Source organism: Nocardiopsis ansamitocini (genome assembly GCF_030268225.1).
Lineage (GTDB): Bacteria > Actinomycetota > Actinomycetes > Streptosporangiales > Streptosporangiaceae > Nocardiopsis_D > Nocardiopsis_D ansamitocini.
Genome location: NZ_BSQG01000006.1, coordinates 166,969 through 222,599, shown reverse-complemented (window position 1 = coordinate 222,599; position 55,631 = coordinate 166,969). Strand labels below are relative to the sequence as shown.

The window sequence follows — 55,631 nt, the reverse complement described above, 5'->3', positions numbered from 1 at the left end:
TGCTTGGCGCGGATCTGGAAATCTTTTCCGGTTTCCAGATCGACGACCGCCGCCCCCGTCACGTGCTCGCCCTCGCGCAGGAAACCGACGGCCTGCACCCGGGGGGCGACCTTGGCCCCGTAGGTGACAGCGGTGCGCAGCAGGGCAATGACGTAGCGGGCGTCATCGACCTGGGCGTCCCAGTACTGCACCGCGCCGACCAGCGCGTCGCGCTTGAGCGCGGGGAAGACCCGCAGCGCGCCGTTGCGGGTGAGGTGGCGGTGTCCGGGCAGCCCCCGCGAGTGGGCAGCCGTCAGGGCCAGTGCGTCGTAGAGCGTGACACCGGCTCCGATATAGGGACGCTCCCAGTGCTTGGTGAAAGGGAAAACGAACGGCACGGGACGCACCAGGTGCGGCGCGAGTCGCCCCAGCAGCAGACCCCGTTCGGTGAGCGCCTCTCGCACCAGTTCGAAGTCCAACTGCTCCAGGTAACGCAGTCCGCCATGGATCAGCTTGCTGGATCGGCTGGAGGTTCCGGAGGCGAAGTCGCGCGCCTCGACCAGTCCCACGGAGAGTCCTCTGGACACCGCGTCCAGCGCCACTCCCGCGCCGACGATCCCACCGCCGACGACCAGCACGTCGAGTTCGTTGTCGGCCATGTGTTCCAGCGATGCCGACCGTTCCTTGGGCCCCATCTGCGCTACCGTCATCTCACGCCCTCCCAGACCGGTGACTGTCCGACTGCGCTTGATCGCGTACCCGGGTCTATCAGGCTATAACGCCTGGATGGTGTCGGTCTGGTGCGCCGCGTCGGGATCGCGAACCGGATGCGGAGGTCAGCTCAGCGCGTTGACGTAATCGTTGGCGACGTCGAGGACGTCGTTACCGTAGCGCTCGGACTGGTTGTAGGAGAGGATCCCCGCCCACCATCCTTCGGAGGTGGTCAGGACGCGGTCCTGGTGGCACAGGTACCGGGCCGCGCTGAGCGCGGTGTCGTCGATGTTGTGCGGGTCGGGATCATCGCCGCCACTGGCGTCGGCACCCCAGATCTCCCACGTGGTGGGGATGAACTGCATGGGGCCGACCGCACGGTCCCACTCGGTGTCGCCGTCGAGGCGTCCGCCGTCGGTGTCGGGGATGGCCGCGGTGTTGTTCTCCCCGTTGAGAGGGATGCCGATCACCTTGACCGTGGTCACTCCGTCCGGGCCGATCTCGCCGCCGGCATAGGTGCCGTGCCGGGACTCCACCGAGCCGATGGCGGCGAGTGTGGGCCAGGAGATCTGGCAATGCGGCTGCTCGTTCATCAACCGCAACTGGGCGTTGGCGTACGCCTGGAGGGCACGACGCGGAATCCCCGTGGCGGCGGAGACCCGGTCCAGCCATTCCGGACTGGCCTCTTCTGCGACCTCGGCGGCCATGGGCGAGGGACGGGTGTCGGCGGACTCCTCGGTGGCGGAGCGCTCACGCGGTGCGGTGTCTTCGCGCACCGCCTCGACACTGCCGGCGGACTCGGTCGGGCCGGGCGGAAGCGAACGGGGGGCAGCCGACTCGACGACCGTGGACACACCGGCCAGGATCGTCCCGGTTACTCCGGCCACGGCAACCAGTGCCGTACAGGCCGCGATCACCGGTTTCCAGGAGTGGTCGGTCGCGGAAGCCCCGGGGGGCTGGGGGCGTGCACCGTCCACGGGAGGGGAAACGGTCACCGGCACCTCGCTCGGTCTATTCCGGACAGGGAAACGGCCAACGGGGGCTACTGGACACCGGCACTCATAGGCAGATCCGGTGGCGTTCGGGCCGGGAGGAGAGCCCGGCAGGACAGGGGGCCGGGCCGCGCCGGAGGAGTGCCCCGACGCGGCCCGCACGCTAGTGCGGTGCGACGACGACCTCGACCCGCTGGAACTCCTTGAGGTCGGTGTAGCCCGAGGTCGCCATGGTGCGTCGGAGGGCACCCATGAGGTTCATCGAGCCGTCGCTGGTGGAGGCGGGGCCGTGCAGGATCTCGCGGAGGGTGCCGGCGGTACCGACCTCCACCCGCTCCCCACGCGGCAGCTCGCTGTGGTGGGCCTCGCTCCCCCAGTGGTACCCGGCTCCCGGGGCCTCCGCCGCACGGGCCAGGGGCGAACCGACCATAACGGCGTCGGCGCCGCAGGCCAGGGCCTTGGCGATGTCACCGCTGCGCGTCATCCCACCGTCGGCGATGACGTGCACGTAGCGGCCGCCGGACTCGTCGAGGTAGTCGCGGCGGGCCGCGGCGACGTCACCAACCGCGCTGGCCATGGGCACCGCAACTCCGAGGACGCTGCGGGTGGTGTGGCCGGAACCGCCGCCGAAGCCCACGAGCACGCCGGCCGCACCGGTACGCATCAGGTGAAGTGCGGCGGTGTAGGTTGCGCAGCCGCCGACGACGACGGGGATGTCGAGGTCGTAGATGAACTGCTTGAGGTTGAGGGGCTCGGCGCGCCCCGAGACGTGTTCGGCCGACACGGTGGTGCCGCGGATGACGAAGATGTCCACACCCGCGTCGATGACGGCCTTGTGGTACTGAGCGGTGCGCTGCGGGGAGAGCCTGGCCGCGGTGGTGACGCCGGCCTGGCGGATCTCCTCGATGCGTCGGCCGATCAGCTCCTCCTGGATGGGCGCCGCATAGATCTCCTGCAACCGCTTGGTCGCGGCGACGGTGTCGAGCTCGCGGATCTCGGCCAGCAGCGGCTCGGGGTCCTCGTAGCGGGTCCACAGGCCCTCGAGGTCGAGAACACCCAGGCCGCCCAGTTCTCCGACAGCGACGGCGGTCTTGGGCGAGACCACGCTGTCCATGGGGCTGACCACCAGAGGCGTCTCGAACCGGTAGGCGTCGATCTGCCACGCGATGGACACTTCTTCGGGGTCACGCGTACGACGCGCGGGCACGATCCCGATCTCGTCGAGCTCGTAGGCTCGCCGCCCGTTCTTGCCGAGCCCGATCTCAACCTGAGCCAACGCTTCGATCCCCTCTTGGTCCGTGTAGCCGGTGCTACCCACCGGCCGGTACTGCTCGGCGGCGAGTTTACCGCCGAGCAGCAAAAACGCCAGTGCCGGCCGGCACCGGGGCCGCTGCCCGTCCGCGAACCGGGAGCACCCCGGCCCGCAGACAAGGGCAGACGGCCCGTGTCTTCGCCGGTCAGCGACGCGTGTGGTAGTTGGGCGCCTCGACCGTCATCTGGATGTCGTGCGGGTGGCTTTCCTTGAGCCCCGCCGAGGTGATCTGCATGAGCTGTCCGCGGTCGCGCAGGTCGGCGACCGTGCGCACCCCGGCGTACCACATGGACTGGCGCAGGCCACCGACGAGCTGGTGCGCGACCGCCGAGAGTGGGCCTCGGAAGGGGACCTGCCCCTCGATGCCCTCGGGGATCAGCTTCTCCTCGCTGCTCACATCGGCCTGGGAGTAGCGGTCCTTGGAGAACGAGCGACCGCGCATCGCGCCCAGCGAGCCCATGCCCCGGTAGGACTTGAACTGCTTGCCGTTGATGAAGATGAGTTCGCCCGGGCTCTCCTCGACCCCGGCCAGCAGACTGCCCAGCATTACGGCGCTGGCACCCGCGACGATCGCCTTGGCGATGTCACCGGAGTACTGGAGGCCACCGTCGGCGATGACCGGAACGCCGGCCGGTCCGGCCGCCTTCGCTGCCTCAAGAACCGCGGTGACCTGGGGCGCGCCCACTCCGGCAACCACACGGGTGGTGCAGATGGAGCCGGGGCCCACACCGACCTTGATGGCGTCCGCACCGGCGTCGACCAGGGCCTGGGCACCGGCACGGGTGGCAATGTTGCCCGCCATGACGTCGGCCCTGGTGTTGGCCTTGAGTTTGGCGATCATCTCCAGGACGCCGGTGGAGTGCCCGTGGGCGGTGTCGACCACGATGAAGTCGGCACCGGATTCGACCAGGGCGTGGGCTCGCTGCTCCGCGTCGACACCGACGCCGACGGCCGCTCCCACCACGAGTCGGCCCTCGGCGTCCTTCGTGGCGTCGGGGTACTGCTCGCTCTTGGTGAAGTCCTTGACCGTGATCAGTCCGCGCAGCCGGCCCTGCTGGTCGACGAGCGGCAGTTTCTCGATCTTGTTGTCGCGCAGAAGCACGAAAGCCTCGTCGCGCGACACGCCGACCGGTGCGGTGACCAGCGGCATCGGTGTCATGACGTCACGGACCAGTCGGGTGCGGTCCTCTTCAAAACGCATGTCGCGATTGGTGACGATTCCGACGAGGCGACCTTCACCGTCGGTCACCGGCGCGCCGGAGATCCGGTAGTGGGCACTCAGCTCCTCGACGTCGGCGAGGGTGTCGTCGGGGCTACAGGTCACCGGATCGGTGATCATGCCGGCCTCGGACCGCTTGACGAGGTCCACCTGGGCGGCCTGGTCCTCGATGGTGAGGTTGCGGTGCAGCACGCCCGCTCCACCTTGGCGAGCCATCGCCACGGCCATCCGGGACTCGGTGACGGTGTCCATTGCCGCCGAGAGCAGCGGAATTTGCAACGTGATGTTGCGGGAGAGCCTGGTCGTGGGCTCGGCGTCGCCGGGTTGAAGGTCGGAGTAGGCGGGCACCAGCAGGACGTCGTCATAGGTGAGGCCGGGACCGAGCACCTTCTGGACGTCCTGTGAGCTCCCCGATTGATTCAGCGACATGACACCTTCCAACCGCGCGGCAGCTTGCCTTTTCATCCTAGGCCGCACTCACTACCGGGCGGGGACCAAACTCCGAGTCGGGAGACTCACAGCACCGGGACCGCTCACCGGCGGCGACGGCTCCCCCGGCCTCGGGGCACTGCGCAGCAGGGAATTGCGGTCCGACGGGCCCGGCCCCGACCACCACGGCGCGAACCGGAAAAAGCGACAGGGTGGCCGGCCGACCGCGAACGGCTAGAAGAGGCGGTTCGCCAGGGCCACCTGCCGAAGCCGAGCCAGAGCTCGGTGCTGGGCAACCCGAACCGCTCCGGGCGACATTCCCAGTACATGTCCCGTCTCATCAGCAGAAAGACCCGCAATCACACGCATGGCGAGCAGCCGTCGCTGCTGCTCGGGAAGTTCGCTCAGCAGTGCCCTTGCCCGCTCGGCCTCCACCGTGCGCACCACGGACTCTTCCGGGCCCGGGGCGTCGTCGGCACGTTCGGGGACCGAATCGGTGGGGACGTCGGCGCGAGTGGAGCCGCGCAGCGCGTCGGCGACCTTGTGCGCGGCGATACCGAACACGAATGAGGCGAAGGGGCGTCCGCGGTCTTGGTAGCGCGGAAGGGCAACGAGCAGGGCGATGCAGACCTCTTGGGCCACATCGTCGGAGTAGTGGGCGTAACCGGAGACGCGGGCGAGCCGGGCTCGACAGTACCTGAGCACCATTGGGCGGACCTCGCGGAGGAGCGAGTCCATCGCTCCGTCGTCCCCCTGGACGGCCAGCGATGTCAGGTGGTCGAGCGCCGCATCGTCCGCCTTCGGCAAGACAGCAGGTCTTTGCGCGAGCATGGCCCCCGCGACGCGTAGATCCGTCACATATCGAATGATGCCCACTCGTGGAGAGTCACACGTCACGATTCTCGGCAACAGAATGATTACATTTGGGACTTTTGCTGTCGTAGTGCCGAAAAGCGCGCGTGTCCCGGGCTGGCGCCCGGGACACGCATGGTATCGCCCATTCGACGAAACGTCGGGCGCGACCGGCTCGGCTCCTAGTGACCGTGGCCGTGGCCGTGGCCGCCCGCGGCCTCGTCGTCCTCCTCGGGCTTGTCCACGACAAGAACCTCGGTGGTGAGCAGCATGCCGGCGATGGACGCGGCGTTCTGCACGGCGGAGCGGGTGACCTTGACCGGGTCGATGATGCCCTGGGCGACGAGGTCGCCGTACTCACCGGTGGCCGCGTTGTAGCCCTGTCCGGGCTCCAACTCGGCGATCTTGGCGGTCACGACGTAGCCCTCGGCGCCGGCGTTCACCGCGATCCAGCGCGCCGGCTCGACCAGCGCACGACGCACGATGGCCACACCGGTGGCCTCGTCGCCGGTGAGGCCCAGGCCGTCCTCCAGCGCCTTGGCCGCGTGTACGAGGGAGGCACCTCCACCGGGGATGATGCCTTCTTCGACGGCCGCGCGGGTCGCGGAGATGGCGTCCTCGAGACGGTGCTTCTTCTCCTTGAGCTCGACCTCGGTGGCCGCACCCACCCGCAGGACGCTCACGCCGCCGGCCAGCTTGGCCAGACGCTCCTGGAGCTTCTCGCGGTCCCAGTCGGAGTCGCTGGCTTCGATCTCCTTGCGGATCTGGCTGATCCGCTCGGTGACCTCGGTCTGCTCGCCCGCACCGTCGACGATGGTCGTCGCGTCCTTGGTGACGGTGATACGGCGTGCCGTGCCCAGCACGTCGAGTTCGGCGTTCTCCAGGGTCAGGCCGACCTCTTCGGCGATGACCTGACCGCCGGTGAGGGTCGCGATGTCCTGGAGCATGGCCTTGCGGCGCTCACCGAAGCCGGGCGCCTTGACCGCCGCGACGTTGAGCGCCCCGCGCAGCTTGTTGAGGGTGAGCGCGCTCAGCGCGTCGCCGTCGATGTCCTCGGCGATGATGAGCAGCGGCTTCTTGGTCTGGACGATCTTCTCCAGCAGCGGCAGCAGCTCGTTGAGGCTGGAGATCTTGCCCTGGTTGATCAGGATCAGGGCGTCTTCCAGCACCGCCTCCTGGCGGTCGCCGTCGGTGACGAAGTAGGGCGAGATGTAGCCCTTGTCGAACTGCAGGCCCTCGGTGAACTCCAGGTCCATGCCGAAGGTCTGGGACTCCTCGACGGTGATGACACCGTCCTTGCCGACCTTGTCGAACGCCTCGGCGATGAGTTCGCCGATCTGCTCGTCCTGCGCGGAGTTGGTCGCGACGTAGGCGATGTCGGCGCGCTCGCCGATCTCGCGGGCCTGGGAGAGCAGGGTCTCGGAGACGGCGCGCGCGGCGGCGTCGATGCCCTTCTTGAGGGAGAGACCGGACGCCCCGGCGGCAACACTGCGCAGACCCTCGCGCACCAGTGCCTGCGCCAGCACCGTGGCGGTGGTGGTGCCGTCACCGGCGGCGTCGTTGGTCTTGGTGGCGACCTCCTTGACGAGCTGGGCGCCCAGGTTCTCGTAGGGGTCGTCCAGCTCCACCTCACGCGCGACGGTCACACCGTCGTTGGTGATGGTGGGAGCACCGAACTTCTTGTCAATGACCACGTTGCGGCCACGCGGGCCGAGCGTGACCTTGACCGCGTTGGCGAGACGGTCCACACCGCGCTCAAGCGAGCGCCGCGCGTCGTCCTCGAATTCCAGGATCTTCGGCATGGGTTCCTCGGTTCCTCAAAGTCAAGTACGGCGGGCGAGTGGACCCCGCCCGCCGGGGGCACATGAAAGACGCGCGGGCGGATGTCGTGAAACCCCGCCCGCGCGCCGTCATGCATTACCCGGAAAAGGTGTTTTCCGAGGTCTTACTTCTCGACGACCGCGAGCAGGTCGCGGGCGGAGAGCACGAGGTAGTCCTCGTTGTTGTACTTGACCTCGGTGCCGCCGTACTTGCTGTAGAGGACGAGGTCGCCCTCCTTGACGTCCAGCGGAATACGCTTCTCGCCCTCGTCGTCCCAGCGGCCCGGGCCCACGGCAACGACACGGCCCTCTTGGGGCTTCTCCTTGGCGGTGTCCGGGATGACCAGGCCAGACGCGGTGGTCTGCTCGGCTTCGAGCGGCTGGACGACGACGCGGTCCTCAAGCGGCTTGAGAACAGTCTTGGTGGCGGTCGACACGGTGTGACCTCCCCCTTCAGAATCGCTGATTGTGAAACGGCATGCAGGTAAAAGGGGCGACCACGGCGGCCTGTCGTCGCGGGTGCCAGACCGGCCTCGTCGCGGTTAGCACTCTACCCTTGAGAGTGCCAATATGGAACAGTAGTCGCGTGCATCCAGCTCGTCAAACAACAGGTCACGGGGGAACGCGAGGGTGACAAACGGGCCGATAGCGGGGCTACTCGCGCTGCTCACACCGGCAGGACGCGGAGTATTGGAGGGTCTGGACCCCGCTGAGATCGATGCCGATCCGCTGAAAGCCGCCACTCGGTTGCGCGCCGACCCCGCACTGGCGAAAAGCCACTGGGACGTACCGACGACCGAGCTCGTCAACGCCGCGCTCACCCAAGCCCGGCTGCGCGGGCGGGCCAAGGAGAAATTCGGACCGGCCGCGGACCGGATGTTCTTCACCCCCAATGGACTGGAGCAGGCGACCAGGGCTCCGGTCGCACGGCACCGCGCGGGCAGATTCGCGGCGCGGCTGGGCCCCGGCGGCGAGCCGCCGGTGGGCGACCTGTGCTGCGGGATCGGCGCGGACCTGATCGCCATGGCGGAGGAGGGGCTGGCCGTCGAAGGCGTGGACCTGGATCCGTTCACGTTGACCGTGGCCCAGGCCAACATCGAGGCGATGGGCCTGACCGGGCTGGCGCGGGTCCGCGCCGGTGACGCCAGTGCGGTCGCCCCCGAGGACTACTCGGCGGTCTTCTGCGACCCCGCCAGACGCGGCGCGCGCGGCCGGATCTTCAACCCCCACGCCTACTCCCCCTCCTGGGACACCGTGACCCGGCTGGCCGAGACAGCACCCGCCGCCTGCGTGAAAGCCGCCCCCGGCATCCCGCACGACCTGGTGCCGAAGGAGGTCAGCGCCGAGTGGATATCGGTGGACTGGGAGGTCAAGGAAGCCGCACTGTGGTTCGGGGGGCTGGTCGAGGAGTCCGGCCCGACCCGGAGCGCCACGTTGATCCGGACCAAGGGCGCGACACCGGGGACAACCACGCTGACGGCCGATCCCGACCTGGGCGCCCCCGAGGTTTCCGCCCCACGTGGCTACCTCTACGAGCCGGACGGCGCGGTCGTGCGCTCGCATCTGGTGGCCGAGGCGGCACGGGCGGTGGACGGCGCGCTCATCGATCCGGCTATCGCCTACATCACTTCGGACCGGCTCGTCCGCACTCCGCTCTGCCGCGCCTACGTGGTCCACGAGGTGACGCCGTTCTCCCTGAAGCGACTCAGGGCGGCGCTGCGGGAACGCGACGCCGGAAAGATAACGATTAAGAAACGCGGTTCCGCCGTGGACGTGGACAAACTGCGCCGCGACCTCAAGGCGTCCGGACCCGAATCGGCCGTGGTCGTCCTCACCCGAATCGGCGATCGCCCCTTCTACCTGCTGTGCAGCGAGGTCAGCGGGGACGCCTAGCCGGGGGACGCGAACCCCGCACGCCCACCACGCCTCGCGGAAGGCCAAGGAAAGCAACATATAACCAAGTCAAGGGCGTTCCCCAAAAACAGGTATCTTCGCCACTTCCTTGGGGTGGACCATGATCATGTCGTTAAACTGAACTCACTGAATCCTTTCTCCCCTGTCTCGTGGATTCGTCTGGCAATCCCCAAGTCCGACCGGCTGCACCCGGCTCGCTAGCCGTCCCGCATGGCCATAGCGCCTACTCAAAGTAGACGGACCATCGCCCAACGTCACGAACACGGGGGCCGGACCCCCCTTTTCGCCGGCCGCATACCTTGCCAGACTTCCACGGGAACACCACCCGTCCGAGGTTGATGAGGACGGGAGGCGCCATATCAAAAGGAGCACCTCGGTGGAACAGACGAACCACAACTTCCTCAATGGAGGAGGTCAGACCGGGATTTCCGACCGGATGCGGGATCTGCTCTCCCGGGCTGCCCAGGACCACGTCTCCGAGCAGAAGTCACAGGGCGCGATCACCGAGGAGATGCGCCAGCGCCTTGAGGGCATGGAATGGCTCCTTCGCGAATTCCGCGAACGTGAACTGTCGGCCCTGGCCGAGGCCGTGGCCGGCGTGCAGGCCCGCGTGGACGAGCTGTCCGCGCGTCCGCCGGAATGGGCCGAGACCCTCGCCGAGCACATCGAACAGGTCGGAGTGAGGGTCAAGCCGCTTGCCGACCTGCCTTCTCTTCGATCCGACGTCACCGCGGTCGCGGGCGACCTCGACACGACGCTGAGTCGGTTGGCCGGCCTCAGTGACACATCGGCGCGCTCAAGCGGTCGGCTGAACGAGCTGGGCGAGCGGATGGAGACCCTCGCCACGAGCGTGGACGCGCGCTTCAACCGCATCGACGAGGCGCTGGAGTCGTTGAGTACCCGCGCGGCGACGATGGAGAGCGCCGTCGCCACGACCACCGAGCGCTTGGACCAACAACACGAGGAGTCTCTCGACCGGGCCACCGAGCACCACGAGGCGCTCACCGCGAAGCTGGACGAACGTCACGACGCCTTGGCCAGCAGCCTGGACACCCATCACACCGGGCTCACCGCCAGCCTCGACGAACGGCACGAAGCAGTCACCGGCGCCGTCACCGATGCGCGCCAGGCCCTGGAGCGCCTGACCGCCGAGGGCCGCGCGGCCTTGACCCAGGCCATCGCCGAACAGCACGAGACGACCCGGGAACTGGCCGAAGCCCACCAGAGCGCCGTCACCAGCAAACTCGACACCCAACACGAGAACCTGGGCACCAAACTCGACGAACACGGCGAAGCACTCACCACCAAGCTCGACGCCCACCACGAGGCCACCCGGGAACTGGCCGAAACCCACCAGAGCGCCGTCACCAGCAAACTCGACACCCAACACGAGAACCTGGGCACCAAACTCGACGAACACGGCGAAGCACTCACCACCAAGCTCGACGCCCACCACGAGGCCACCCGGGAACTCGCCGAAACCCACCAGAGCGCCGTCACCAGCAAACTCGACACCCAACACGAGAACCTGGGCACCAAACTCGACGAACACGGCGAGAACCTCAGCGCCAAGATCACCCACGGCACGGACTTCCTCAGCACCCAGGCCGACGAGAACCACGCCGAGGCGACCGCGGCCGTGGCCGACGCGAACACCGCCGTGGCGGCCCTCACCACCGCAACCAACGAGCGGCTCGCCGACATGCGCGAGCAGTTGCGCAAGCACCGGTCGGAACTGCACGAACGGCTGGAGACACAGCACGCCGAACTGCGCGAGCGCGACGAGGAGCAGCACGAGGTGCTGTCGGAGAAACTGGCCGAGACCGCCGAGACATTGCGTGCGCGCCTAGACGCCAACCACACCGAGGCGTCCTCCGCGATCGCCGAGGTCGCCGGATCGGTGGCACAGACGGCCGGAGCGGTCTCCGCGTTGGCAGAACGCTCGGAGACCCGCCAGACCGAACTACGGGCCTTCGTGGACGAGAACGCCCAGGCCCTCACCGCCAAGACCGGCGAACAGCACGGTGCACTGGTCGAGCTGTTCGAGGAGCACCGTTCGTCCGTCCGTAGCCACCTTGAGCAGCAGGAACGGGAACTGTCCAACCGCATCGACGGGCATCTGAACACGGTCACCGGCAAGGTCGAGAGCCAGCACGACTCGCTGACCGGGAAGTTCGAGCATGGACTGGGTCGTCTCAGTGACCGTTTCGACACCTTTGAAGGCCACTTCGACGGCAGTTTCGAGGGTGTAGAAGGCAAACTCGACGGGCTGGGCGGTCGCCTGGAGGGCCTCGACGGACGGGTCACCGGTGTCGAAGGCAAGTTCGAGGGTGTCCACGGACACTTCGACGGGGTGGACGGCCGGCTGGAGGCCATCGACGACCGGTTGGAGTCGCTGAACCAGCGCATCGGCCAGCTCCCGGCCTCCATGGAGGTCAACGAGGTGCACCGCCGTCTGACCGAACTGGTCGACCGACCGATCATCGACCACGGCAACCGGTTCGACTCGCTGGACAAGAAACTGGGCGACTCCCTGGACCCGCTGCTGGGCGAACTCCGCTCGCGCCCCGACCGGCACGAGTTCGAGGAGACCATCAGTGACGCCGTGGAGACCTCGCACGACGACATGACCAAGCGGCTGGCCTCCTTGGAGGAGACCATGCTCGCTCTGGCCGAGGCTCTCCTGCGCCCGGGCCGCGACGGCAAGAAGCGACGTCGTGCCCTGGACGACGAGGACGACGAGTAACCCGTTCCGCACGGAGGGGCCGCACCGGATGTCCCGGTGCGGCCCCTCCGCTGTTCATCCTTGCCTTGCGATTGCGCGAGGAGCCGGAACGCCATCCGGGCGCGGATGTGGTGACCGTCGGGCCCGTGCGGGGTGCCCGCAAAGGACTGCTGCTCGCCGGCCGTCGGGGAGCAGCGCCCGCGTTGCCGGGACTGCCCGACCGCCTGAGAGGGCTGCCGGCTCCAGCGGGAAGGGCGGGGTCAGCCGGCCAGGATCTGACTGACGGGGAGGGAGGTGTCGGTGGCGAGGTCGAGGGGGGAGGGCAAAAGACCTGCGGCAACAACCTCCGCGCCGAGGGCAGCGATCATCGCCCCGTTGTCGGTGCACAGCCGGGGACGCGGGACACGCAGTTCGATTCCGGCAGCGGCACAACGCTGCTCGGCGAGACGGCGCAACCGGGAGTTGGCGGCGACTCCCCCGCTGATGACCAGATGCTGTACTCCGTGCTCCCGGCAGGCGTCGACGGCCTTGCGGGTGAGCACGTCCACGACCGCCTCCTGGAAGGCCGCGGCCACGTCAGGGACCGGGACCGGCCGCCCATTGCGTTCGGCGTCCTCGACCCAGCGGGCAACCGCGGTCTTGAGACCGGAGAAGGAGAAGTCGTAGCTGCCGTCACCCCACTTGCCGCGCGGGAAGTGGATGGACTTGGCGTCGCCCTGTTGCGCCGCACCGTCGATGGGCGGCCCCCCCGGGTAGGGGAGGCTGAGCAACCGGGCGACCTTGTCGTACGCCTCGCCCGCCGCGTCGTCCACGGTCTCGCCCAGCAGTTGCACGTCCGTGGCGATGTCGCGCACCAGCAGCAAGGACGTATGCCCTCCTGACACCAGGAGCGCCACCACCGGTTTGGGGAGCGGCCCGTGCTCCAACTGGTCCACCGCTACATGGCCGACCAGGTGGTTTACCCCGTACAGCGGCTTCCCCAACGCCATGGCGTACGCCTTGGCCGCCGAGACGCCGACCAGCAGGGCTCCGGCGAGGCCGGGGCCGGCCGTGACAGCGATCGCGTCCACATCGGACAGTTTCACCCCGGCCCGCTGGGCGGCCCTGCGCACAGTGGGCGTCATGGCCTCCAGGTGGGCGCGGCTGGCCACCTCCGGCACGACACCGCCGAAACGGACGTGCTGGTCGACGCTGGAGGCGACCTCGTCGGCGAGCAGCTCGCATCCGCGTACGAACGCGACACCGGTCTCGTCACAAGAGCTCTCGATGCCCATGATCAGGGGCAGGTCGGTGCTGATCATCGTATTCCCCTACCGGTGGTCTCGACCGTCGTGGCGGAGCGTCGCATGACAATGGCGTCGGCACCGACGTAATAACCGCGCCGCACACCGATCTCGGCAAAACCGAACCGGCGGTACAGGTCCTGGGCGCGCGGGTTGTCCGAGCGCACTTCCAAGAACATCTCGAGGACACCGCGCCGGGCGGCCTCCTCCAGGAGCGCGGCGAGCAGTGCGGAACCGATCCCTTTGCCCTCGTTCCCGGCAGCGACCGCGATGGTCTGCACATCGCCTTCGGGAGCGACGCAGCGCAGCCCCGCATAGCCGAGGATGCCCTCACCACCGGGGTTCTCGGCAACGAGGTAGTAGCGACTGGGTTCGGCCAGTTCCTCACGCATCATCGCCTCGCTCCAGGCGTCGGCGGGGAACAGTGTGCGTTCCAGCTCCATGACGGCCACGACGTCTGCGGGGTTCATCAACCGCAACGGGTGGGTCATCGTGACCGCTCCGCGGTCGGCGTCATGGACTGACGAACCTTCTTCGGCGTACCCGGCACCTGGGCGTCCGGGCGACGCAGGTAGAGCGGATTGGGTTCGGCCAACGGCTCGCCGGCGAGGAGGCGGCGCACCGCAACCTCACCCAGTGCGCCCGCGGAAGGGTAGAGCGGGTCGGTGGCGGTCTGCCCGAATACGTCGGGGTAGAGAAGGGCGCCGTGCCCGATCACGGGCAGCCCCCCGGTCCCGACCTCGGCGGGCCGGTCGACGGCGATCTCGCTCACCCGGGTGGCCGCGTCGTCGTAACGAGCCCAGAAGACTTCTTTGCGGCGGGCGTCGGTGGCGGCGATGAACGGGGTCCCGCGGCCCGACTCCCAGGCGAGGGCGTCCAGGGTGGGGACACCCACGCAGGCGATGTCCAGTGCGTCGGCGAGTGCCCGGCCCGTGGCCAAGCCGACCCGGAGTCCGGTGTAGGGCCCAGGGCCTGTTCCCACGGCGACGTGGGTGAGGTCGGCGAGAGTGGCACCTGCCTCCGCGACGACCGCGTGGATGCCTGGGGCCAGCAGCTCGCCATGGCGGCGGGCGTCGATGGAAGAGGTCTGGGCGCATACCCGCACACCGTCGCCGTGGGGTTCGCAGACCGCGACGGTGACGGCGGGGGTGGCGGTGTCGAAAGCCAGGAGGAGCACGGTCAGCCAGCCTATTCGAGTTCGTCGGTGCCGAGTCCGGCGAGCGCGTCGACCCATCGGGCCCCGACAGCGGTGAAGCGTACGGTGCGGGTGTCGTCGGCGAGCCGATCGATGGCGACCTCCAGGCGCTCGTCGCTGAGCCCTTCGGCGAGGCCCTCCCCCCATTCGATGACGGTCACCGACTCGGGCAGACTCAGGTCGAGGTCGAGGTCCTCCATCTCCTCCGCCGCGGCGAGCCGGTAGGCGTCGGCGTGCACGAGGGCCGGCCCTTGGACGAGGGAGGGGTGGGTGCGGGCGATGGCGAAAGTGGGTGAGGTGACGGGTCCACGCACGCTCATCCCCTGTCCGAGCCCCTGCGTGAAGGTGGTCTTCCCCGCTCCCAGCGGCCCGGAGAGGATGAGGAGGTCGCCGGCTCGCGCCTGCCGGCCCACGACTGCACCCAGGCCGCGCATCGCGGTGTCGGTGGCCGCGATGCGGGTCACGGTGGCGGTCGGGGTGGTGGGTTGGGTTCGAGTCATTGGCTCACACGTTCGGGAGGGACGGCTTCGGTCGCGCGGCATGCGCCGCCACGCGCTCCAGCAGGGTGCGCAGCGCGTCGGTGACGAGTTGCGGTTTCTCCAGCATCACCAGATGGCCGGCGCCGGGCACCCGCACGAAGTCGGCTTCGGGCAGCGCCTCGCTGATGGCCTCGCTGTTGTCGATGGGCGTGATGCGGTCATGGTCACCGCACACCACCAGGGTAGGCACTTCTTGCAGTACATGCAGCGCATCGAGTTTGTCGTGCCTGGCGATGGCCGGCCAGAACTCGGCAATGACCTCGATCGAGGTCTGGCGCAACATCGTGTCCAGGTGGTCCACGACGGCTGCGCTCACCTCGCCCGTGCCGAACCCGAAGAGCCGCGAGGAAAGGAACGACAGCTCGCGACCGACCTGTCGTCCGTGGTCGACGAGTCCCGGTTGCCAGGCGAGCGTGCGGATGAAGGGGTCGGTGGAGGCTCCGATGACCCGGCCCAGCACCGAAGGGAGCCCCAGAGTGACCTGGTTGATCTTGCCGGTGGTGGCGATGAGGGCGATCCCGCTCACCCGCTCGGCGAACAGCTCCGGGTGCGAATGGGCCAGGGCGAGCACCGTCATTCCGCCCATGGAGTGACCGACCAGCACCACCCGATCCGTAGGGGGAACGGTGGCGGCGATGATCCGGTAAAGGTCGTCTCCGAGCTGGTCGACGGTGGTGTTGTCGGACCGGCCGCGCCTGGAGCGGCCGTGCGCGCGTTGGTCCCAGAAGACGCGGCGCCCAGTGCCGGTGAGGTCGCGGCGCTGGTAGTGCCAACAGTCCTGATTGAGCGCGTAGCCGTGGCAGAAGACGACGGTGGTACCGGTGGGTTCCTCCTCCTCACCGTCGATCTCGGCGTGCAGCGGGACCCCGTCGTCGGCGACCACGGTGACGGGACGCCCGCGCAGGTGGCCGAACCCTTCGCCCGCCTCGGGGTCGGCCCGGTTCCAGATACGCGCAACCGCGCGCTTCTCCGCGACGACGGCTCCGGTGACCCCCGCTGCGAGCAGGCTGAGGCCGCCCGCGACGATGCCGACGGCGACCTTGGCCGCTCGGTTGTCCGCCGGGCTCATCGGGCGGCTCCGACGTAGGCGCGAGGCACCCGGGCCCCGATCCGGGTGACGATCTCGTAGGAGATGGTGTCGAGGACGTCGGCCCAGTCCTGGGCGGTGGGCTCGCCGTTGTCACCGGCGCCGAAGATGACGGTGGCGTCCCCCGGCGCCACGGGGTCGTCCCCGACGTCCACGACGAACTGGTCCATGCACACCGTGCCGGCGATAGTGCGGCGTTTGCCGCCGAGGAACACGGGACCGATGTTGGTGGCCGCCCGGGGTACGCCGTCGGCGTACCCGAGCGGGACCAGGGCGAGGCCGGTCTCCCGGTCGGTTACGTAGCGGTGCCCGTAGGAGACCCCACTGCCCGCAGGCACTCGTTTGACCGACGCGGTCCGGGCCGAGAGGGTCATGGCGGGGCGCAGGCCGAAACCGGCGAGGGCGGGGATGGGCGAGAGCCCGTAGGAGGCGATTCCGGGCCGCACCAGGTCGAAGTGTGCCTCCGGCAGGGTGAGGGTGGCCGCGGAGTTGGCGATGTGGCGCACCTCGGGTCGCAGTCCGGCCTTGTCCGCGATCTCCAACGCGCTGTGGAACGCCGAGAGCTGGGCACCGATGGAGGGGTGGCCGGGCTCGTCGGCACAGGCGAAGTGGGAGAACACTCCGACGGCCTTGATGAGTCCGTCTGCTTCGGCACGGGCCGCGGCGTCCACGACGGCTTCCCACTCCCCCGCGGCGACGCCGCCCCGGTTCAGTCCGGTGTCGGCCTTGAGGTGCACCCGCGCCTGCCGACCGGTCTGGTGGGCGGTCGCGGTGATCTCGTCGAGGGTCCCGAGCGCGCTGGCACCGAGGTCGATTCCCGCGTCCACGGCTGCCGCCAACGGCTCACCGGGCGGCAGAATCCAGGCGAGGACGGGGACCTCGATACCGGCTGCCCGCAGTGCCAGGGCTTCGCTGACGAAAGCCGTCCCCAGCCACGTGGCCCCGCCGGCGAGCGCCGCCCGAGCGGCGGGCAGCATCCCGTGCCCGTAGCCGTCGGCCTTGACCACACCCATGACGCGCGAACCCGGCGCCCGTCCGGCGAGCGAGGCCACGTTTGCACTGATCGCGTCCAGGTCGATCCTGGCTTCGGCGAAAGGAGGCATACCAGCAAGTCTGGCATGGGGCGGGGGCGGGATGCGAAACCGGTCGCTTCCGCGTTCCGTGCCCTGCCGGGGACCACCACCAGCTCAGCCCGCCGGCGGGGCGGGGCGGGGCCCGGGCTGGAGCAGCCGGGTCACCCGCGGGGGCAGCAGCAGACCGACGAGGCCGGTGATCGCGTAGGCGACCTGGCCGGGGGCGAGCGCCCCGAGGAGGCCGCCGGCGTTGCCTCCCGGGTCGCGCAGGAAGTCCTTGACGCTGGGATGGGACCGCGGCACGGTCCATCCACTGACCAGGAGCCAGATCAGGGCGAGGCCGCCCGCGAAGACCCAGCGGGTGTCAGCGGTGGAGAGTCCGGTGAGCCAGTCGGCCAGGGCCCGCGTGGTCACCACGGCGTAGGCGGGGTGGGGGCCGGCAAAGACGCCGAGGGCCGGCGCGGTGAGCAGTAGTCCGGCGATCGTGGTCGCGAGCGCGGTTCCCAGTCCGATGACCTGGCTGAGTCCGGTCCCGACCGTGGCCAGTTCCGCGCGGTCGGGGACACGTCTCCAGGGCTGTCCTGCGGCACGGGCCGCTCCCATGGCGTGTTCGCGCCGACGCAACAGGAAGCGCCATGCCGTGCAGAGCGCGGCCGGCCCGCACCGGGCCGCAACCACCTGGACAGCGAATTCGTGCAGGATGGAGGCGGCCGTCTCGGCTAGGGTCACCGGGAACCGGGCCCAGGCCAGGGCGATCCGGCGAAACCCCGGAGCGATGTCACCGGGCAGATGGGTGCGCCGCCAGACCGCGCGCCCGTGGGCACGGGTGGTGAGCGCGGCAAGGGGTGCCCGGCCCGGCAGCCGCGGGGCGGAGTCAGCGGCGAACCGGGCCGTCCGGTAGTCCAGGACGACGGCGACCGCCAGGAGCAGCAGGAGTAGCCACCGGGTCGCTGCACCGCTGCCGTAGAGGGCGAACACCACGGAGGTGACCTGTGTGGGCTCCAGGCCGGCGATGAAGGCGTTGTAGCTGAGGTGTTCGAGGGCGGCCGCTCCCAGAGCCAGCGGCGGCAGTATCCACAGCCACCGGCCGTAGAGGCGGCTGCCCACCGCTGCCAGCCCGAACGCGGCCCCGACCAGGCCGGTGGTGACCGCGTGCCCGGAGAAGTGGACACCGGGGCCGGTCAGTTCCACCCAGCCGGGCAGTACGGAGAACAGGCCGCCCTGCACGGCGAGAGGGGTGGCAGGGCCACCGGCCACCAGGGTCGCCATAAGGGTCTCGGCCAGGTGGAAGCCCGCCCCCGAGGCCGCTGCCACCAGGAGGTAGTCCACGGCGGCGAAGCGCTTGAAACGGCGCCGCGCGACCAGCCAGAACAGCAGAACAGGCGTGAATTTGGCGAGTTCCTCAACCGGGACAGCCACATAGGCGTAGGCGTAACGGTTGGTGGGATCGAGTCCCACGACGGTGGCGACCGCCTGCTCCGCGAACGCGATGGGCCAGGTGCTGAGGGCGCCCAGGACGAGCAGCCGCAGTAGCGCGGCGAAACTGACCGTGCGCGAGCGGGCGAGCCAGGCGAGCTGGACAAGAAGCCAGAGCATCAGCAGGACGGTGGGGACCACTCCCGAGGTCCCCGGTACGAACACCAGTGCCAACGCCAGGACGACCACCATCGCCCACCCGGACACACCGCGTACGGTGCGCAGCAGCGCGGTGGCACCCGGGGCGTCGGCACGCATGGCCGCCACACGATCGGCGGCGCGCTCGGCCGGATCGGGCCCCGGGACCCGCGACCCGCGAGAGTGCTTGCCGCTGGTGTCCAGCAGTCCGTAACGGGTGGCCGCTCGGGTGAGGTCGGGGTCGCGTCGGCTGCGCGCCTCTTCGGCGAACTCCGCCCGGACCTGGGCGATGTCGGGTCCCACGAGCGCCCGGACGTAGTCGGCGGGACCGGCTGCGACGGTGAGTTCTCCCGCGGTGATCAGAACCGCCCCGGAGAAGTCCTCCAGGCAGACGAGGAAATCGGTGGGTTCTCCGCCCCAGTCGCGAATGACAGCGATCAGGGACCGGGCATCGGCGTTGACCTGGATGACCGACTCATATGCGTGCTCGGAGCGGGTCCGGCAGATCAGCAGCCGGTGCACACCCAGTACGTGGGCGCCGGCTGCGACGCGCTCCATCAGCGAGGTGTCGCGCGAGGCGGTGAACGGGGCGACCACTTTGTGATCGGTACGGATCCAGCCCCGGTCGAGCTCGGTGGCGGTGGCGCAGATCCGCAGTACGAGATCGCGCGTGAGCATGGCCTGCTCGTCCATGGCCCTCGTTTTCTCGTGTCCGGTGCCCGGTCGTCCTTGCGCCGGGCCCCGAGTCCGGCGAAGTGCCTACGTTATCGCGGGTGCCGCACTCTGTCCCGAGGGACGAATCCCTTTTTTCGGATCCGGGGAAGGCCCGTCGAGGTCAGGATGCCGGCGGGATCAACTCGGTGAGCAGGGCGCGATGATCGGTGCCCGGAACCGGATACAGACTGGTGGCGGTGGCGTGCGCCCGGGAGTCGACGAGCACGTGGTCGATGGTGATCCCGGGCAGCGGTCCGGAATCCGGCCAGGTCGCGCGCCGGTCGTCGCGGCCGCGTCACGGTAACCGGTGGCCAGGATGTCGCGTAGGGCCGCGTGGTCGAGGGTGGCGTTGAAGTCCCGGCCAACAGCCGGAGCGGAGCTGCCGGGGCTGCCGCGGGGAGCGCGGCGAGGTAGTCGTTCCAGGCGCCGGTCATCGGCCGCCAGCGGCGGGCAGGCGTGAACGGAGACGACCTCCAGCTCTACGGCACCAGGAGGAGCGCCGCGAGCACGGACGGTCGGGGTATTCGGGGGGACGCCCCCTCCCGGTCCGCACGCTCGGTCCGGGTCCCGGGTCCGGCTAGTGCTGTCGCGCACGGGCGCGCTGCAGCCCCAGGGCGATGATGTCGGCGGTGAAGGTATGGGAGGGGTCGTCGTGATCGGCCAGCAGGTCCAGGCCGGTTTCGTCGACCCAGGCGAACTCGGTGTGCTTCTCCCACTCCAGTTCGGGTGCCGCCAGGTCGCCCTCGACGCGGACCAGGTAATCCACCTCGAAGCGCTCGACGCCGTCACCCGGAGTCCATGTCAGGCTCCCGAGATCGGCGACGATCTCGCTGAGACGCCACCCCGTCTCCTCGTTGATCTCGCGGGACAACGCCTCGACAACCGTCTCACCGGGCTCGACGTGTCCGCCGACGATGTCCCAGGAGTCGGGGAAAACCGCGCGGTCAGGTGCGCGGCGCTGAGCGAAGGCACGCCCGGCGGGATCGATGATCACGGCACCGACGACCCAGCGCCGGTCGCCGTCGGGAGTGGGGATGTCGACGTCCTCGTCGATTCGCACCGAAACCGTCATCCCCGTCTGCCTCCCCGTCCGCGCGTGCCGTCTGCGACTTTACTGCCCCGGGCAGGTACTCCCTCCTCGCTGTCGCTGCCCAGAATCGCCGCGAAGGCCACGGGCAGTGCACCGATCAGGTCGGAGGAGGAGACCGGGGCACCGTCATGGGCCAGGCGGGCGGCCAGTCCGTGCAGGTAAGCGGCGCAGGTGGCCGCGTCGGGAGGGGACAGTCCAGCTGACAGGAGCGCGCCGGCCGCCCCGGCGAGCACGTCGCCCGTTCCCGCGGTGGCCAGCAGCGGGGTTCCGGTCGGATTGACGACGACGGGCAGCCCGGGGGCGGCGATCAGGGTCGTGGACCCTTTCAGCAGGACCGTACAGTTGTAGCGCTCGGCCGCACGGACGACGTGGTCCAAGCGGTGTTCCTCGACCTCGGCGGGGGTGGAGTCGGGCAGCAGCCGGGAGAGTTCGCCCGCGTGCGGGGTGAGCAGGGTCGGGGCGGTCCGATCGCTGACCAGTTCCGGACGCTTGGCGAGCAGAGTGATGGCGTCCGCGTCCAACAGCACCGGTCGATCGGTGGCGAGCACCGCCTCGAGTTCCATCGCCGCGGTCGGGTGCAGCCCCCGCCCCGGGCCGACCACCCACGCCGCGACCCGTTGGGGGAGGCGGCCGGCGGGATCGGTCGGGTCCAGGACCGAGACGACCGCTTCGGGCCAGTGGTGGACCACCTCGGTGGCGACCCCCTGCTGTCCCACGTAGCGCAGCAGACCGACGCCGGTGCGCAGTGCTCCCCCGACCGCGAGCACCGCGGCCCCCCGGTAGCGGTCGCTTCCCGCGGCCACGGCCAGGACACCGCGCCGGTACTTGTCGGACTCCGGCCCGGGCTCGGGCAGCAGCGCCGCGATGTCGGCTACCTGGGGCGACACCACCCGCGGTGCCGGCAGTCGCGGTCCCAGTCCGATGTCGACCAACTCGACGACCCCGACGTACCTCGCTCCGGGATCGACGAACAGACCTGGCTTGTGGGTACCGAACGTGACCGTGACGTCGGCGCGCACGCAGGGTCCGGAGACCGTACCGGTGTCGGCGTCGATTCCGCTCGGCAGGTCGACCGCTACGACGAGCGCGTCCGCCTCCCCGGTCAGCGCAGCCAGTGTCGCGTGCGGTTCGCGCAGCGCGCCACGACCTCCGATACCGACCAGACCGTCCACGACGAGTTCGGCTGCGCCGATCTCCGTCGCGGCATCGGCACCGGCCGCCACCGCCCCGCCTGCCGCACGGAACGCCGCCAGCCCGGCCGCGTGCGGGGCCGAGCCTGCGACGAGCGCCCGGACCCGCGCGCCGCGCCGCGCGATTGCGGCCCCCGCGTAGAGGGCGTCGCCACCGTTGTCCCCACCGCCGACAAGAACGACCACACGTGCGCCGTACACGCGCGGGAGCAACCGGATGCACACGGCGGCCAGTCCACCGGCGGCTGCGCGCATGAGCGCTCCTTCGGGCCGGCTCGCCATGAGCGCTTCCTCGGCCTCGCGCACGGTCTGCACGGTGTGAGCCTGCCGCACCTTGTCCTCCAACTGTGTGGTGTCGGACTACTTCTGCCCCCATGCCCCACCGGACATGCTCCGAAGCGCTGTCCCGGCCACGCGCGCCGGGGTACTCGGAGCGCGTGGCCCCAGGAGGCCGGATACGCTGCGCCGCACCCTGTCAGCAGGGCGGAGCCACCGCCCACCGGACGGGCCGGGGTCGAACACGCCCGGCGACGGCCGCGGTTCGCCCGTGCGGGGCGGGCGGTGTGTACCAGGGCGCCGAGTGTCGCGTACGGTCGTGGATGTCCTAGGGTGCGCGGTTACCGGATGAAGCCTGATTTACTTTTCGCGCCCCGACATGTCCGCTTTGCGGCACCGAATAGCAGCACGGGACCCTCCCATGACCTATACCGACGACCGGGTCACGGCCGACAGCGGCCTCACCGACCGCGTCGCCCTGCTCCAGAACGCCATGCACAAGCTCGGCGCGGACGTCATCAGGCTGCAGACACAGCTCAGTGACCTGGCCCCCGCTCCCCCTAAAGCAGAGGAGGCCCCCAGCGCGCAGCGGTTCATCTTCAACCTGCCTCGCGAGGAGTACCGCGGGGAACTCGCCGCGCTCGTGGGCTGGGTGAACGACTTCCTGCTACCGGTCTACATCGGTTCGGGGGCCGAATGGTGCCCCTCCTGGTGGGAACACCACGAGGCGGTGGGCCGGCTGCACGCGCTGCGACTGTCCTACGTCGAGCTCACCGACACGGCGACTGCCGGCACCTCCGGTCCGGGGCTATGGCACCGCGACCACCTGGACCCTGCGCTGGACCGGCTGCGTTCGGTCACCGGCCCGTTCGGCCGGTGCCTGGGGCCCGGTGGCCATCGCGGCGGGAGGGGCTGACCGCCCCCGACAACGCTCAGGTCTTGCGCAACCGAACCCGACGGACGTGGTGGTCCTCGCCCTTATACAGCACCAGGGTGGCGCGCGGTCGGGTCGGAATGATGTTCTCCACGAGGTTGACCTCGTTGACGGACTTCCAGGTACGCAACGCGAACTCGCGTGCCTGGTCCTCGGGGACCTGGGTCGCCATGGCGTGGAAGTAGGAGCGCGGGTCCTCGAAAGCGGTGCGCCGCAACTCCAGGAAGCGGTCCAGGTACCACTCTCGGATGCTTTCCGCCCTGGCGTCCACATAGATGGAGAAATCGAAGAAGTCGGCTACCGCCAGCCTCCCGGTCGGGGGCGGCTGGAGCACGTTGATGCCTTCGACGATCAGGATGTCGGGGCGGTGCACCGTCTGGGTCGCGTCGGACAGGATGTCGTAGGCGAGGTGCGAGTAGATCGGAATCCGCATCTGCGCGGCGCCGGCCTTCATCTCGGAGACGAACCGGACCAGTGCCCGGCGATCGTAGCTCTCGGGGAACCCCTTGCGGTTCATGATTCCGCGCTCCTGCAGCACCGCGTTGGGGTACAGGAAGTTGTCGGTGCTGACCAGTTCGACATTGGAGTGGTCGGGCCACTGGGCGAGCAGCGTACGCAGCAGCCTGGCGGTGGTGGACTTGCCCACGGCGACGCTGCCGGCGACCCCGATGACAAAAGGCATGGGCCGGTCGTCCTCGCCGAGGAACCCGCGCACCGCGGCGTGGCGCTGGCGGGTGGCTTTGACGTACAGGTTCAGCAGCCTGGACAACGGCAGGTAGATGTCGCGGACATCGTCCAATGAGGTCGGGTCCGCGGTACCCCGCAGGATCTCCAGTTCCGCCTCGGTCAGCGACAGGGGCGTCGCCGCACGTAGCGCCGCCCACGCGGATCGGTCCAACTCCACGTACGGCGTCGAAAAACCGTTTTTCGTCGCATAAGACACGGTTGCCCACCCTAGACGAGCCCGGTCGGCGGCGTCGCGTCCGCCCTCCGCGGACGGGCGGGCACCCGGTCCGTGGGCACCACCGCACCACTGTCAACTGCGACGGTACGCCACCCTCCTCACCGGAGAGGTGGGACACGGCCGCACAGCCTCCTTGCCCGTGGTGCAACGCAAAAAACGCGCTCGTATTGGATCAAGCGATGGCGAATACCCCCTTTTTCGCTGCGTAGTGCGGTTTATCGTGACCGGATACGACCACGTCTTCGCCTCTTCAGGAGCTGACCGTCATGTCCGCGACCCGCCTCCCTCGCCGCACCGCGACCGTCCCGGGCGCCCAACGCGGCGACCCGGGCCGACCACCCGCCGGCCGGACCTGGGCCGTGACCCGCATCTGCCTGGGCTTCCTCTACCTGTGGGCGTTCTTCGACCGCACATTCGGCCTGGGACTGCCCACCACAGCGGACCGTGCCTGGTTGACCGGCAACAGTCCGAGCATGAACGCTCTCAGCGGCACCCGCGGCCCGTTCTCCGGCGCTTTCCGTGCCGTGTCGGAACTGCCTGGCGTCGACACCCTCCTCATGCTGGGATTGCTGGGGACCGGCGTGGCGCTGACCCTGGGCATCTGTATGCGCGCCGCCGCGACGGTGAACGCGCTGCTGATGGTGCTGGCCTATCTCGCAATGCTTCCGATGGCGGACAACCCCCTGCTGAACCACTACCTGATCTACGCCCTCGTCGGCGTCGGCCTGGCAACGGCCGGAGCGGGCGACGTCTGGGGGCTCGGCCGCGCATGGGGCCGAAGCGCCCTGGTGACCCGGGCGCGCTGGTTGCGCTAGCCGGGACTCCCCCTGTGATCTCGGAACTTTTTTCACCGCCCCGGTCCTTCGCCCCCGCACCGCCAGAGCACCCGGACTCCGCGCCCCACCTGGGCGGAGAGCCGACCGACAACCAACTGGTCTATACCGCTACCTGCGAAAATCCTCATTGGACTAGTCCACGGGAGGTCCGTTCGGCCCGTTTTATTGGTTACTCTGACGCTCATGTGTGGAATCGTTGGCTACGTCGGGCCGCAACCGGCGCTGGAAGTCGTTGTGGGCGGTCTTGCACGACTGGAGTACCGGGGATACGACTCCGCGGGTGTCGCGGTCCTGAACAACGGAAAGCTGGAAACCGAGAAGCGCGCGGGCAAGCTCGCGAACCTGCGCTCCGCTCTGGAGAACCGCCCGCGTTCGGCCGACGGGATCGGGATCGGGCACACCCGTTGGGCGACGCACGGCGCACCCAACGACGTCAACGCCCACCCGCACGTGGACAACCACAACCGGGTCGCCGTGATTCACAACGGCATCATCGAGAACTTCGCCTCGCTGCGTCTGGAACTGGAGGAGCGCGGCTGCAAGTTCCTCTCCGAGACCGACACCGAGGTCGCCTCGCACCTGTTGAGCGAGGAACTCAAGGACCGCGGTGACGGCGACCTCGCCGCCGCGATGCGCGGAATCTGCCACCGGCTCGAAGGCGCGTTCACCCTCGTCGCGATGTCCGTGGACGACCCCGAACTGGTCGTCGCCGCCCGCCGCAACTCCCCCCTCGTGGTGGGCCGCGGCAAGGGCGAGAACTTCCTCGCCAGTGACGTCGCCGCGTTCATCGCGCACACCCGCGACGCCATCGAGCTGGGCCAGGATCAGGTCGTGGAACTGCGTCCCGACTCCGTCACGGTCACCGACTACGACGGCACCCCTGTTCCGGTGCGCGAATACCACGTGGACTGGGACGCCTCCGCCGCCGAGAAGGGCGGCTACGACTACTTCATGCTCAAGGAGATCGCCGAGCAGCCCCGCGCGGTCGCCGACACCCTGCTCGGCCGGGTCGCCGTGGACGGCACCCTCACCCTCGACGAGATGCGCCTGGCCCCCGAAGAGCTGCGCGACATCAACAAGATCGTGATCATCGCCTGCGGAACGTCCTACCACGCCGGCCTGATCGCCAAGTACGCCATCGAGCACTGGTGCCGCATTCCCTGCGAGGTCGAGGTCGCCAGCGAGTTCCGCTACCGCGACCCCATCCTCGACCGCCAGACCATGGTCATCGCCATCTCCCAGTCCGGCGAGAGCATGGACACGCTGATGGCGGTGCGCTACGCGCGGGAGCAGCGCGCCCGCGTGCTGGCCATCTGCAACGTCAACGGCTCCACGATTCCCCGTGAGTCCGACGGGGTGCTCTACACCCACGCCGGCCCCGAGGTAGGAGTGGCCGCCACGAAGACCTTCCTCACCCAGCTGATCGCCTGCTACCTGGTGGGGCTCTACCTCGCCCAGGTTCGCAACCTCAAGTTCGGCGACGAGGTCAACGCCGTCATCGAGCAGTTGTCGGGCATGCCCGAGCAGGTCGAGCGGGTCCTGTCGATGATGGAGCCGATGCGCGACCTGGCCCGCTCCCTCTCCGGCGCCAACACCGTGCTGTTCCTGGGCCGCCACGTGGGCTACCCGGTCGCCATGGAGGGCGCGCTCAAGCTCAAGGAGCTCGCCTACATGCACGCCGAGGCGTTCGCGGCCGGCGAGCTGAAGCACGGGTCGATCGCGCTCATCGAAGAAGGCGTACCGGTGGTCGTGGTGGTTCCCTCCCGCGAGGGGCGCAGCGTGCTGCACGACAAGATCGTGTCCAACATCCAGGAGATCCGTGCCCGTGGCGCCCGGACCATCGTGATCGCCGAGGAGGGCGACGAGAAGGTCCGCCCGTACGCGGACACCCTCATCGAGATCCCCGCCGTCCCCACCCTGCTGCAGCCGATCGTGGCGACCGTGCCGATGCAGGTGTTCGCCTCCGAGCTCGCCCTGGCCAAGGGCAACGACGTCGACCAGCCGCGCAACCTCGCCAAGAGCGTCACCGTGGAGTAAGGCGAAGCGGTCCGGACAGAATCGGGATCGCAACGGCAAGGGGGGCGCGGCCGATCGGCCGCGCCCCCCTTGCTCTTTCGCCCGGGCCCGTGCCGTCCCGCCCGGCTGCGGGGCGGACGACACGGACGGATCAGGCGAGCGCCGTCCTGACCACATCGGCGAGGCGGTCTGCGATCTCCTGCGCCCGATCGTGCTCGGCGGCCTCGACCATCACGCGCACCATCGGCTCGGTGCCGCTGGGGCGCAGCAGGACGCGTCCGGTGCCGCCGAGCTCAGCCTCGGCCTCGGCGACCGCCTTGGCGATCTCCGGGGACACTCCCGCGCGCGCACGGTCGACCCCGCGCACGTTCACCAGTACCTGCGGAAGCCGGTTCATGACCTTGGCCAGTTCCGCCAGCGCGAGACCGCGCCGGTTCATGGCGGCCAGCAGGTGCAGACCGGTCAGCAGACCATCCCCAGTGCTGGCGTGCTCCAGGAGGATCACGTGCCCGGACTGCTCGCCGCCCAGCGAGTAGGACCCCGAGCGCATGGCCTCCAGCACGTAGCGATCGCCGACCAGCGTCTCGACCAGCGTGATGCCGGCCTCCTTCATCGCCAGCTTCAGCCCCAGGTTGGACATCACCGTCACCACGAGGGTGTCCTCGGCCAGTCGTCCCGCCTCACGCAGTTCCAGGGCGAGGATGGCCAGGATCTGGTCACCGTCGATGACGGAACCGTCAGCGGCCACCGCAAGGCAGCGGTCGGCGTCACCGTCGTGAGCGATACCGGCGTCGGCACCGTGTTCGCGGACGGCGGCGCTGAGCGTCTCCAGGTGGGTGGAGCCACAGCCCTCGTTGATGTTGAGCCCGTTGGGCCGGTCGCCGATCGCGATGACCTCGGCCCCTGCTCGACGCAGTGCCTCAGGGGCAACGCCCGAGGAGGCGCCGTTGGCACAGTCCACGACCACCTTGAGACCGGTGAGCGGCTGCGGCAGGGAGTTCACCACGTGCTCGATGTAGCGCTCGCCACCGTCGGAGGAGTCGGTGACCCGGCCGACGTCAGCACCGACCGCACCCGCGACGGTGCGCCCCAGGCGCTCCTCGATCGCGTCCTCGACGGCATCGGGCAGTTTGTGTCCGCCGCGGGCAAAGAACTTGATCCCGTTGTCGGGGGCGGGATTGTGGCTGGCCGAGAGCATGACGCCGAAGTCGGCGTTCAGCGCGCCGGTGAGATAGGCGACCGCGGGGGTGGGCAGCACGCCCAGTCGAACCACGTCGACGCCGGCGCTGGCCAGACCGGCCACGACCGCCGCCTCCAGGAACTCACCCGAGGCACGGGGATCCCGGCCGACCACCGCGAGCGGCCGGGATCCCTCCGTGGGCTCGGTGGCCAGTACCTGGGCGGCCACAACCGCGAGGTCGAGAGCCAGCGCGGCGGTGAGGTCGCGTCCCGCGACCCCGCGGACTCCGTCTGTGCCAAACAGTCGAGTCACGAAACAATCGCCTCGTTTCGTCAGGATGACGGCGCGAACACGACGCCATTTCGATAAGGGGGGGACCGAGTACACCCGTGGGAACCTGGTCAGAAAACAGCTACGGCCCGCACTGGCCACCCGGATTGATCCGGATGGCCGTCGGGCCGTAGCCGCGACCGCGATCGGTGTCGCGGCCGCGAGAACCAGTCGGCAAGAGCCCAGAGGGCTGTTACCGCTTGGAGTACTGCGGGGCCTTGCGGGCCTTCTTGAGACCGGCCTTCTTGCGCTCGACCTCGCGGTCGTCACGGGTGAGGTGGCCGGCCTTCTTCAGCGGCGGACGGTTGTTCTCCGGGTCCAGCCCGGCGAGTGCGCGGGCGAGGCCGTGGCGCAGGGCACCGGCCTGGCCGCTGGGGCCACCGCCGTTGAGGCGGGCGAAGACGTCGTAGGCGTCTTCAAAACCAAGGGCGACCAGGGGCTCCTTGATGAGCTGCTGGTGGACCTTGTCCGGGAAGTACACCTCGAGCGGCTTGCCGTTGACCTTCCACTCGCCGGCACCCGGGTTGATGCGGACGCGCGCGATGGCGGTCTTGCGGCGGCCGGTTCCGGCGCCGGGGCCAGAAGCGGTGGGAACGTACGCCCCGCCCGGCTCCTCGGCACTCTCGGTGGTGTACTCGGCCGGGAACTCCTCGGAGTTCTCGTCGAATTCCTGAACGTCTTCGATGCCGGTGGGCTCGACCACGGTTCTCCTCGTGCTTCCTTGTAGTCTCGCGAACGCCTAAGCGGGCTGCTCGATCTTGGTGATTTCGAACGGCACCGGCTGCTGGGCCTGGTGCGGGTGCTCCGGCCCGGCATAGACCTTGAGCTTCTTGGCGATGTCGCGGCCAAGGGAGTTCTTGGGCAGCATGCCCTTGATGGCCTTCTCGACGGCGCGCTCGGGGTTCTTCGCGAGCAGGTCGCCGTAGGAGACCGACCGCAGACCACCCGGGTAGCCGGAGTGCCGGTAGGCCCGCTTCTGCACCAGCTTGTTACCGGTCAGCGCCACCTTGTCGGCGTTGACGATGATCACGAAGTCACCGGTGTCGAGGTGGGGCGCGAAGTACGGCTTGTGCTTACCGCGGAGCAGCACGGCGACGTGGCTGGCCAGCCGGCCGAGCACGAGGTCGGACGCGTCGATGACGTGCCACTGACGCTGGACATCGCTGGGCTTGGGGCTGAATGTGCGCACGATCGTATTGCCTTCTCAGTCGGCGGTGTCCATCTCCGCGAGCGGAAATGGGGAACTCGTATTACTGGACCGGACCACCCGCGGTGTGGAGGTCGGCCCGATGGTCTGAGTGCGCAGACAGTGATGCGTGATCGGCGCCCAACGAGATCAAGTGGGAACCCACGGCAACTCAACGCACAACGACGGAGAATCATAACCACCGGACACGCTACGGGTCAAAACGGCCCATGATGCTTACGTCTGTTTTCATGGGCCGGCCAGTGGTCCTGCCGGGGCACGTGATTACTCCACTCTCATTATGCCTTGCCCGATGAGTGGTTTGGTCCCGCCGTCGACCATCGCCCACCAGGAACGCCTGTCCGACAGCGGAGAGCGGCACGGAAAGCCCCCGGCACGCGATGCAGTATTGGGATATTGGCCTCAGACAAACACCTAATAGGATGGGAGAGGCACTACCGGCGCGAACGCGAGCATAGCGCGTACCCGCAGTGGGGTGGTCACGCTACCGGACACCATGCTCCGCGGCAGCAACAGCGCTCCGCTCCACCTGCGCACCCGCACCTGTGCCTGCCGGACGCGCACGTCCAGGAGCGGGGCTCCGCCCCCGGTTTCACCCACGCATCGACCGATGGGGCCATACCCTCCCGGTGCCCCCGGCCGCCCCCGGCCCCACCGTCCCACAGTCGACCGAGGAGAAGCCGAACACCGTAGATCGGACGGCGTTTTCCGACGCGAGCAGCAGACGACCTGCCCCCACCGGTCGAAGAGTTCCCAACCGACCTCAGGCGCGCGAGAATACGAAGCTCGCGACGCACCACGCGGCGGGAGCGGGGTCCCCGAAGAGGGCCGCTCACCGCCCACGGACAGTCCCCGGAGTTCTCCCATCGCATCGCACTCGAACGAGCCCGCCGACGGTTACGATTCCCCCTCGGCCAGGCCTCAGCACCCCCTGACACCCCACTCCGACGAGGACCGGGCGGCCCAAGGCACACCCTGGGACGACCCCCTCCAGCCAGGAGCCTCCTCGGGGCCCCAGCCCCGGCACAGCTACCGCATCGACGACCCCCTCGGTCCTCCGACCCCGCCTGCGGAGCAGCCCTTCTCGGGTCCGCAGCACCCGGCGAACAGCTGGGGCGCCCAGGGGGCGCCGGCACCCCACCCGGGCCAACCCCACCCCCCTTGGGACACCCCGACCGGAGGCCATCTCCCATCGCAACACGGCCCCCAGCAGCCGTGGACCCCGCAGGGCCCTCCACCGCCACCGGCCAACCCCGCCCAACCACCCACCTGGCACACCCAACAACCGCCCCCCTGGTCCTATGGGCAGCCCGGCGGTCCACCGCCGGCACCTTCGGCCCCCCGCCCCTCCCTCAATGCCCTCCCTCCCGCGCCCCCTGCAAAAGGCCATGTCCCCCCGGGGCAATGGGCGGCCCCCGAGCAGCCGTGGACCCCGCAGGGCCCTCCACCGCCACCGGCCGACCCCGCCCAACCACCCACCTGGCACACCCAACAACCGACGCCGCCGGAGTCGCACGGCCAGCCTCTTCAGGGACGCGTGCTCTCACCGCAGTCCGGACAGGGCCGGTACCCGGACGCGGACGAGGGCGTGACCCAGGCCATCCCGCCGGTGCGCGAAGACGACAACGTCACCCAGGCCATCCCGCCGGTACCCGATGAGGACGCGACCCAGGCCATCCCGCCCGTACGCGAGGACCTTTACGGCGGCCGCCCCATGTTCCGCGACGAAGTGCCGCCCCAGGAGAAGACCGCCAGTACCGCTCAGATCGACCTCTCCGGCTTCGACGAGTACAGCGAGGAGCGCCGCAGCAAACGCGGCGGTCGCGGCCGCAACGGTGGCGGTGGCGGTGGCGGCAGAAACGGGCGGGGCAGCCGAGGGAGCGGAGTGGACCGCACGACCCTCGCCATGGCGGGGGGCTTTGCCGCACTCGTGGTCATCGGTGGCGGCGGGGCGTTCCTGCTCGCCACCAGCGGCGGTCAACCGGACCCCGCGGACTTCGACACCACCCTGGTCTCGGACGAATCCACCGATCCCGCGCCGCTCAAACCAGGCGAGCTCTTCGCCCAGGAGAACGTCGAAATCAGCGGCGAGACATACACCCTGGTGGTCAACGACGACACCGACAAGTGCGAGACGACCGCACAGGGCGATTTCGGGCAGGTCCTCGACGACAACGGGTGCCGACAAGTGGTCCGGGCCACCTATGTCAACGAGTCGCTGACCCGCGCCGTCACGGTAGGAGTCGCCGCGCTTCCCGACACCGTCAGCGCCAAGGCTGTGCACGAGGGGCAGGACCCCGCCGAACTGCAATGGTTCGCCGGACTCGCCGGACCTGAGGGAACGGGTGCGGAACGCCTCGAAGGCGCGGGCGGTCACGCGTCCGGCGCGCTGTGGGGCCGCTACGTCGTCTTCACCCTGACCGCCAACACCGACGGCAGCACACCGGAGGAGGCGGACTCCGCACTCGCCGAAACCGGTGAAGAGTTCATCGACCTGGCCCTACGGCCGCTCGGAGAACGGGCCCTCTAGATCGGGCAGCCGCCGCGGTGGGACCCCCCACCGCGGCGGCGACCGACGGACCCTGCGCTACGCGGACCGGCCGGCCCTTCCCGCCCTCTCTGCGGTCCGGCGCCCTTCGCTCAGGAAGCGTCTTTCGGGGCGAGCGTACGGAATCGGCGGGTCTGCGCAGCTCGTGCCGCCAGCTCGCCGTCGGAGGGATAGCGCACCTCCTCAAGGCTGAGCCCCCGCGGCGACACCACATGCACGGAAGAGTCGCGCACCCGGGCCGACAGGACCTCGGCCGGCCAGTCGGGGCCCCGACGCCCGTCGCCCACCGCCAGGAGCGCACCGACCAGGGCACGGACCATGTTGTGGCAGAACGCGTCAGCCTGGACCGTACCGGCGTAGAGGTGCTCCCCCTCCCTCTCCCACTCCACCCGCTGAAGTTCGCGAATGGTGGAGGCTCCCTCACGCCTGCGGCAATAAGCTGCGAAATCGTGCTCTCCGAGCAGTTTGGCCGCTGCCCGGTTCATCAGGTCCACATCCAGCGGGTGGCGGTGCCACAGCACGTCGTTCCTGCGCAGCGGGTCGACCCCGCCCGGAGCATCACTGACCCGATAGACGTAGCGGCGGAACAAGGGGGAGAAACGCGCGCTGAAGCCCTCTGGTGCACGGCCGACCGCGCGTACACGAACATCGGGGGGCAGCACTCCCGCCAGCCTGCGCAGCAACCGGTCGCCTTCCTCGGCCCACAGCCGAGCAGGGATCGCGACCTCCGCGACCTGACCCCGAGCGTGCACACCCGCGTCGGTACGCCCGGCACAGCCGATGGCGGCTTCTTGTTCCAACCGCAAGACACGGGCAAGCGCCTCCTGGAGCGTCCCCTGTACGGTGCGCAACCCCGGCTGATGGGCCCAGCCGGAGAAATCGGTGCCGTCGTAGGAGATGTCGAGTCGGAGCCAGACCTGTTCCTCGTCGTTCAACAGCCGTTCCCCTTGGATACCAAGAATGCCCGGCCCCTGAGGGGACCGGGCACTCCTGTGGTGCGAATACAGGCGTCGAGCGCCTTACTTCTCGGTGCTCTCCGCAGCCTCGGCATCGCCTTCGGCCGGAGCAGCGGTCTCCTCCGAGGCGGCCTCGGCGGACTTCTCCTCGGCCTTGGTGTCCTCGGCCTTGGTCTCCTGCGCAGGGGCCGGAGCCGTGGTGGCAGCCGGGGCAGCCAGTGCCTCGACCAGCTCGATCACGGCCATGGGCGCGTTGTCGCCCTTGCGCGGACCGACCTTGGTGATGCGGGTGTAGCCACCGCTGCGGTTCTCGTAGCGCGGGCCGATCTCGGTGAAGAGCTCGTGCACGACGCCCTTGTCCAGGATCTTGGTCATCACCTGGCGACGCGCGTGCAGGTCGCCGCGCTTGCCGAGGGAGATGAGCTTCTCCGCGTAGGGGCGCAGGCGCTTGGCCTTGGCCTCGGTGGTCTTGATCCGACCGTGCTGGAACAGCGAAGTCGCGAGGCTCGCCAGCATGAGCCGCTCATGCGCTGGGCCGCCACCCAGGCGAGGGCCCTTCGTGGGCGTGGGCATGTGTCGTTCTCCTAGTGTGCGATCGGTCCGGCCGCACTCGGCCGCCGACCAAGGTCTTCGGGGCTAGTACTGCTCGGTCTCGACGTAGGACTGGTCGTCCTCGTCGGATCCGTAGGAGTCGGCCGCGCTCGTGGGGTCGAACCCAGGCGGGGAGTCCTTCAGCGAAAGCCCCATGTCGATCAGCTTCTGCTTGACCTCTTCGATGGACTTCGCGCCGAAATTCCTTATATCCAAGAGGTCCTGCTCAGAGCGGGCGACAAGTTCGCCCACGCTGTGGATGCCTTCGCGCTTCAGGCAGTTGTAGGAGCGCACCGTGAGGTTGAGGTCCTCGATGGGCAGCGCCAGGTCCGCGGCAAGCGCCGCGTCCGTGGGCGAGGGGCCCATGTCGATACCCTCGGCGTCGACGTTGAGCTCACGGGCCAGACCGAACAGCTCGACCAGGGTCTTACCAGCGCTCGCCACCGCGTCACGGGGACGGATGGACGGCTTGGTCTCGACATCCAGGATGAGCCGGTCGAAGTCGGTCCGCTGCTCGACTCGGGTCGCCTCGACCTTGTAGGTCACCCGCAGCACCGGGGAGTAGATGGAGTCGATCGGAATACGACCGATCTCCTGTCCGGGCTGCTTGTTCTGCGTCGCCGAGACGTAACCGCGGCCGCGCTCGACCGTCAGCTCCATCTCCAGCTTGCCCTTGCTGTTCAGGGTCGCGATGTGCAACTCGGGGTTGTGCACCTCGACACCGGCCGGGGGCGCGATGTCAGCAGCGGTGACGACACCCGGGCCCTGCTTGCGCAGGTACATCAGCACCGGCTCGTCGTGCTCGGAGCTGACGACGAGACCCTTGAGGTTCAGGATGATCTCGGTGACGTCCTCTTTGACGCCGGGCACGGTGGTGAACTCGTGCTCGACGCCCTCGATGCGCAGGCTGGTGACAGCCGCACCGGGGATGGACGACAGGAGAGTCCGACGCAGCGAGTTGCCGATCGTGTAACCAAAGCCCGGCTCCAGGGGTTCGATGACGAACTTGGAGCGGTATTCGGAGATCGACTCCTCGATCAGGGTGGGACGCTGAGCAATCAGCATTGTCCGTTACTTCCTTTCCCACGGCCGCCCGCTATATGACGGCCACTGGCCGGCTCCACGGCGCGTGGAGCCGCAACTATTACCTTGAAGGTGCCCGGTCGGGCCGCCGCCCAAGCCTGACGGCCGAGGCGGACGGCACAACCGGTGCGAATGGGACCGGGATCAGACCCGGCGACGCTTCGGCGGACGGCAGCCGTTGTGCGGAACCGGCGTGACGTCCTGGATCGAGCCGACCTCCAGGCCGGTCGCCTGGAGCGAGCGGATCGCGGTCTCGCGGCCGGAGCCGGGACCCTTGACGAAGACGTCGACCTTGCGCACACCGTGCTCCTGAGCGCGGCGGGCGGCGGCCTCGGCCGCCATCTGGGCGGCGAACGGCGTGGACTTACGAGAGCCCTTGAAGCCGACCTGCCCGGAGCTTGCCCACGCGATCACCGCACCGGTCGGGTCGGTGATGCTCACGATGGTGTTGTTGAACGTGCTCTTGATGTGAGCGTGTCCGTGGACAACGTTCTTCTTTTCCTTGCGGCGCACCTTACGCGCGGCGCCCTGACGGCCCTTAGGCGGCATTCCTCAAACTCCCAAGATCATCGGTCCGTTGTGACTTCCGGACCCGTAAAAACGGTCGAGTCCGGACGGACTACTTCTTGCCGACCTTCTTCTTGCCGGCCACGGTCTTCTTCTTGCCCTTGCGGGTACGCGCGTTGGTCTGCGTGCGCTGACCGTGGACCGGAAGGCCACGGCGGTGCCGGATGCCCTGGTAGCAACCGATCTCGATCTTGCGGCGAATGTCGGCTGCGACCTCGCGCCGCAGGTCGCCCTCGACCTTGTAGTTGGCGTCGATCCACTCACGGAGCTTGACGAGCTCGTCCTCGGTGAGGGCGTGAACGCGGGTGTCGGGGTTGACACCGGTGTTGGCGAGGGTTTCGGTCGCGCGCGTGCGGCCGATCCCGAAAACGTAGGTCAGAGCGATCTCCACCCGCTTTTCGCGGGGGAGGTCAACGCCTGCAAGGCGTGCCATCTGGGCGAACTCCTTTGTGCTTTGCGGAGGTCTGTCCCGTCCCTGTTCCTCTCATCGCCCAATCGACGAGGCCCCGGCCTCCGACCGGGGGTGGTCCCTTCCAGGCGCGATGCGCCGGTCCGGGATCGGAACGAGATTCTTCATGTGCGCCGCGCCGGGCCGTGACGGCCGTGCGCGACCCGAGATGCCGCCGAGAAGAGCTGGACTAGCCCTGACGCTGCTTGTGCCGCGGGTCCGAGCAAATGACCATGATCCGGCCGTTGCGGCGGATCACTCGGCACTTCGCGCAGATCTTCTTGACGCTCGGCTTGACCTTCATGGGTTGCTCCGGGACTTGAGTCCACCTGCGCGCCGAACCTCGACGGTCTGCGCGCGAGCGGAGAAGCTACTTGTAGCGGTAAACGATGCGCCCGCGGGTGAGGTCGTACGGGCTGAGCTCCACGACCACACGGTCATCGGGAAGGATGCGGATGTAGTGCATTCGCATCTTGCCGCTGATGTGCGCGAGGACCTTGTGCCCGTTGTCGAGCTCCACTCGGAACATAGCGTTGGGGAGGGACTCGATAACGGAGCCCTCAATCTCGATGGCGCCGTCTTTCTTGGCCATATCCTCCACGCCTTCTGAAATCACCCCCGCACGCGGGGGAAGCACCGGACACGACGAACCCCGTTGATGGAGATCTCGGATCCGGCTGCGAAATTGAACACTGAAACTTCAGGTCAACTGCAATAGCATACGCCAACGTGAACGTCAGACGCGAATGGAGGCAGACTGACCCAACAACCCGAGTGTGGGCACAATCAGTTTAACGGATCGGACCGAGTGCCCCGGCCACCTACACGCCGCCGGACAGGGGCTCAGGACTGCGGGTCGTGTCCGCGGTTGAGAGCGACCACTCCGGCCGTCACGAACAGCATGACCACTCCCCAGGGAATCGCCACCCACAGGAACCACGGATAGTGCGTGCCGCCGCCGAGATAGACCATCAACCAGATGGAGAAGCAGAGCGTGTTGACGCCGGCCCACGTGAGCCACGGAATGACCAGGGCGGGATCGCGGAGCAGCCCCCCTTGACGGGCACCGGCGGGGGAGCCGGCGACCAGACCGGGAAGGTCGGCGAGATCGCGTTCGGGAAGGTCTTCGGTGACCAGCGCGAGTTCCTGGGCGGTCCGAGCACGGTAGACCGATCCGAGACGGGAGTTGAATTCGTCGCTGTCCAGCCGGCCCTGTGCGAAGTGTTCCTGCAGGCGCTTGGCGACAAGGTCGCGGTCGCCGTCGGACGCCCTGAGTTCGGGACTTGACTCGGACACCGTCACACCACCTCATCGACCACCATCGTGGCCCCCAGTCTAAGGCTCGCTCGGGACTCGCGAAGAATACCGCGAGCCCCGAAACGGCCACGGACTAGAAGCCGGGGTCGGGCAGTCCCATGTCGGCGATCTTGTCCCGGTTCTCCGCCCGGGCGGTGAGAACCAAAGGACCCTCGGCGGTGATGGCGACCGAGTGCTCGAAGTGGGAGGAACGCTTGCCGTCCTGGGTGACAACGGTCCAACCGTCGTCGAGTTGGACCACGTGGCGGGAGCCGAGGTTGACCATCGGCTCGATCGCCAGGCACATGCCCTCGACCAGCTTGATGCCGCGGCTGGTCTGCGCGTAGTTGAGGACGTGCGGTTCCATGTGCATTTCGGTGCCGATGCCGTGGCCACCGTATTCACGGACGTTGCCGTAGCGGCCCTGCGAGGCGATGTAACCACCGATCGCCTGTCCGATGTCGCCCAGTCGGTTACCGGGGCGAAGCATCGCGATGCCCTGCCACATGGCCTCTTCGCAGACGGCCATTCCCGCGAGGTCGGCATCGGGGACCGCACCGACCGCGACGGTGATGGCGGAGTCTCCGTGCCAGCCGTCGAGAATCGCCCCGCAGTCGATGGAGATGACGTCGCCGTCGGCGAGTACTCTCTCGGCGCTGGGGATCCCGTGCACGACCTCCTCGTTGACCGAGGCGCAGATCGACCCCGGAAAGCCGTGGTAGCCCTTGAAGGACGGCACGGCACCCGCGTCGCGGATGCTGCGCTCGGCGATCTCGTCGAGGTCGAGGGTCGTCATACCTGGCCGAACCGACGCCCTCAGGGTGTCGAGCGTGCGGGCCACGATCTGGCCCGCAGCCCGCATCTTCACGATCTCAGCCGGAGACTTCAGCTGGATGTTGGACTGACCTTTACGAAACATCACGCCTTGCTCTTCAGCGCGGCAAGCGCCCGCTCGGTGACGTCCTCGACCGAACCGATGGCGTCGACCTTCACGAGAAGCCCCTGCTCCTCGTAGAAGGAGACCAGCGGAGCGGTCTGCTCGCGGTAGACCACCAACCGGTGACGAATGGTCTCCTCGTTGTCGTCGCTGCGGTGGTCGATCGCCGCGCGCTCGGCGAGACGACGGATCACCTCTTCTTCGTCGACAACGAGTTCGAGGACCACGTCGAGCCGGCTGTCCAACTCGCCGAGCATCGTGTCCAGGGTTCGCGCCTGGGCCACGTTGCGCGGGAAGCCGTCCAGGAGGAAGCCGTCCCGCGCGTCCTCTTCTGCCAGTCGGTCCTTGACCATGGCGTTGGTGACCTCGTCAGGTACGAGGTCACCCCGGTCCATGAACGCGCTTGCCTGCTTGCCCAACTCCGTGCCACCACTGACGTTGGCACGGAAGATGTCACCGGTGGACACCTTCGGAATTGACAACTCTGACGCCAGGATCTGGGCCTGGGTACCTTTACCGGCACCGGGAGGTCCCACCAATACGGCACGCATCTATCGCAGAAAACCTTCGTAGTTTCTCTGCTGGAGGTGACTCTCGATCTGCTTCACCGTGTCCAGCCCGACACCGACCATGATCAGGATGCTGGTACCGCCGAACGGGAAGTTCGCAGAGGCTCCGGACGCTCCCAGAGCCAACATCGGCAGCAGCGCGATCAGACCCAGGTACAGCGCACCAGGGGTCGTCAACCGGGTGAGGACGTAGTCCAGGTACTCGGCAGTCGGACGCCCCGGGCGAATACTCGGGATGAACCCACCGTACTTCTTCATGTTGTCGGCGACTTCAGTGGGGTTGAAGGTAATCGCGACGTAGAAGAACGCGAAGCCCACGATCATGGCGAAGAAGGTTGCCATGTAGACCGGGTGGGTCCCCGTGGGATCGAAGTACTTGGTGAGGAAGTTCACCACCGGACTCTCGGAGTCGGAACCCATAAGGCCGACCGCGAGCTGCGGAAGGTAGAGCAGCGACGAAGCGAAGATGACGGGGATGACGCCGGCCTGGTTGACCTTGAGCGGGATGTAGGTGGAGCTTCCCCCGTACATCCGGCGACCGACCATCCGCTTGGCGTACTGCACCGGGATACGGCGCTGCGCCTGCTCGATGAAGACCACCGTCGTGATGAGGAAGAGGCCCGCCACACAGATGATGGCGAAGACCCACACGCTCTGCTCCTGCCAGATTCGCATCATGGAGGAGGGGAAGACCGCGACGATCTGCGCGAAGATCAACAGCGACATGCCGTTGCCGACGCCACGCTCGGTGATCATCTCGCCGAACCACATGATGACGCAGGTACCAGCCGTCATCACGAAGACCATCGTGATGAGGGTGATCAGGTCCTGGTTCATGTACTGGCTGGAGTCCTGACAGGACGTTCCCTGGAACAACTGCCCGCTGCGGGCCATGGCGATCATGCTGGTGGCCTGGAGGACCGCGAGGGCGACCGTCAGATAACGCGTGTACTGCGTGATCTTGGTCTGCCCGGCCTGGCCCTCCTTCTTCAGGCTCTCCAGCCGCGGGATCACCACCGTGAGCAGGTTCAAGATGATGCTCGCGGTGATGTAGGGCATGATGCCCAACGCGAAGATCGCAAGCTGCAGCAGCGCACCGCCACTGAACAGGTTGACCAGCGAGTACACCGAGCTGGAGCCGCTTGCGGGGTCCGTGACCTGCTCAACACACTGCTTGATCACAGCAGGGTTGACCCCAGGGGCCGGAATAACCGAGCCGAGCCTGAAGATGGTCAGGATGAATAGGGTGAAAAGCAGCTTGTTACGCAGGTCAGGCGTGCGGAATGCACGGACGAACGCACTTAGCACGTCTCCTCCTGCGAGGCTTCGGCAGCGGGACCGAATCGAGACATCGCGGCCGATCCTGGATCGTCGTAATCGTCAGCTCTACGCGAGAACGTAGAGCCCGGAAGTCTGGCAAGCAGATGGCAGATTAGCAGCCATCCGCGGATTGGTGTGGACCAGAGTGGACTCAAAATTGATCACTCCAGGTCACACAGGAGTCGCGCTCCGAAGAATTCGCGGCCCCGGAAAAGACAGGGGCGCCTGCCGGTCCACCCAATCTAGTGGGTTTACCCGGCAGACGCCCCATGAATCCACGTGGGAATCTCGCTTACAGCTCGGTGGCAGTGCCACCGGCCGCGACGATCTTCTCCTTGGCAGCCTCGGAGAGCGCGTTGACGCTCACCTGGACGGCCACGGAGATCTCGCCGGTTCCCAGGACCTTCACGAGCTGGTTCTTGCGAACCGCGCCCTTGGCGACCAGACCCTCGACGGTGACCTCGCCACCATCGGGGTACAGCTCGCTGATCCTGTCCAAGTTCACGACCTGGTAGGTGGTCTTGAACTTGGCGTTGGAGAAGCCCTTGAGCTTCGGGATCCGTCGGATGAGGGGCATCTGGCCACCCTCGAAACCGACGGGGACACTACCGCGAGCCTTCGTGCCCTTGGTACCGCGACCCGCCGTCTTGCCCTTGGACGCCTCGCCACGGCCCTTGCGGGTCTTGGCCTTGTTGGAGCCCGGAGCAGGACGCAGGTGGTGGATCTTGAGCAGCTCGTCCGGAGAGTACTTCTCGCTCATCAGCTGACCTCCTCGACAGTGACGAGGTGCGCGACAACGTTGATCTGCCCACGGACCTGAGGAATGTCCTCGCGGACCACGGCCTTGCCGATGCGTCCGAGGCCGAGAGTGGTCAGGGTGTCACGCTGCTTCTGCTTGCCGCCGATCTTGGATCGGACCTGCGTGATCTTCAGCTTCGCCATGACTTAAGCCCCCGCCTTCGCTTCCGCGCGAGCGCGCAGCATGGCGGCCGGAGCGACGTCCTCGATCGGCAGCCCACGGCGGGCCGCGATCTCCTCGGGACGGTTCAGGCCCTTGAGGGCGGCCACCGTCGCGTGCACGATGTTGATCGGGTTGGACGACCCGAGCGACTTGCTCAGGATGTCGTGGATGCCGGCGCACTCCAGCACGGCACGCACCGGGCCACCGGCGATAACACCGGTACCGGGAGCGGCCGGGCGGAGCATGACCACGCCGGCTGCGTCTTCGCCCTGGACCTGGTGCACGATCGTGCCCTGGATCCGGGCGACCTTGAAGAAGTTCTTCTTGGCCTCTTCGACACCCTTGGCGATGGCCGCGGGAACTTCCTTGGCCTTGCCGTAGCCGACACCGACCATGCCGTTGCCGTCGCCGACGACGACCAGAGCGGTGAAGCTGAACCGCCGGCCGCCCTTGACAACCTTGGCGACCCGGTTGATCTTCACTACGCGTTCGATGTAGGAGACACCCTTGTCGGCGGAGCCGCCGCGGCGATCGTCACGGCCACCAGAGCGCCGCTCGCCACCGGCGCCGCGCCGCGGAGCTGCAGCCATTAGTGGTTCCTCTTCCCGTCGATGAAAATGCGGTTGGCAGGAGTCATCACTAGAACTCCAGCCCGGCCGCGCGCGCGCCGTCGGCCAGCGCGGCGATGCGACCGTGGTACCGGTAGCCGCCACGGTCGAAGACGACCGACGTCACGCCGGCGGTCTTCGCGCGCTGGGCGAGCAGCTCGCCCGTCTTCTGCGACTTCTCGGTCTTCTTGCTCTCGTCGCCACGGATGGAGGCATCCATGGTGGAGGCGGACGCCAGGGTCAGGCCCTGGGTGTCGTCCACGATCTGCGCGACGATGTGCTTGGCGGACCGGGTGACGACCAGACGCGGACGCGCGGTCGTACCCTGAACCTTCTTGCGGACCCGCAGGTGCCGGCGCGACCGGGAGGCCGAGCGTGCGGCAGTGCCCTTGCGAGTAAGCGACGACCTCTTCTTCGCCATGCTTACTTACCAGCCTTTCCGGCCTTGCGGCGGATGTGCTCACCCTTGTAGCGCACACCCTTGGCCTTGTACGGGTCAGGCTTGCGCAGGCTCCGAATGTTGGCCGCCACCTGCCCGACCAGCTGCTTGTCGATTCCCTCGATGTGCAGCAGGGTCGGCTTCTCGACCTTGAAAGTGATGCCCTCCGGGGGCTCCACCACGACCGGGTGGCTGAACCCGAGAGCGAACTCCAGGTTCGATCCGCGGGCCATGACGCGGTAACCCACGCCGTGGATCTCCAGCGTCTTGCTGTACCCCTTCGAGGTGCCCTCGATGAGGTTGGCGATCAGCGCACGGGTCAGACCGTGCAGCGATCGCGTCTCCGGCTTGTCATCCGAGCGCGCGACCGTGATCTCGCCGTTCTCCTGCTCGACCGTGATCGGCAGGGTTACGGTGTGCTTCAGTTCGCCCTTCGGCCCCTTGACTTTGACGTCTTGCCCGTCAATCGTGACTTCGACGCCCTTAGGGACCGAGACCGGCAGTCGACCGATTCGCGACATGCTGAAATCTCTCCCTTTACCAGACGTAGGCGAGGACTTCGCCGCCCACGCCGTTCTTCTTGGCCTGCTTGTCAGTCATCAGGCCACCGGACGTCGAAATGATGGCCACACCAAGGCCGCCCAGGACCCGCGGAAGGTTGTCCTTCTTCGCGTAGACCCGGAGGCCGGGCTTGGAAACGCGGCGGACGCCGGCGATGGAGCGCTCACGGGTGGGACCGTACTTCAGGTCCACCACGAGGCTCTGGCCCACCACGGCGTCTTCGGCACGCCAGCCCTGGACGTACCCCTCCTGCTGGAGGATCTCGGCGATGTGTGCCTTGATCTTGGAATACGGCATCGTCACGGTGTCGTGATACGCCGAATTCGCGTTACGCAGACGCGTGAGCATGTCTGCGATCGGGTCGGTCATCGTCATGGCCGATTGGCCCTTCCTCGCTGTGGTTTCCCCAAGGACGGGTCTCTTCCTCTGAGCCCGTTCCCCCGCCTGGGGCGGGAGTTCCTCTAGGACCTACGGCGTGGTCATGGGCACGGTGACGTCGGTGCGCAGCACCCGTCACAGTGCCCTGTCGGTTGAATATGTGTTGCCGAGGCGACCGGACCCGAGGGGGAGGCCGCCTGCCTGCCGGCGAGCCCGGGGCCGGCCTGGATCAGGCCGGCCCGCGCAGAGCTCTTTACCAGCTGGACTTGGTGATGCCGGGCAGCTCGCCCCGGTGCGCCATCTCGCGGAAGCAGATACGGCACAGGCCGAACTTCCGGAAGACCGCGCGCGGACGACCGCACCGCGAGCATCGAGTATACGCGCGAACCTCGAACTTCTGCTTCCGGTTCGCCTTGGCGATGAGCGCCTTTTTAGCCATCTCTATCTCCCCTACGCTTCCTTGAAGGGGAAACCGAGCCGCTTGAGCAGGGCGCGCCCCTCGTCATCGTTGGTCGCCGAGGTGACGACCGTGATGTCCATACCGCGCTGACGGTCGACCCGGTCGGGGTCGACCTCGTGGAACATGACCTGCTCGGTGAGACCGAAGGTGTAGTTGCCACGACCGTCGAACTGCTTCGGGGACAGACCACGGAAGTCACGGATACGGGGAAGTGCCAGGGAGAGCAGCCGGTCCAGGAACTCCCACATCCGGTCGCCGCGCAGCGTGACGCTGGCGCCGATCGGCTGGCCCTCGCGCAGCTTGAACTGCGCGATGGAGTTCTTGGCGCGGTTGACCTTGGGCTTCTGGCCGGTGATCGCCGTAAGATCGGCGATGGCCCCCTGGATCAGCTTCGCGTCCCGCGCAGCCTCGCCGACACCCATGTTGACCACGATCTTCGTGAGACCGGGGACCTGCATGATGTTCTTGATGTCGAACTCGTCGCGCAGACCCGAGATGATCTCGGCGCGGTACTTCTCCTTCAGGCGCGGAAGCGCCGGAGCCTCGACCTCGTTCGTAACCGTCATCAGATGTCCTTACCAGTACGGCGGGAGATCCGAACCTTGGTTCCGTCTTCCTCGAAGCGGTAACCAACACGGGTGGGCTTGCCGTCCTCGACGAGCGCGACATTGCTCACGTGGATCGGGGCCTCGAGGGTAACGACCTCGCCCTGCTGGCCGCCCGCCTGGTTTGCCTTCTTGTGCTTCTTGATGAGGTTGACGCCCTCGACGACGACACGCTGCTCCTTGGGGATGGCTCGCTTGACCTTCCCCGTGGCGCCCTTGTCCTTGCCGGCGATGACGACGACCTCGTCGTCCTTCTTGATCTTCATCGCCTAAAGCACCTCCGGCGCCAGCGAAATGATGCGCATGAACTTCTTGTCCCGCAGCTCGCGGCCCACCGGGCCGAAGATACGGGTGCCTCGCGGGTCCCCACCGTCCTTGATGAGCACGGCGGCGTTCTCATCGAAGCGGATGTAGGAGCCGTCGGGCCGGCGGCGCTCCTTGGTAGTGCGCACGACAACGGCCTTGACGACATCGCCCTTTTTAACGCCGGCGCCGGGCATGGCGTCCTTAACGGTCGCCACGATCGTGTCACCGATACCGGCGTAGCGCCGACCCGAGCCACCGAGTACACGGATGGTCAAGATCTCCTTGGCCCCCGTGTTGTCGGCGACCTTGAGTCGCGACTCCTGCTGAATCACGTCTGCTCCTGATATATGCGCGCGGGTTCACGACCCGCGCTTGCTAGGTGGTCCACCCCACTGCGGCGGCCGATCTCCACGAATCGGCCGCCGGCCGGGGGTCAGGGATCGCGTCTGCGAACCCTTACTTAGCCTTCTCCAGGATCTCCACGACGCGCCAGCGCTTAGTCGCGGAAAGCGGCCGGGTCTCCATCACGCGGACCCGGTCACCGATTCCGGCGGAGTTCGCCTCGTCGTGGGCCTTGTACTTCGTGGTGCGGCGGATGACCTTGCCGTAAAGCGGGTGCTTCACGCGGTCCTCCACCTCCACGACGACGGTCTTCTCCATCTTGTCGCTGACCACGTAACCTTCGCGCACCTTGCGGTAGTTACGCTCCTGGTCCCGCGTCACTGCGTTGTCGCTCATTCGGCTGCTTCCTTCGTCTTCTCAGCCGACTCGCCGGCAGCAAGTGACACGATGCCCAGCTCGTGCTCCCGCATCACCGTGTAGATCCGAGCGATCTCACGCTTGACGGTGCGCAACCGGCTGTGGTTGTCCAGCTGCCCGGTGGCGGCCTGGAAGCGGAGGTTGAACAGCTCTTCCTTCGCCTCTTTGAGCTTGCCGACCAGGTCCTCAGAGGACTGGTCGCGCAGCTCAGTGGCGGTCAGGGACTTAGCCATTACTCCCCCGCCTCTCGCTTCACGAACTTGCACTTCATCGGCAGCTTGTGCATCGCCCTGCGAAGAGCTTCCTTCGCGATGGGCTCCGGCACACCCGCCAGCTCGAACATCACACGTCCGGGCTTGACCGGAGCGACCCACCACTCCGGGGAACCCTTACCGGAACCCATGCGGGTCTCGGCGGGCTTCTTCGTCAGCGGGCGGTCCGGGAAGATCGTGATCCAGACCTTTCCGCCACGCTTGATGTGACGAGTCATCGCAATACGCGCGGACTCGATCTGTCGGTTGGTGACGTAAGCGGACTCCAGAGCCTGGATTCCGTACTCACCGAAGTTGACCTTCGTACCACCCTTTGCGTGCCCCTTGAGGCTGGGGTGGTGCTGCTTGCGGTGCTTGACCCTACGGGGAATGAGCATGGGTCAGCTCCCCTCGTTTCCGGTCTTCTCAGCGGCAGGCGCGGTCTCGGCCGGAGCACCGGCCTTGCCCTCGGCCTGACCACCGCGACGACGACGCTGCGGGCGCTCGCGACGCTGTCCAGCGCCGCCGCCACCGCCACCGGGCGCGCGCTGCGCGGCCTGGGCCGCCTCGCGCTCGGCCCGAGTAGCGGGAGCCTCACCCTTGTAGATCCACACCTTCACGCCGATGCGGCCGAAGGTGGTGCGGGCCTCGAAGAAGCCGTAGTCGATGTCGGCGCGCAGCGTGTGCAGCGGCACCCGACCCTCGCGGTAGAACTCCGAGCGCGACATCTCGGCGCCGCCGAGACGACCGCCGCACTGGATACGGATGCCCTTGGCCCCGCTCTTCATCGCGCTCTGCATCGCCTTGCGCATGGCCCGGCGGAACGCGACTCGGCTGGACAGCTGCTCCGCAACGCCCTGCGCAACCAGCTGGGCGTCGATCTCGGGGTTCTTGACCTCGAGAATGTTCAGCTGGACCTGCTTCTTGGTCAGCTTCTCGAGGCCGGCCCGGATACGGTCGGCCTCCGCACCACGGCGGCCGATGACGATGCCCGGCCGGGCGGTGTGGACGTCGACGCGGACGCGCTCACGGGTGCGCTCGATCTCGACCTTGGAGATCCCGGCGCGCTCCATGCCGCTGGTCAGCATCTTGCGGATGGCTACGTCTTCCTTGACGTAGTCCTTGTACAGCTTGTCGGCGAACCACCGGCTCTTGAAGTCGGTGGTGATACCGAGGCGGAACCCGTGCGGGTTGATCTTCTGCCCCACTATCGGGTCCTTTCGCTCTCACGCGGTCCGACGACCACGGTGATGTGGCTCGTACGCTTGGTGACCCGGAACGCGCGGCCGAAGCCCCGCGGGCGGATACGCTTCAGTGTCGGTCCTTCGTCCACCCACGCACTGCTGACGACCAGCGACTCGCGCTCCAGCTTGTCGTTGTGCTCGGCGTTGGCGATGGCGCTCGCGAGCACCTTGCCCACCGGTTCACTTGCCGCCTGAGGCGCGAACCGGAGCACCGCCTGAGCCTCGCCAGCGGGCAGCCCGCGAATAAGGTCCACCACTCGGCGGGCCTTCCGGGGCGTAACGCGGACGAACCGCGCTTGTGCCCTCGTTCCCATCGCTTTTCCCTCGCTCACGGAATTCTCACCCCCACGCACCGTGGGGAATTGGTTCTGAATCGACCAGAACAGCAGCCGTTAACGGCGGCTGCGGCGGTCTTCTTTGACGTGGCTACGGAAAGTGCGCGTGGGAGCGAACTCGCCGAGCTTGTGGCCGATCATCGAGTCCGACACGAACACGGGAACGTGCTTGCGCCCGTCGTGGACGGCGATCGTGTGCCCGATCATCTCCGGGATGATCATGGAGCGACGGGACCACGTCTTGATGACGTTCTTGGTGTCCTTCGCATTCTGGTCCTCCACCTTTTTGAGCAGGTGGTGGTCGATGAAGGGACCCTTCTTAAGGCTACGTGGCATCAGACGTGCTCCTTACCGCTTCTTCTTGGAACGCCGACGCACGATGAGCCGGTCGCTGGCCTTGCCCTGCTTGCGGGTACGGCCCTCGGACTTACCCCAAGGGCTGACCGGGTGGCGACCACCGGAGGTCTTACCCTCACCACCACCGTGCGGGTGGTCGATCGGGTTCATGGCCACACCGCGGACGGTCGGGCGCTTGCCCTTCCACCGCATACGGCCGGCCTTGCCCCAGTTGATGTTGGACTGCTCGGCGTTGCCGACCTGTCCAACGGTCGCCCGGCAGGTGACCTCGACCTGGCGCATCTCACCGGAAGGCATACGCAGCGTGGCGTAGGCGCCTTCCTTGGCGAGGAGCTGGATCTGCGATCCGGCCGACCGGCCCAGCTTGGAGCCGCCGCCCGGCTTCAGCTCGACCGCGTGCACGAACGTACCCGTGGGGATGTTGCGCAGCGGGAGGCAGTTGCCCGGCTTGATGTCGGCCGTGGGGCCGTTCTCGATCTTGTCGCCCTGCTTGAGGCCGGCGGGCGCCAGGATGTAGCGCTTCTCGCCGTCCACGTAGTGCAGGAGGGCGATCCGCGCGGTGCGGTTCGGGTCGTACTCGATGTGCGCGACCTTGGCCGGCACGCCGTCCTTGTCGTGACGACGGAAGTCGATCACGCGGTAGGCGCGCTTGTGGCCGCCGCCCTGGTGGCGAGCGGTGATACGGCCGTGGCCGTTACGCCCACCCTTGGAGTGGAGCGGACGGACCAGGGACTTCTCCGGGGTCGAGCGCGTGATCTCGACGAAGTCGCTCACGCTCGATCCGCGGCGACCCGGGGTCGTCGGCTTGTACTTACGAATGCCCATCTTCTTCGCGCATTCCTTTACGTGTTACTTGAGACGAAACGGCACAGCGGGTGGATCAGACTCCGAAGATGTCGATCCGGTCGCCGTCCTTGAGGCTCACGATCGCGCGCTTGGTGTCGGGACGCTTCCCGAAACCGAACTTGGTGCGCTTGCGCTTGCCCTGACGGTTGATCGTGTTCACGGAGGTGACCTTCACTTCGAAGATCTTCTCGATCGCGATCTTGATCTGGGTCTTGTTGGCGTCGGGCCGGACCATGAACGTGTACTTGTTCTGGTCGATCAGGCCGTAGCTCTTCTCGGAAATCACCGGTTCGATGATGATGTCCCGAGGGTCGGGGATCCTCACTGGTCGTCCTCCTGAGACGCCGTGGCCTTGGCGCCCTGGGCGTGCGCCAGGAACTCCTCGTAACCGGCCTCGGAGAACACGATGTCGTCCGCGTACAACACGTCGTACGTGTTGAGCTGGTCGGCGTCGAGGATGTGCACCTCGGGCAGGTTGCGCAGCGCGACCCGGTTGTGCTCGTCGGCGTGCGCCAGGACGACCAGAACCTTGTCGGACTGGGTGATCGTGCGCAGCGCGGTCAGAGCAGTGCTGGTGCGCTTGGTGATGACGTCCTCGGCGAGGAACTCGCTGATGACGTGCACGCGGCCGTGGTTGGCCCGGTCGGAGAGGGCGCTGCGCAGGGCGGCGGCCTTCATCTTCTTGGGCGTCCGCTGGCTGTAGTCGCGCGGCTTGGGGCCGTGCACCACGCCACCGCCGGTGAACTGCGGAGCGCGGATGGAGCCCTGCCGGGCGCGACCGGTGCCCTTCTGGCGGTACGGCTTCTTGCCACCGCCACGGACCTCGCCGCGGGTCTTGGTGGAGTGCGTGCCCTGACGGGCAGCAGCCTCCTGCGCGATGACGACCTGGTGGATCAACGGGATGTTGACCTGTCGACCGAAGATCGCCTCGGGAAGCTCAAGGCTGCCCTTGGCCGCGCCGCCGTCGGGGTTCTTGACCTCGATGGTCGCCATGACTTACTTCTCCCCCTTCGCGGCGGTGCGAACGAGCACCAGGCCGCCGTTGGGGCCGGGAACCGCACCCTTGACCAGAATGAGGCCCTTCTCGGTGTCGACCGAGAACACGGTGAGGTTCTGGATGGTCTTGCGCACGTTGCCCATGCGACCGGCCATCCGCAGGCCCTTGAACACGCGGCCGGGCGTGGCGCAGCCGCCGATGGAACCGGGAGAGCGGTGCTTGCGCTGGGTACCGTGCGACGCGCTGAGGCCCTTGAAGCCGTGACGCTTCATGACGCCGGCGAAGCCCTTGCCCTTGCTCTTGCCCGTGACGTCGACCCGCTGGCCGACCTCGAAGATGTCGGCGGTGATCTCCTGGCCAAGCGAGTACTCGCTGGCGTCGGAGGTCCGGACCTCGACGTAGTGGCGGCGGGGGGTCAGCTCGTGCTTGCGCAGGTAGTCGCCGAGCGGCTTGTTCACCTTGCGCGGGTTGATCTGGCCGTAGCCCAGCTGCACGGCCGAGTAGCCGTCGGTCTCCGGGGTGCGCACGCGAGTCACGACTGACGGAGTGGCCTTCAGGACCGTCACCGGCACCATCTTGCCGGCGTCGTCGAAGACCTGGGTCATGCCGAGCTTTTCGCCCAGAACTCCCTTGATCTGCTTGGTCATGTCTTCAGCGTCCCTTAGAGCTTGATCTCGATGTCGACGCCGGCCGGAAGGTCGAGTCGCATGAGCGAGTCGACGGTCTTCGGCGTCGGGTCGATGATGTCGATCAGCCGCTTGTGCGTACGCATCTCGAAGTGCTCGCGCGAGTCTTTGTACTTGTGCGGCGATCGGATTACGCAGTAAACGTTCTTCTCCGTCGGCAGCGGCACCGGGCCAGCAACCTGTGCGCCAGTACGCGTCACAGTTTCGACGATCTTACGCGCCGAGCTGTCAATGACCTCGTGGTCATAGGCCTTGAGCCGAATGCGGATCTTCTGTCCCGCCATGGTGGCCTTTTCGTCCTTCGCTTCAGTGTCCGTAGAGGCGCGATGCCTTGGGACTTGCCCTTCGCCTTTTGAGGCTCTATTCACCTGAGAAACTGCTACAGGGCTGTCCCCTGAGGTGGCATCACCGCTACAGAGCCCGATGACGTCCTTCATGGTGCGGGCGGTCGAGTCAGATCTGACGGACTCGACCGCCCGCTACTACAGGCGTGCTACTTGAGGATCTTGGTAACGCGACCCGCGCCCACGGTCCGGCCACCCTCACGGATGGCGAACTTGAGGCCCTCCTCCATGGCGACCGGCTGGATGAGCTCAACGGTCATCTCGGTGTTGTCGCCGGGCATAACCATCTCGGTGCCCTCGGGCAGCGTGACGACGCCGGTGACGTCGGTCGTCCGGAAGTAGAACTGCGGACGGTAGTTGTTGAAGAACGGCGTGTGGCGGCCGCCCTCGTCCTTGGACAGGATGACGACCTGGCCCTCGAACTGGAGGTGCGGGGTGGTGGTGCCCGGCTTGATGACAACCTGGCCGCGCTCGACGTCCTCGCGCTTGATGCCGCGCAGGAGGAGGCCAACGTTGTCGCCGGCCTGACCCTGGTCGAGCAGCTTGCGGAACATCTCGACGCCGGTGACCGTGGTGGTCTGCTTGTCTTCCTTGATGCCCACGATGTCGACGGTCTCGTTGACGTTCACGATACCGCGCTCGATACGGCCGGTGACGACCGTGCCGCGACCGGTGATCGAGAAGACGTCCTCGATCGGCATCAGGAAGGGCTTCTCGACGTCACGAACCGGCTCGGGGATGTTCTCGTCCACGGCGGTCATGAGCTCGAGGATGGCCTCGCCCCACTTGGCGTCGCCCTCCAGCGCCTTCAGCGCGGAGACGCGCACGACCGGCAGGTCGTCGCCGGGGAACTCGTACTCGCTGAGGAGCTCACGGACCTCGAGCTCGACGAGCTCGAAGATCTCCTCGTCGTCCACCATGTCGGCCTTGTTCAGGGCCACCACGATGTAGGGCACGCCGACCTGGCGGGCCAGGAGCACGTGCTCCTTGGTCTGGGGCATCGGACCGTCGGTCGCGGCGACGACCAGGATGGCGCCGTCCATCTGCGCGGCACCGGTGATCATGTTCTTCACGTAGTCCGCGTGACCGGGGCAGTCGACGTGCGCGTAGTGACGCGACTCCGTCTGGTACTCCACGTGAGCGATGGAGATGGTGATACCGCGCTCGCGCTCTTCAGGGGCCTTGTCGATGTCCTCGAAAGGCGTGAAGGGGTTGAGGTCCGGGTAAGCGTCGTGCAGAACCTTGGTGATCGCCGCGGTAAGAGTGGTCTTACCGTGGTCAATGTGACCGATGGTGCCGATGTTTACGTGCGGCTTGGTCCGCTCGAACTTGGCCTTCGCCACTGGATTTCTCCTAGACGTACGGGTTGCTTAGCTGACTGATTACGTGTGCGGCTATTCGCCGCGGACCTTCGACACGATTTCTTCCGCGACGTTGGTCGGGACCTCCGCGTAGGAGTCGAACACCATGGTGTACTGCGCTCGACCCTGCGTACGGCTGCGCAGGTCGCCCACGTAGCCGAACATCTCCGACAGGGGGACAGTGGCCTTGATGATGCGGGCGCCGGAGCGCTCGTCCATCTGCTGGATCTGACCCCGTCGGCTGTTCAGGTCGCCGATCACATCGCCCATGTAGTCATCGGGCGTGGTGACCTCGACCGCCATGACCGGCTCAAGGAGAACCGGCTTGGCCTTGCGCGCCGCTTCCTTGAAAGCCATGGAACCGGCGACCTTGAACGCGAGCTCGGAGGAGTCGACGTCGTGGTAGGCGCCGTCCTGCAGAGTCACCTTGACGCCCACGAGCGGGTAGCCCGCCATGATGCCGAACTGGGCGGCTTCCTGGCAACCGGCGTCGACCGAGGGGATGTACTCCCGCGGAATCCGGCCACCGGTGACCTTGTTCACGAACTCGTAACCCGCACCGTCGCCATCGGCGTCGGCGGTGATGGGCTCAAGGTCGATGATGACGCGACCGAACTGGCCGGAGCCACCCGTCTGCTTCTTGTGGGTGTACTCGACCTTCTCGACCTTCTTGCGAATGGTCTCGCGGTAGGCCACCTGGGGCTTGCCGATGTTGGCCTCGACCTTGAAGTCGGTGCGCATCCGGTTGACCAGCACCTCGAGGTGCAGCTCGCCCATGCCGGAGATGACCGTCTGGCCAGTCTCCTCGTCGGTCTTGACCTGGAAGGACGGGTCCTCCTCGGCCAGACGCTGGATCGCGATGCCCAGCTTCTCCTGGTCGCTCTTGGTCTTGGGCTCCACCGCGACCTCGATGACCGGGGCGGGGAACGTCATCGACTCGAGGACGATCGGGGACGAGGGGTCGCACAGGGTCTCACCGGTCGTGGTGTCCTTGAGGCCCATGACGGCAACGATGTCACCGGCGCCAACCGAGGCGATCTCCTCGCGCTTGTTGGCGTGCATCCGGTAGATCTTGCCGATGCGCTCCTTGCGGCCCTTGATGCTGTTGAGCACCTGGGTGCCGGCCTCAAGACGACCGGAGTAGACACGCACGTAGGACAGCTTGCCCAGGTGCGGGTCGCTCATGATCTTGAAGACCAGGCCGGACAGCGGCTCGTCCTCGCTCGGCTTGCGCGAGAGCTTGGTCTCCTCGCTCTCGTCCTTGGGGTCGTGACCGACGATCTCGTCGATGTCCAGGGGCGAGGGGAGGTAGGCGACGACCGCGTCGAGCAGGGGCTGGACGCCCTTGTTCTTGAAGGCCGTGCCACAGAGCACGGGGATGGCCGTGCCGGCGAGGGTGGCGCGACGGATCGCGGGGACGATCTGCTCCAGGGTGGGCTCCTGCCCCTCCAGGTACAGCTCCATGATCTCGTCGTCGGCGTCGGCCAGGATCTCGATCAGGCGGTCGTGGCCCTCGCGAGCGGCATCGACGTGCGTGTCCGGGATCTCGATGGTGTCGTACATCTCGCCCTTGGCGGCCTCGTCACTCCAGACGTAGGCCTTCATGCGGACGAGGTCGATGACGCCCTTGAACTCGGACTCGGCACCGATCGGAAGCTGGATGGGGAGCGGGTTGGCCCCCAGCCGGTCGGAGATCATGTCGACGCAGCGCTGGAACTCGGCGCCGATCTTGTCCATCTTGTTGACGAAGCAGATCCGCGGCACGTTGTACCGGTCGGCCTGGCGCCACACCTGCTCGGACTGGGGCTCGACACCCTCTTTACCGTCAAAGACGGTGACCGCGCCGTCGAGCACACGCAGCGACCGCTCGACCTCGACCGTGAAGTCGACGTGGCCGGGCGTGTCGATGATGTTGATCGTGTGGTCGTCCCAGTGAGTGGTCGTCGCGGCCGACGTGATCGTGATGCCGCGCTCCTGCTCTTCCTTCATCCAGTCCATGGTGGCTGCGCCATCGTGGACTTCACCGATCTTGTAGCTAACACCGGTGTAGAAGAGGATCCGCTCGGTCGTCGTGGTTTTGCCCGCGTCGATGTGCGCCATGATCCCGATGTTGCGGACCTTGGCAAGGTCAAGAGCAGTGGTAGCCATGTGGCTCGTCTTCTCTCGGTCTCTCGTATCGAAAAGCCGCGGGGATTACCAGCGGTAGTGAGCGAAGGCCTTGTTGGACTCGGCCATCTTGTGGGTGTCCTCGCGACGCTTGACAGCGGCGCCCAGACCGTTGCTGGCGTCGACCAGCTCGTTCATGAGGCGCTCGGTCATGGTCTTCTCGCGACGGGCGCGGCTGTACTGGACGAGCCAACGCAGCGCGAGGGTGGTGCTCCGCGACGCGCGAACCTCGACCGGCACCTGGTAGGTGGCGCCACCGACACGGCGGCTGCGCACCTCGAGGGCGGGCTTCACGTTGTCGAGCGCACGCTTGAGAACAACGAGCGGGTCCTGCCCGGTCTTCTCGCGAGCGCCTTCCAGGGCCTCGTAGACGATGCCCTGGGCAATGGAGCGCTTACCGTCCAGCAGCACCTTGTTGATCAGGGAGGTGACCAGGGGGGATCCGTATACAGGATCGGTGATCAGCTGGCGCTTCGGCGCCGGACCCTTGCGCGGCATTTACTTCTCCTTCTTGGCGCCGTAGCGGCTACGCGCCTGCTTGCGGTTGCGGACACCCTGGGTGTCGAGCGAGCCGCGGACGATGCGGTAGCGAACACCCGGAAGGTCCTTCACACGACCACCGCGGACCAGGACGATGCTGTGCTCCTGGAGATTGTGGCCGACACCCGGGATGTAGGCGGTGACCTCGATCTGGCTGCTCAGCCGGACACGAGCCACCTTACGAAGGGCGGAGTTCGGCTTCTTCGGCGTGGTCGTGTAGACACGCGTGCACACGCCGCGACGCTGGGGACTCCCCTTAAGCGCCGGGGTCTTGTTCTTAGAAACCTTGGTCTTCCGGCCCTTACGGACCAGCTGCTGAATCGTGGGCACCGCGTCTCCGTCTTCCCTCTTTGACCTACGCCGGCTCGATAACCAAACCGCTGCGCTATCGACCTGCTGGATTTCCCGTTCCCCCCGACCCACGCACTCGGGCGTGTCGCGCTCGAATCCACGCATGGCGGCACCGAATACGCCCGACCTGGTGGTCGATTGTCATGGGAGGAGGTGTCACGCGCCGCTCTTGCCTTCGCCGCCCGCAGGAACAGCCGGCAGCGAGACGTAAAAAGCGCACACGTGTGACCCGTAGACTCACGGGCACGAAGTTAAAGAGTACCTAATTTGAACCACCTGGTCAAAACGACGGTGGAAACGTTGGTACCCATACCTCGCAGCCTCATGCTGCCGTAGGTCTCTTCCAGTGTACGGCCTGTCAAGAGTGGTCGCGTTGATTTCCGGGTTCCGCGCAGACGATCCCCTTTACCATGCCGCACCCCCCACTGCGTCCCACCACGCCGGCGCTGCACGACCGGAGGGGCCGGGCGATGCGCCCGGCCCCTCCTGAACAGTCGACTCCCTAGAGCAGGACGTACCCGACCCCGGCGGCGATGCTCACCGCGATGCCGACGAAGGCGAGGGTCGTGCCGGTCTTGACCAGCTGCTCCCCTTCGAGGGTTCCCCGCGACTTGCGGATGTTGCGTCGCGCCTTCGGTCCGAGGACCAGCGCTATCGCGGCCAGCAGCAAACCCAGGCCGGGGATGAGCGAAAGAGCGCCGAGCCAGACGGTCGCCGTGGCCAGTCCATCGGTCTCAGGCCAGACCTCGATGTTGTCGTATCCGGGGTACTCCGAGTCGAGGTCGCCGCCCAAGGGCCCACTGAAGCCGGGGAACTCTTCGGAGATCTTGTCCCGCTTGCGACCACGACCGCGATTCTCCGGCAGCGGCTCCGGATAGTAGCGGTCATCGACGTCGTCGTCGTAGTCGTCGCCGGAGGCCGGTTCCCGGTCGTCGACGTCGTCGTACCGTGCCCGGGAGCCGTGCCGACCACCGCGTCCTTCCTCGTCCTCCTCGTCGTCCGCTCCGAGCACCGGCATCGCCTGGGTGCCCTCGCCGGCGTCGAAACGGTCCGCGTCCAGACCGTCCGGATCGTCATCCCGTCCCTCGTCCCCCCGGGCCGAGGGGGAACCGTATCCCAGCTCGTCGTAGTCGGCGTCGGCGTCCATCCGCCGGTAGCCGTCATCGGCCGGGCCGTGGGAGGAGGCGTAGCCGGGCCCGTCGTAGGAATCCGCTCCACGGGCATCACGACGGTCGTCGTACCCGAGCCCGTCGTCATACTCCCGGTCACCACCCGACGCC

General features: G+C 67.6%; 62 protein-coding genes and 1 pseudogene (1 of these 63 running past the window's edge). 6 read left to right on the top strand and 57 right to left on the bottom strand.

Features of this window, described 5'->3' with window-relative positions:
- From QSJ59_RS18250 to groES, 7 genes are all read right to left on the bottom strand, one after another.
- Window positions 1-689, bottom strand: the beginning of a protein-coding gene (locus QSJ59_RS18250; RefSeq protein WP_285760827.1) for a glycerol-3-phosphate dehydrogenase/oxidase. The gene continues 1,024 nt to the left of window position 1, outside the view; 689 of the gene's 1,713 nt are visible here — the first part of the coding sequence; its start codon is at window positions 687-689; its stop codon lies beyond the left edge, outside the window.
- A gap of 126 nt (window positions 690-815) precedes the next feature.
- A complete protein-coding gene (locus tag QSJ59_RS18245) occupies window positions 816-1,685 on the bottom strand; it encodes a lytic murein transglycosylase (protein ID WP_285760826.1) in 870 nt (289 codons plus the stop codon).
- Window positions 1,686-1,845: 160 nt separating this feature from the next.
- Complete coding sequence (locus QSJ59_RS18240) at window positions 1,846-2,958, bottom strand: GuaB3 family IMP dehydrogenase-related protein (protein WP_285760861.1); 1,113 nt, start codon at window positions 2,956-2,958, stop codon at window positions 1,846-1,848.
- A gap of 181 nt (window positions 2,959-3,139) precedes the next feature.
- The gene (gene guaB / locus QSJ59_RS18235; protein WP_285760825.1) at window positions 3,140-4,642 is read right to left on the bottom strand and encodes an IMP dehydrogenase; all 1,503 of its coding nucleotides are present in this window, start codon (window positions 4,640-4,642) and stop codon (window positions 3,140-3,142) included.
- Window positions 4,643-4,876: 234 nt separating this feature from the next.
- Window positions 4,877-5,473 (bottom strand): sigma-70 family RNA polymerase sigma factor, encoded by a 597-nt coding sequence (locus QSJ59_RS18230; protein ID WP_285760859.1) that lies wholly within the window; start codon window positions 5,471-5,473, stop codon window positions 4,877-4,879.
- 203 nt (window positions 5,474-5,676) lie between these two features.
- On the bottom strand, window positions 5,677-7,296 hold the full coding sequence (gene groL / locus QSJ59_RS18225; protein WP_285760824.1) for a chaperonin GroEL: 1,620 nt from the start codon (window positions 7,294-7,296) through the stop codon (window positions 5,677-5,679).
- Between the two features lie 143 nt (window positions 7,297-7,439).
- Window positions 7,440-7,751, bottom strand: a complete 312-nt coding sequence (gene groES, locus QSJ59_RS18220) for a co-chaperone GroES (RefSeq protein ID WP_285760823.1) — start codon at window positions 7,749-7,751, stop codon at window positions 7,440-7,442.
- 193 nt (window positions 7,752-7,944) lie between these two features.
- Here groES and QSJ59_RS18215 point away from each other — a divergent pair, with 193 nt between their 5' ends.
- Window positions 7,945-9,207: a class I SAM-dependent methyltransferase gene (locus tag QSJ59_RS18215; RefSeq protein WP_285760822.1), complete on the top strand. Its 1,263-nt coding sequence runs from the start codon at window positions 7,945-7,947 to the stop codon at window positions 9,205-9,207.
- A gap of 397 nt (window positions 9,208-9,604) precedes the next feature.
- On the top strand, window positions 9,605-11,974 hold the full coding sequence (locus tag QSJ59_RS18210) for an apolipoprotein A-IV repeat region-like domain-containing protein (protein ID WP_285760821.1): 2,370 nt from the start codon (window positions 9,605-9,607) through the stop codon (window positions 11,972-11,974).
- 239 nt (window positions 11,975-12,213) lie between these two features.
- Here the strand turns inward: QSJ59_RS18210 and tsaD are convergent, their stop codons facing one another.
- From tsaD to QSJ59_RS18160, 9 genes are all read right to left on the bottom strand, one after another.
- Window positions 12,214-13,254, bottom strand: a complete 1,041-nt coding sequence (tsaD, locus tag QSJ59_RS18205; protein ID WP_285760820.1) for a tRNA (adenosine(37)-N6)-threonylcarbamoyltransferase complex transferase subunit TsaD — start codon at window positions 13,252-13,254, stop codon at window positions 12,214-12,216.
- Window positions 13,251-13,727 carry a ribosomal protein S18-alanine N-acetyltransferase gene (gene rimI, locus QSJ59_RS18200; protein WP_285760819.1) on the bottom strand — a complete coding sequence of 159 codons (477 nt, stop codon included), beginning with the start codon at window positions 13,725-13,727 and terminating at the stop codon, window positions 13,251-13,253. The genes tsaD and rimI overlap by 4 nt, the downstream gene beginning before the upstream one ends.
- On the bottom strand, window positions 13,724-14,413 hold the full coding sequence (gene tsaB / locus QSJ59_RS18195; protein WP_285760818.1) for a tRNA (adenosine(37)-N6)-threonylcarbamoyltransferase complex dimerization subunit type 1 TsaB: 690 nt from the start codon (window positions 14,411-14,413) through the stop codon (window positions 13,724-13,726). The genes rimI and tsaB overlap by 4 nt, the downstream gene beginning before the upstream one ends.
- An 11-nt stretch (window positions 14,414-14,424) precedes the next feature.
- Entirely contained in the window at window positions 14,425-14,931 is a 507-nt protein-coding gene (gene tsaE / locus QSJ59_RS18190) for a tRNA (adenosine(37)-N6)-threonylcarbamoyltransferase complex ATPase subunit type 1 TsaE (RefSeq protein WP_285760817.1), read from the bottom strand.
- A gap of 4 nt (window positions 14,932-14,935) precedes the next feature.
- Window positions 14,936-16,039 carry an alpha/beta fold hydrolase gene (locus QSJ59_RS18185; protein WP_285760815.1) on the bottom strand — a complete coding sequence of 368 codons (1,104 nt, stop codon included), beginning with the start codon at window positions 16,037-16,039 and terminating at the stop codon, window positions 14,936-14,938.
- Window positions 16,036-17,160, bottom strand: a complete 1,125-nt coding sequence (gene alr, locus QSJ59_RS18180) for an alanine racemase (protein WP_285760814.1) — start codon at window positions 17,158-17,160, stop codon at window positions 16,036-16,038. The genes QSJ59_RS18185 and alr overlap by 4 nt, the downstream gene beginning before the upstream one ends.
- 84 nt (window positions 17,161-17,244) lie before the next feature.
- A complete protein-coding gene (locus QSJ59_RS18175; protein ID WP_285760813.1) occupies window positions 17,245-19,437 on the bottom strand; it encodes a PrsW family glutamic-type intramembrane protease in 2,193 nt (730 codons plus the stop codon).
- A gap of 598 nt (window positions 19,438-20,035) precedes the next feature.
- Window positions 20,036-20,530, bottom strand: a complete 495-nt coding sequence (locus QSJ59_RS18165) for an NUDIX hydrolase (RefSeq protein WP_285760812.1) — start codon at window positions 20,528-20,530, stop codon at window positions 20,036-20,038.
- A complete protein-coding gene (locus QSJ59_RS18160; protein WP_285760811.1) occupies window positions 20,527-22,071 on the bottom strand; it encodes an NAD(P)H-hydrate dehydratase in 1,545 nt (514 codons plus the stop codon). Before QSJ59_RS18160 ends, QSJ59_RS18165 begins: the two co-directional genes overlap by 4 nt.
- Before the next feature lie 364 nt (window positions 22,072-22,435).
- Between QSJ59_RS18160 and QSJ59_RS18155 the strand changes: the two genes are divergently transcribed.
- Window positions 22,436-22,930 carry a DUF4913 domain-containing protein gene (locus tag QSJ59_RS18155; RefSeq protein WP_285760809.1) on the top strand — a complete coding sequence of 165 codons (495 nt, stop codon included), beginning with the start codon at window positions 22,436-22,438 and terminating at the stop codon, window positions 22,928-22,930.
- Between the two features lie 16 nt (window positions 22,931-22,946).
- Here QSJ59_RS18155 and coaA read toward each other — a convergent pair whose 3' ends face one another.
- Window positions 22,947-23,852: a type I pantothenate kinase gene (gene coaA / locus QSJ59_RS18150; protein WP_285760807.1), complete on the bottom strand. Its 906-nt coding sequence runs from the start codon at window positions 23,850-23,852 to the stop codon at window positions 22,947-22,949.
- A 326-nt stretch (window positions 23,853-24,178) separates the two neighbouring features.
- On the opposite strand from coaA, the gene QSJ59_RS18145 reads away from it, so the two are divergent.
- Window positions 24,179-24,727: a hypothetical protein gene (locus QSJ59_RS18145; RefSeq protein WP_285760806.1), complete on the top strand. Its 549-nt coding sequence runs from the start codon at window positions 24,179-24,181 to the stop codon at window positions 24,725-24,727.
- A gap of 204 nt (window positions 24,728-24,931) precedes the next feature.
- Window positions 24,932-26,785 (top strand): glutamine--fructose-6-phosphate transaminase (isomerizing), encoded by a 1,854-nt coding sequence (glmS, locus tag QSJ59_RS18140; RefSeq protein ID WP_285760805.1) that lies wholly within the window; start codon window positions 24,932-24,934, stop codon window positions 26,783-26,785.
- A gap of 130 nt (window positions 26,786-26,915) precedes the next feature.
- On the opposite strand, the gene glmM is transcribed toward glmS, so the two are convergent.
- The 3 genes from glmM to rplM form a co-directional block, all read right to left on the bottom strand.
- Window positions 26,916-28,256, bottom strand: a complete 1,341-nt coding sequence (gene glmM, locus QSJ59_RS18135) for a phosphoglucosamine mutase (protein ID WP_285760803.1) — start codon at window positions 28,254-28,256, stop codon at window positions 26,916-26,918.
- A 211-nt stretch (window positions 28,257-28,467) separates the two neighbouring features.
- Window positions 28,468-28,977, bottom strand: a complete 510-nt coding sequence (gene rpsI / locus QSJ59_RS18130) for a 30S ribosomal protein S9 (RefSeq protein WP_285760802.1) — start codon at window positions 28,975-28,977, stop codon at window positions 28,468-28,470.
- Between the two features lie 36 nt (window positions 28,978-29,013).
- On the bottom strand, window positions 29,014-29,463 hold the full coding sequence (gene rplM, locus QSJ59_RS18125) for a 50S ribosomal protein L13 (RefSeq protein WP_285760801.1): 450 nt from the start codon (window positions 29,461-29,463) through the stop codon (window positions 29,014-29,016).
- Between the two features lie 1,555 nt (window positions 29,464-31,018).
- On the opposite strand from rplM, the gene QSJ59_RS18120 reads away from it, so the two are divergent.
- Window positions 31,019-32,011, top strand: coding sequence for a hypothetical protein (locus QSJ59_RS18120; protein WP_285760800.1), 993 nt, complete (start codon window positions 31,019-31,021; stop codon window positions 32,009-32,011).
- Window positions 32,012-32,121: 110 nt separating this feature from the next.
- On the opposite strand, the gene truA is transcribed toward QSJ59_RS18120, so the two are convergent.
- From truA to QSJ59_RS17935, 37 genes and pseudogenes are all read right to left on the bottom strand, one after another.
- Entirely contained in the window at window positions 32,122-32,964 is an 843-nt protein-coding gene (gene truA, locus QSJ59_RS18115) for a tRNA pseudouridine(38-40) synthase TruA (RefSeq protein ID WP_432707500.1), read from the bottom strand.
- A gap of 84 nt (window positions 32,965-33,048) precedes the next feature.
- Window positions 33,049-33,558 carry a 50S ribosomal protein L17 gene (gene rplQ / locus QSJ59_RS18110; RefSeq protein ID WP_285760799.1) on the bottom strand — a complete coding sequence of 170 codons (510 nt, stop codon included), beginning with the start codon at window positions 33,556-33,558 and terminating at the stop codon, window positions 33,049-33,051.
- A gap of 63 nt (window positions 33,559-33,621) precedes the next feature.
- Complete coding sequence (locus QSJ59_RS18105; protein WP_285760797.1) at window positions 33,622-34,641, bottom strand: DNA-directed RNA polymerase subunit alpha; 1,020 nt, start codon at window positions 34,639-34,641, stop codon at window positions 33,622-33,624.
- Between the two features lie 162 nt (window positions 34,642-34,803).
- Window positions 34,804-35,208: a 30S ribosomal protein S11 gene (gene rpsK / locus QSJ59_RS18100; protein ID WP_285760796.1), complete on the bottom strand. Its 405-nt coding sequence runs from the start codon at window positions 35,206-35,208 to the stop codon at window positions 34,804-34,806.
- 70 nt (window positions 35,209-35,278) lie between these two features.
- Window positions 35,279-35,659, bottom strand: coding sequence for a 30S ribosomal protein S13 (gene rpsM, locus QSJ59_RS18095; RefSeq protein ID WP_285760795.1), 381 nt, complete (start codon window positions 35,657-35,659; stop codon window positions 35,279-35,281).
- 205 nt (window positions 35,660-35,864) lie between these two features.
- Window positions 35,865-35,978 (bottom strand): 50S ribosomal protein L36, encoded by a 114-nt coding sequence (rpmJ, locus tag QSJ59_RS18090; RefSeq protein WP_013156136.1) that lies wholly within the window; start codon window positions 35,976-35,978, stop codon window positions 35,865-35,867.
- 66 nt (window positions 35,979-36,044) lie between these two features.
- Window positions 36,045-36,266: a translation initiation factor IF-1 gene (gene infA, locus QSJ59_RS18085; RefSeq protein WP_017593374.1), complete on the bottom strand. Its 222-nt coding sequence runs from the start codon at window positions 36,264-36,266 to the stop codon at window positions 36,045-36,047.
- 251 nt (window positions 36,267-36,517) lie between these two features.
- Entirely contained in the window at window positions 36,518-36,970 is a 453-nt protein-coding gene (locus QSJ59_RS18080) for a DUF1707 SHOCT-like domain-containing protein (RefSeq protein ID WP_285760793.1), read from the bottom strand.
- Between the two features lie 94 nt (window positions 36,971-37,064).
- Window positions 37,065-37,889 (bottom strand): type I methionyl aminopeptidase, encoded by an 825-nt coding sequence (map, locus tag QSJ59_RS18075; RefSeq protein ID WP_285760855.1) that lies wholly within the window; start codon window positions 37,887-37,889, stop codon window positions 37,065-37,067.
- Window positions 37,889-38,458, bottom strand: a complete 570-nt coding sequence (locus QSJ59_RS18070; protein ID WP_285760792.1) for an adenylate kinase — start codon at window positions 38,456-38,458, stop codon at window positions 37,889-37,891. The genes map and QSJ59_RS18070 overlap by 1 nt, the downstream gene beginning before the upstream one ends.
- Window positions 38,459-39,784 (bottom strand): preprotein translocase subunit SecY, encoded by a 1,326-nt coding sequence (gene secY / locus QSJ59_RS18065; RefSeq protein WP_285760791.1) that lies wholly within the window; start codon window positions 39,782-39,784, stop codon window positions 38,459-38,461.
- A 304-nt stretch (window positions 39,785-40,088) separates the two neighbouring features.
- Window positions 40,089-40,556, bottom strand: coding sequence for a 50S ribosomal protein L15 (gene rplO, locus QSJ59_RS18060; RefSeq protein WP_285760790.1), 468 nt, complete (start codon window positions 40,554-40,556; stop codon window positions 40,089-40,091).
- On the bottom strand, window positions 40,556-40,738 hold the full coding sequence (gene rpmD, locus QSJ59_RS18055) for a 50S ribosomal protein L30 (RefSeq protein WP_285760789.1): 183 nt from the start codon (window positions 40,736-40,738) through the stop codon (window positions 40,556-40,558). Before rpmD ends, rplO begins: the two co-directional genes overlap by 1 nt.
- Before the next feature lie 3 nt (window positions 40,739-40,741).
- A complete protein-coding gene (gene rpsE / locus QSJ59_RS18050; RefSeq protein WP_285760788.1) occupies window positions 40,742-41,347 on the bottom strand; it encodes a 30S ribosomal protein S5 in 606 nt (201 codons plus the stop codon).
- A gap of 49 nt (window positions 41,348-41,396) precedes the next feature.
- On the bottom strand, window positions 41,397-41,786 hold the full coding sequence (rplR, locus tag QSJ59_RS18045) for a 50S ribosomal protein L18 (protein WP_285760787.1): 390 nt from the start codon (window positions 41,784-41,786) through the stop codon (window positions 41,397-41,399).
- 2 nt (window positions 41,787-41,788) lie between these two features.
- Window positions 41,789-42,325, bottom strand: a complete 537-nt coding sequence (gene rplF / locus QSJ59_RS18040; protein ID WP_285760786.1) for a 50S ribosomal protein L6 — start codon at window positions 42,323-42,325, stop codon at window positions 41,789-41,791.
- A 16-nt stretch (window positions 42,326-42,341) separates the two neighbouring features.
- Window positions 42,342-42,740, bottom strand: coding sequence for a 30S ribosomal protein S8 (rpsH, locus tag QSJ59_RS18035; protein WP_285760785.1), 399 nt, complete (start codon window positions 42,738-42,740; stop codon window positions 42,342-42,344).
- 256 nt (window positions 42,741-42,996) lie between these two features.
- Entirely contained in the window at window positions 42,997-43,182 is a 186-nt protein-coding gene (locus QSJ59_RS18030; protein WP_067964592.1) for a type Z 30S ribosomal protein S14, read from the bottom strand.
- Window positions 43,183-43,193: 11 nt separating this feature from the next.
- Window positions 43,194-43,769 carry a 50S ribosomal protein L5 gene (rplE, locus tag QSJ59_RS18025; protein WP_285760781.1) on the bottom strand — a complete coding sequence of 192 codons (576 nt, stop codon included), beginning with the start codon at window positions 43,767-43,769 and terminating at the stop codon, window positions 43,194-43,196.
- Window positions 43,769-44,074 carry a 50S ribosomal protein L24 gene (gene rplX, locus QSJ59_RS18020; RefSeq protein WP_285760780.1) on the bottom strand — a complete coding sequence of 102 codons (306 nt, stop codon included), beginning with the start codon at window positions 44,072-44,074 and terminating at the stop codon, window positions 43,769-43,771. Before rplX ends, rplE begins: the two co-directional genes overlap by 1 nt.
- Before the next feature lie 3 nt (window positions 44,075-44,077).
- Complete coding sequence (gene rplN, locus QSJ59_RS18015; RefSeq protein WP_285760779.1) at window positions 44,078-44,446, bottom strand: 50S ribosomal protein L14; 369 nt, start codon at window positions 44,444-44,446, stop codon at window positions 44,078-44,080.
- 124 nt (window positions 44,447-44,570) lie between these two features.
- Window positions 44,571-44,852, bottom strand: a complete 282-nt coding sequence (gene rpsQ, locus QSJ59_RS18010) for a 30S ribosomal protein S17 (RefSeq protein ID WP_285760778.1) — start codon at window positions 44,850-44,852, stop codon at window positions 44,571-44,573.
- A complete protein-coding gene (gene rpmC, locus QSJ59_RS18005) occupies window positions 44,849-45,106 on the bottom strand; it encodes a 50S ribosomal protein L29 (RefSeq protein ID WP_285760776.1) in 258 nt (85 codons plus the stop codon). The genes rpsQ and rpmC overlap by 4 nt, the downstream gene beginning before the upstream one ends.
- Entirely contained in the window at window positions 45,106-45,522 is a 417-nt protein-coding gene (gene rplP / locus QSJ59_RS18000) for a 50S ribosomal protein L16 (RefSeq protein ID WP_285760775.1), read from the bottom strand. Before rplP ends, rpmC begins: the two co-directional genes overlap by 1 nt.
- Before the next feature lie 3 nt (window positions 45,523-45,525).
- Complete coding sequence (rpsC, locus tag QSJ59_RS17995) at window positions 45,526-46,332, bottom strand: 30S ribosomal protein S3 (protein WP_285760774.1); 807 nt, start codon at window positions 46,330-46,332, stop codon at window positions 45,526-45,528.
- The gene (gene rplV, locus QSJ59_RS17990; protein ID WP_285760773.1) at window positions 46,332-46,682 is read right to left on the bottom strand and encodes a 50S ribosomal protein L22; all 351 of its coding nucleotides are present in this window, start codon (window positions 46,680-46,682) and stop codon (window positions 46,332-46,334) included. The genes rpsC and rplV overlap by 1 nt, the downstream gene beginning before the upstream one ends.
- Window positions 46,683-46,760: 78 nt before the next feature.
- Window positions 46,761-47,039 carry a 30S ribosomal protein S19 gene (gene rpsS / locus QSJ59_RS17985; RefSeq protein ID WP_285760772.1) on the bottom strand — a complete coding sequence of 93 codons (279 nt, stop codon included), beginning with the start codon at window positions 47,037-47,039 and terminating at the stop codon, window positions 46,761-46,763.
- Between the two features lie 12 nt (window positions 47,040-47,051).
- The gene (rplB, locus tag QSJ59_RS17980) at window positions 47,052-47,885 is read right to left on the bottom strand and encodes a 50S ribosomal protein L2 (protein ID WP_285760771.1); all 834 of its coding nucleotides are present in this window, start codon (window positions 47,883-47,885) and stop codon (window positions 47,052-47,054) included.
- 55 nt (window positions 47,886-47,940) lie between these two features.
- Entirely contained in the window at window positions 47,941-48,231 is a 291-nt protein-coding gene (gene rplW / locus QSJ59_RS17975; protein ID WP_285760770.1) for a 50S ribosomal protein L23, read from the bottom strand.
- The gene (gene rplD, locus QSJ59_RS17970) at window positions 48,228-48,899 is read right to left on the bottom strand and encodes a 50S ribosomal protein L4 (protein ID WP_285760769.1); all 672 of its coding nucleotides are present in this window, start codon (window positions 48,897-48,899) and stop codon (window positions 48,228-48,230) included. Before rplD ends, rplW begins: the two co-directional genes overlap by 4 nt.
- A gap of 3 nt (window positions 48,900-48,902) precedes the next feature.
- Window positions 48,903-49,550 carry a 50S ribosomal protein L3 gene (rplC, locus tag QSJ59_RS17965; RefSeq protein ID WP_285760767.1) on the bottom strand — a complete coding sequence of 216 codons (648 nt, stop codon included), beginning with the start codon at window positions 49,548-49,550 and terminating at the stop codon, window positions 48,903-48,905.
- 14 nt (window positions 49,551-49,564) lie between these two features.
- Complete coding sequence (rpsJ, locus tag QSJ59_RS17960) at window positions 49,565-49,873, bottom strand: 30S ribosomal protein S10 (protein ID WP_013156110.1); 309 nt, start codon at window positions 49,871-49,873, stop codon at window positions 49,565-49,567.
- 209 nt (window positions 49,874-50,082) lie between these two features.
- A complete protein-coding gene (gene tuf, locus QSJ59_RS17955; RefSeq protein ID WP_285760766.1) occupies window positions 50,083-51,276 on the bottom strand; it encodes an elongation factor Tu in 1,194 nt (397 codons plus the stop codon).
- Between the two features lie 51 nt (window positions 51,277-51,327).
- Window positions 51,328-53,442 carry an elongation factor G gene (gene fusA / locus QSJ59_RS17950; RefSeq protein ID WP_285760765.1) on the bottom strand — a complete coding sequence of 705 codons (2,115 nt, stop codon included), beginning with the start codon at window positions 53,440-53,442 and terminating at the stop codon, window positions 51,328-51,330.
- A 45-nt stretch (window positions 53,443-53,487) separates the two neighbouring features.
- The gene (gene rpsG / locus QSJ59_RS17945; RefSeq protein ID WP_285760764.1) at window positions 53,488-53,958 is read right to left on the bottom strand and encodes a 30S ribosomal protein S7; all 471 of its coding nucleotides are present in this window, start codon (window positions 53,956-53,958) and stop codon (window positions 53,488-53,490) included.
- Window positions 53,959-54,330: a 30S ribosomal protein S12 gene (gene rpsL, locus QSJ59_RS17940; protein WP_133742145.1), complete on the bottom strand. Its 372-nt coding sequence runs from the start codon at window positions 54,328-54,330 to the stop codon at window positions 53,959-53,961.
- A gap of 523 nt (window positions 54,331-54,853) precedes the next feature.
- Window positions 54,854-55,631: pseudogene (locus tag QSJ59_RS17935) on the bottom strand (hypothetical protein); the annotation flags it as partial.

Coding starts and splice junctions, on each gene's coding strand:
- guaB (WP_285760825.1), bottom strand. CDS start 4,642: ATGTCGCTGAATCAATCGGGGAGCTCACAGGACGTCCAGAAGGTGCTC.
- QSJ59_RS18230 (WP_285760859.1), bottom strand. CDS start 5,473: ATGCTCGCGCAAAGACCTGCTGTCTTGCCGAAGGCGGACGATGCGGCG.
- groL (WP_285760824.1), bottom strand. CDS start 7,296: ATGCCGAAGATCCTGGAATTCGAGGACGACGCGCGGCGCTCGCTTGAG.
- tsaD (WP_285760820.1), bottom strand. CDS start 13,254: ATGATCAGCACCGACCTGCCCCTGATCATGGGCATCGAGAGCTCTTGT.
- rimI (WP_285760819.1), bottom strand. CDS start 13,727: ATGACCCACCCGTTGCGGTTGATGAACCCCGCAGACGTCGTGGCCGTC.
- tsaE (WP_285760817.1), bottom strand. CDS start 14,931: ATGACTCGAACCCAACCCACCACCCCGACCGCCACCGTGACCCGCATC.
- QSJ59_RS18185 (WP_285760815.1), bottom strand. CDS start 16,039: ATGAGCCCGGCGGACAACCGAGCGGCCAAGGTCGCCGTCGGCATCGTC.
- alr (WP_285760814.1), bottom strand. CDS start 17,160: ATGCCTCCTTTCGCCGAAGCCAGGATCGACCTGGACGCGATCAGTGCA.
- QSJ59_RS18175 (WP_285760813.1), bottom strand. CDS start 19,437: ATGGACGAGCAGGCCATGCTCACGCGCGATCTCGTACTGCGGATCTGC.
- QSJ59_RS18165 (WP_285760812.1), bottom strand. CDS start 20,530: ATGACGGTTTCGGTGCGAATCGACGAGGACGTCGACATCCCCACTCCC.
- QSJ59_RS18155 (WP_285760809.1), top strand. CDS start 22,436: ATGACCTATACCGACGACCGGGTCACGGCCGACAGCGGCCTCACCGAC.
- QSJ59_RS18145 (WP_285760806.1), top strand. CDS start 24,179: ATGTCCGCGACCCGCCTCCCTCGCCGCACCGCGACCGTCCCGGGCGCC.
- glmS (WP_285760805.1), top strand. CDS start 24,932: ATGTGTGGAATCGTTGGCTACGTCGGGCCGCAACCGGCGCTGGAAGTC.
- rplQ (WP_285760799.1), bottom strand. CDS start 33,558: ATGCCCACGCCCACGAAGGGCCCTCGCCTGGGTGGCGGCCCAGCGCAT.
- QSJ59_RS18105 (WP_285760797.1), bottom strand. CDS start 34,641: ATGCTGATTGCTCAGCGTCCCACCCTGATCGAGGAGTCGATCTCCGAA.
- rpsK (WP_285760796.1), bottom strand. CDS start 35,208: ATGCCGCCTAAGGGCCGTCAGGGCGCCGCGCGTAAGGTGCGCCGCAAG.
- rpsM (WP_285760795.1), bottom strand. CDS start 35,659: ATGGCACGCCTTGCAGGCGTTGACCTCCCCCGCGAAAAGCGGGTGGAG.
- rpmJ (WP_013156136.1), bottom strand. CDS start 35,978: ATGAAGGTCAAGCCGAGCGTCAAGAAGATCTGCGCGAAGTGCCGAGTG.
- infA (WP_017593374.1), bottom strand. CDS start 36,266: ATGGCCAAGAAAGACGGCGCCATCGAGATTGAGGGCTCCGTTATCGAG.
- map (WP_285760855.1), bottom strand. CDS start 37,889: ATGTTTCGTAAAGGTCAGTCCAACATCCAGCTGAAGTCTCCGGCTGAG.
- QSJ59_RS18070 (WP_285760792.1), bottom strand. CDS start 38,458: ATGCGTGCCGTATTGGTGGGACCTCCCGGTGCCGGTAAAGGTACCCAG.
- rplO (WP_285760790.1), bottom strand. CDS start 40,556: ATGAGCGAGAAGTACTCTCCGGACGAGCTGCTCAAGATCCACCACCTG.
- rpmD (WP_285760789.1), bottom strand. CDS start 40,738: ATGGCGAAGCTGAAGATCACGCAGGTCCGATCCAAGATCGGCGGCAAG.
- rpsE (WP_285760788.1), bottom strand. CDS start 41,347: ATGGCTGCAGCTCCGCGGCGCGGCGCCGGTGGCGAGCGGCGCTCTGGT.
- rplR (WP_285760787.1), bottom strand. CDS start 41,786: ATGGCGAAGAAGAGGTCGTCGCTTACTCGCAAGGGCACTGCCGCACGC.
- rplF (WP_285760786.1), bottom strand. CDS start 42,325: ATGTCGCGAATCGGTCGACTGCCGGTCTCGGTCCCTAAGGGCGTCGAA.
- rpsH (WP_285760785.1), bottom strand. CDS start 42,740: ATGACGATGACCGACCCGATCGCAGACATGCTCACGCGTCTGCGTAAC.
- QSJ59_RS18030 (WP_067964592.1), bottom strand. CDS start 43,182: ATGGCTAAAAAGGCGCTCATCGCCAAGGCGAACCGGAAGCAGAAGTTC.
- rplE (WP_285760781.1), bottom strand. CDS start 43,769: ATGACGGTTACGAACGAGGTCGAGGCTCCGGCGCTTCCGCGCCTGAAG.
- rplX (WP_285760780.1), bottom strand. CDS start 44,074: ATGAAGATCAAGAAGGACGACGAGGTCGTCGTCATCGCCGGCAAGGAC.
- rpsQ (WP_285760778.1), bottom strand. CDS start 44,852: ATGAGCGACAACGCAGTGACGCGGGACCAGGAGCGTAACTACCGCAAG.
- rpmC (WP_285760776.1), bottom strand. CDS start 45,106: ATGGCTAAGTCCCTGACCGCCACTGAGCTGCGCGACCAGTCCTCTGAG.
- rplP (WP_285760775.1), bottom strand. CDS start 45,522: ATGCTCATTCCCCGTAGGGTCAAGCACCGCAAGCAGCACCACCCCAGC.
- rplV (WP_285760773.1), bottom strand. CDS start 46,682: ATGGGAACGAGGGCACAAGCGCGGTTCGTCCGCGTTACGCCCCGGAAG.
- rpsS (WP_285760772.1), bottom strand. CDS start 47,039: ATGCCACGTAGCCTTAAGAAGGGTCCCTTCATCGACCACCACCTGCTC.
- rplB (WP_285760771.1), bottom strand. CDS start 47,885: ATGGGCATTCGTAAGTACAAGCCGACGACCCCGGGTCGCCGCGGATCG.
- rplD (WP_285760769.1), bottom strand. CDS start 48,899: ATGGCGACCATCGAGGTCAAGAACCCCGACGGCGGCGCGGCCAAGGGC.
- rplC (WP_285760767.1), bottom strand. CDS start 49,550: ATGACCAAGCAGATCAAGGGAGTTCTGGGCGAAAAGCTCGGCATGACC.
- rpsJ (WP_013156110.1), bottom strand. CDS start 49,873: ATGGCGGGACAGAAGATCCGCATTCGGCTCAAGGCCTATGACCACGAG.
- fusA (WP_285760765.1), bottom strand. CDS start 53,442: ATGGCTACCACTGCTCTTGACCTTGCCAAGGTCCGCAACATCGGGATC.
- rpsG (WP_285760764.1), bottom strand. CDS start 53,958: ATGCCGCGCAAGGGTCCGGCGCCGAAGCGCCAGCTGATCACCGATCCT.